The sequence below is a fragment of the Trichocoleus desertorum AS-A10 genome, assembly GCF_039962155.1.
Taxonomy (GTDB): domain Bacteria; phylum Cyanobacteriota; class Cyanobacteriia; order FACHB-46; family FACHB-46; genus Trichocoleus.
On record NZ_JAMPKN010000008.1, the window covers coordinates 173,014 to 223,202 of the forward strand.

Sequence of the window (50,189 nt, forward strand, 5' to 3'; positions counted from 1 at the left end):
CAATTCCTCGAAACAGATGAGCGAGAGGTTGCTAGGTTTCTGAATTAGCTCTTTAGCAAGTAAATAACCCGCGATCGTCCAGGTTTGGTATCTTCTGGCTTCTTTACCAATCAGTCGCCCATTTTTACCGTCATAATATTCGGGCCATTCATCCTCGGCTAGGCGATCCTCGGCAATTTTGAGGGCTTGTTTGCCAATTTCTGGCCGACCTGCCTTCTGGGCTGCTGCTGCCAACATCCAAAGTAAAACGGGCCAGCTGCCGCCGTTGTGATAAGACCAGGGTCGATTTTTGGGGTCACATCCAGTGAGGATTTTCCAACCTTGATCTTCTAGGGCTGGATAACAAAGCTTCATCGGCATGTCTCCAACGAGATCTTCCCAACGAGACTCGATGAGCTGCAAAATTCCTTGAGATTGCTTCTTGCTCGACAGGCTAGAAAGTACAGCCATCAAGTTACCCACGGCAAAGAAACGGCAGTCGATTTGCGATGGCCCTAGGTTTCCTGCTAGGTAACCGCCTTCTGGAGGCAACCACTCGGTAAGTTGATAGAACGGGATGGAATCAGAGTAGATATTGAACTGGTTGAGTGCTTGCTCGCCATACTCTTCCACCTTGTAACGGTAAATGACATTCAGGCGGTGAGTATCTAACCAATAGTTTTCGCGAATGTGCTTCGTGACTGGCTCCAAACGAGAGTTAATCGCATCGATGAAATATCGATTGTGTTTGGTAGGCAGCAACAACTCTTGGGCAGAGCGCAAGGCGGCGTAAAACAGAGATTGAATTTCTAGCGGGTGACCATACAGCCCCATTCGACGGTCAATCATACAAGCGCCGTCTGGAACCAGCAGCGTGGGGTACATATCGAACCGAGCGACTAGGCAAAGCTCAACAATCAGCCGAATCCCTTGCTGGAAATCTTCTCGACTGACTAATTCTTCGTCGTGGGTGGCTTTGAAATAGGCCCGGAGCAAAATTAGCCACCATAGGCAAGAGTCAACTGGAGCAACCCTAGCGATCGCATGTTCCCCAAAATCTGCCTTGAGCCGTTCGTGCCCGTGAGACGACTCAACCTTGAAGCTAGCTGGCATCAAACCACGGCCTGGCTTGGAGCAGTCAAACTGGCGTTTCTTAGGTTGCAGCTTGAGGGTTTCTTCTAGGAAGTTGCGAACAATGTCGGTTCTGCCCCTAATCAAGAAGACGAGGGCGGAAGAAACAAAGTCACGAATAAAGCACTGGTCGTAGTTAAGGGCTGTTAATTCTGGATCGCGGGCCGCTACTGTGCCGACAGGACGGTCTTGATAATAAATAATGGATTGTTCTAGGGCTTCCCATGCCTGTTTTTCGAGTGCTGACTTGGCCACTTGGGGTGCTGCTTGTTGGTCTAAAGTTGCTTTGCTCAATGTTCCATCCCTCACCTATTGCTTTGTCTACATCTCTATAAGACTTATGAATAGCGCTACGACTCAGCTGCTGGAGCAGAGTTGCGTGTAATTCTACGAGTTATCTCGGTTGAAGTGCTGTTTCAACTTAGCGCAACTCAAAACCCTTCGCTTCTAACCTAGGAAAGCGATCGCATCAATAGGGCTATGGCATTGAGCAGAATTTTGTGAGTTGTGGCAGGAAAACGCCTTAGCTGATTCTTTAAACAATCAGTATGGGCAATGAAATTTAGTGGTGAATGGTCGGAAGATGGGAACAATGCTTGAACTAAAGTACTTTCCCAAGTGCCACTACCAAAGCACAACATTATGGCTGCACAAAAATGGCTCTACGAAGCATCAAACAAAAGTTATGCCAGAGCGGGAAATACCGTTTAGGTGTTTTTGTTTTGTTGGCAGCATTGGCAGCGATCGTCTGCTTATTACTTGCTCCTAAACCCAAGTCAGCGATCCAGGCAACTGACTACGCAATTCATTCACAGTTAAGCTTCAATCAACCCCAGTTTTATCCTCTGAGCCAAAAACTGCCAACCGATCCCTATCAACCTGTGGGAGAGTGGGTGGGTCGGCTGATCTTACCCAGTCCAGGCTTGTCTGACCCAAAGCTGCCAGATACTCAGCAGTTGCAAGTTGATCAAGCAAATAATGCCTCAGCTTCAGATTGGGTTTGGCTAGAAGTGCAACACGCACCCAGTGAGGCGCAAAGCTTAGTTGGGAGAGTTGTCCGGTTGGAATGGAGTCCCCAGCTAGAAGTCCAAGCTTATGTGCGAGCCGTCACGCAGAATGTCAGCTTTACGGCTAGGACTGAGACCAGTAAACAGCAAGGCAATATTCATCCCGATCGCCTTAATGGTCATAAAGATGTAGGGCCGTTGCAGTCTTTAGCTGGAGCTAGACCCAATGATGATGTCATCGTCACGCTCAAGGATGTCACCGTACTTCCAGCAGGTGACTATCCCAGTATTCTCCAGATTAGTCAAGAACCTGTTTTGGCCACAGGACGCTTGTACGGGTTGGTAAAAATTTTAGGCGTAGATGACCATGCAGGTAAGCAAATAGCACCCAGCCTCTGCTCAAAACCCCCTTTCTGCACTCATGAGTTTTTTCGCGTCCAACACTACAATCCAGCTTCTAAAAAATTTGATGGAGTTCTAGAAACAGTCCGCATCCCACAACAACTTGCTGGACGTAGCGGCATTGCGCCCTCAACTCCCCGCCACATCGAAACTTCCCCCGCTGGAAAAGCAGGCTGGTACATTTATGGGGCTAAAAGTGCTGAGGGAGTTTTTGTGGTGCAAGCGATTCAGCCGCGATCGCTGTTACAGTTGCAGTCCGATCGAGTCGTCTTAGGTCATCCAGCAGGACTCACTTACATCAACCAGCAAAACTGGCAGAAGGTGGAAACGCAGAAAGGCACTGTTCGGAAAGTTTTAGTTAAACCTGGCTCAACCGTCACGAAGGCTAAAGCAAGACCTTTCAAGTGGAAGCTAGGCGATCGCGCGATCGTTTTACATACCTTCGGCGGTATTGGTGGCAGAAAAGCAGAAGCAGCCTTGGGTTATACCGTCACGGGCCACTTTTCCTATGGGCTAGCTGAAGTAGTTCGTGAGCCGCTGACCCAAGAGTTACAGTTTGATGTCCAGTATCAGCAGGTTTACGCCCACAATCCCAATGCCATTATTTCGGGCACCACAACCTGGCCTAATTACATGGGGAACTTACAGTGGGGCTGGTTGGGAACTCGGCCTGTTTCAGATGTCCTGGTGAAATTTGACCCAGTGCTACGCGACTATGACTTCGGTGGCATCACGCTCTCGCCCCTAAGAGAATTTCAGCAACAGTTACAGGTAATGATGGCGCGGTATCGAGTGGGAGATGGTACAGGGAGCGCTACCGTAACGCCTGCAACCTCTTGTGTGCAAGACTCTAACCAAGCTCTCTATGCCACAATTCTGCATATCAAGCAGCAAGTCAGTTCCACACCAGCCATCCAAAGTTGGCTAGCTGCCCATCCTAAGGATGAGCAAACCCTACGGTTTCAGCAGCTCGTATCCTTAGCCAAGGATCTCGAACAGCGGCTGATTCCGCTAGGGATTTTGCGATCGGACTGGCAGCAAAACGCAACTGTTTTAGCGGGCACCAATTCTCAACCAGACTTTACGAGTAGCCGTGACCCGTTAGCAGGGTTGACCAGTTGGCGAACTATGATTCCCCGACAAGCCCAAGATGAATTGGCTAACCTATTTTTACAACATGGAGCACAGCTCTGGTTTCTTCGTACGAATCAAGTCGGCGGCTGGAACCCAGATATCGTCCCCGTTGCACCAACTGCGTTATTGGGTCAGTTGACCGTTCCAGTCGCGAAAGCTCCGATCGCTTCTATTTTGCTCAACCGGGTTTTGAGCGCTCTGAATCCTTCTGATCTACGAGGCTGGATCATCACAGTGGGGCTGCTATTCCTGTATGGAGCGATCGCTTTACCCCTAGGCTTTGCCTCTGGTTTTCTACAAGTCAACCTTTGGTCTGCCAATTGGCTCAGCTATGGTTTGCTGGCATTAAGAGCATTACTCACGCCAGCGCTATTAGAGGAATTAGGCTTCCGAGTGTTACTACTGCCGCATCCCACGGTGGGAGTGGCCTGGTATATCTGGAGCGGATGGGCAGTGCTGAGTCTACTGCTGTTCATCCTCTATCACCCGCTAAACGGCAAGACTCTGTATAAGGCTGGTGCAATTACTTTTCTAAACCCCATTTTTCTAATTTTGACAGGGTTGTTAGGAGTGACTTGTACAGCGGTCTATGCGGTAACAGGCTCTTTATGGGCGATCGCTTTTGTTCATTGGGTCGTTGTGGTGGTCTGGCTAATCGGTTTAGGCGGATATGCAAAACTCAATCTAGCTCCATCACCCAACTCAAAGCTTTCCAGTTCTGAGCTAGAGAAGCGATCGCATCCATAATTGATGGCATTCAGTAGTGGGCTGGCTAAGGCTCGTTTAGTCCGTGGTGAGATGCCTGGCGGTAAGCGCTGGAACGCATTGATCAACGCAAAGCTAGAGTAGTGAAGTCATAAATGACAATAGCGTTATAGGTATGGCAAAGATCGCGCTGCTGATTGGGATCACCGACTATCAAGAGGAGCTAGAAGCACCTGACAATCAAGCAAATATGCAAGAGATGCAGCGTGTTTTACAAAAGCCTGAAGTCGGTGATTTTGATGTCGTGGAGTTGCTACTGAACCCTGACGCGACACAAATGCAACTAGCGATCGCAAAACTGTTTCAAGACCGCAGCCAAAATGACTTAATCTTGCTCTACTTTTCTGGGCATGCAGTCAAGGATGACAACGGCACGCTTTACCTTGCGACCTTCTATACCCAGAGACCTCAAAAAAGACGAATTTTCACGACTAGCACAGAGGTTCCTGCGAGCTTTATCCAAAACTGCATGAATAGTAGCCCCTCTAAACAGCAAGTACTAATTTTAGATTGTTGCTTTAGTAGTGCTTTTTGCAACGATAAGAAAGTGAAGCAGGCAGATGAAGTGGTTTATATCAAAGCACAGCTAGGGGGCGAAGGTCGCGGGGTGCTAACTTCCTCCGCTGCAATCCAATTTTCTTACGAAAAAGAAGAATTGGGTATCTATACTCGCTATTTGATAGAAGGATTAGAGACTGGAGCCGCCGATCGCAACGGTGACGGCAAAATTTTTGTAGATGAATTGCATGAATATGCCACAAAAAGGGTACAGGCATCAGCACCCGCTATCCAGCCAGAAATCTATACAATCGAGGGCGACAAAATTCTTCTAACTCAGGCACCGAAAGGAGATGCAGAGCTGATCTACCGAAAAAACTTACAGGCCTCTATTGAGTCGAAAAAAGGTAAATTATTACGACACGAGAAATTTTGGTTGAACTATCTCGGCAACAGGGTTGGTCTGTCTTCTGACAAACAGATTTGCCAGGAAGTTTGGCAACCCTATGAAGGATTCTGGGCCAAGATGCAAGTAGTTGAGCAAGCCCTGCTAGAGATACTGGAATACGACCCGCAGATAAGTACCGCCAGTTTGAATGATCTGCATTATCTCCAACGGGTATTGAAGCTACGAGATGAGGATGTGCAACTAATACTTGAGGCTTATGGTGTTGGTTGCAGCGCGCCCCCACCAGCAACTCCTACTACTACCCAATCTTCTACCTTGTCGAAGGCCGTTGCAACACCTTCGCCTCAAAATCTAGAAGACGACCTCAGCTCTGAAATAGGAGTTGATTACACAAGATTGCGAGATCTGTTACAAGCAGGAGACTGGAACGGAGCAGACTTCGCAACTTACCTAATCATGACTAGAGCAATGAGTGAAGAAGTTTTCGATTTGGATCTAGCAGCTACCCATCTCCTGATCGGTGCACTGAGGGAAGATGCTTTGCCTTTGGATTTACGTGACTTATGGTACTTGGAACCGTTAAGCTTTCCTTGCACTGACCTCAAGACGATTGATCGCCTCTGGACAAAGTACAGCAACGGTAGATTTGGCTTTAGTGTGCAAAAGAAAATCTATCTAGAATGTGGTGGCAAACCGTATTGCAGCCTCTATTCAGACGATAAAGCCTGGTGGCATCAGTTTTGCGATCGCGTCGGCTGGCGTAAAAATAATGAGTGGGTCGAATACTACGATTTTTATTACAGCAGTACAGAAGCACCAATTGGTCACCTCCCGATTTTGTTTAAAAATAGGCGAGATGACTGTGGTACCTTTGAGCGTAGACGTTTGAATCTGTGTTTCTATGCTCTTGCATTGAGACTTTTACAGTGCAAGATATAAAGCTTTTGGAAGTTTCTAGCGCTTTGCGTCTAAAACTGTTCCTACGGCAGCATCGGTATTTCAAAGTCGGATACCTGGCACTGTTCAAATTGGGCACGTGCGACTTAATGGTGAAAGTAATTAGCTACAGCAGTTCTTTCCCTAAAAGCAAAACCCCTACATTTCAAAAAATTGTAAGGGTTTTGCTTTTAATTTTTAATGCGGATGAAAGGACTTGAACCTTCACTCCGTGAGGAACTAGAACCTAAATCTAGCGCGTCTGCCAATTCCGCCACATCCGCCTGTTATCTGGCTTAACTATGATAGCAGAGCTAAGCGAAAATCAACTACTGATAGCGAATAATTGTTGAAATTGAACGTTAGAACTAGGGGCGATCGCCTCAACTTCAGCACTCTAGGGCGGGGGATCGGCTTTCCACCTGGAGAAGGAGCCAAGAGGAACCAAATTTTCATAACTTAAAATAGAGAGGACAATCTCTAAAGTAGATACGGAATATTGATCTACTCCCGTGTAATTTTTGTTTAGGGACGTAGGAACACATTAAGTCATGAAGCAGTGGCAACGGGGGCTCCGTTATCTTTACCTGAGGTTCGTCCGGTTGCAAGCGACACCTGAGCAGATCTCGCGGGGATTCGCCTTGGGGATTTTTTGGGGGATGTTTCCGCTACCCGGATTGCAAATGGCGATCGCAGTTGTGAGCGCAGCCGTTGTTCGTGGCAGTAAATTGGCAGCGGCGGCAGGAACTTGGTTTAGCAATCCTTTGACAACTCTACCGTTAACTGCATTTAACTTTCATGTTGGACAGTCAGTGCTAGGGCGAGAGTGGGAAGATTTGCCAACAGAAAATTTGCGATCGCTCGATAGCTTTCTTGCCTTAGGCACGGACTTTATTACTGGCTACTTGATGGGCTGTTTGATTGTCGGGCTGGCCTTTGCAGTAGTTAGCTATTTCGTGGGTATTCCAGTCGTTGATGCAATTCAGCGGCGCAATGCGGCTCGCCGATTAAAGCGACGGAAGGCGCGTTTCTATAAGCCTTTGAGGTATCGCGATCGCTCCCAGTGGCACTAACAGTTAGTCACCAAAACGTAGGTTGATGCGATCGCGAGATTAAGTCAGCCGTAGCAACAACTGAACAGCGATCGCAGCAGCCTGGAACTTGATGAGTTGGGTTGCAGTCAAAGTTAACAAAGCAGCCAACGCAACCCAGATATTATGCGGTGACGTTGACGGCTACAACTCCTGCTCGCTCAGGTTACTAGACAACATTTGCCATTCAAACTTAATTTTGTGGTGTGAAGGTTTAGCTCCTTGCTAAATCACAGGACTTGTTTGAGTTTTTCAACAGTTCATGAAGCAATTAATGTATTTCTGCAACCTTATACAAACTGACAGGTTGCCTTTAAAGGTTAAAGCAAAGAGCAAGGCAAAATAGAGGGCAGTGTTGACGCTGAACCCGATTCATTACAAGCAAATGTTGTAGGCATGGCGAGAAAAGCCTTTTGTGACGAATTAAACCCAGATTGACAAACGAAGTGACTGTTATGCGTGTCCCAACTCTTGCACTTTGTACCCTAGCTGCTGTGGCAGGCTGGGATTTAACTCACCAAGCGAGTGCTGGTCAGGCACCGAAAGCCGTCGTCCCACAGCCTACAGCGAATAATTTTGTCGTCCCTGCCGAAACCACTGCACCCACGCCAGTAGAAGCGATCGCTCCGCCAGAAACCTTAGTGGCTCAGCAGTTTTCAGAGAGCACAACCCAGCCGAGTGACAGCGCCCAGTACTACCAGCAATATCAACCTGCTGTCGTAGTTCCAACGGCACCCGTTGAATCTCAGACTCGGCCTGCTAGTTTCCCTGCGCCAACTACAACTGCGCCAACTCCTACAACCACGGCTCGCCCCAACGCGATCGCCCCATCTCCGCAAGTCGCTGCCACACCCAGCCGAACGACTACGCCACCCAAAACCAATAACGCCAATGGGAATTTGGTGGTGACTGCGACCGATGTAAAAATCGTAGGGGTCAACGAAGAACTGCAACAAGTAGTACGCAACGTGATCCGCACCCGCCCAGGCGGCACCACGAGCCAAAGTCAGTTGCAAGACGATGTCAGCCGCATTTTGAATAGTGGGTTATTTGCCAATGCCAATGTTAGTAGCCGCAGCAATGCCACAGGCTTAGATGTCACCTATCAAGTGACGCCAGTGGTGGTGCGATCGCTGCAATTGACTGGGGCGAAGGTACTCACTCCTGCGATCGCTCAAGAATTGTTTGCGACTCAGCTCGGCAATCAAATTAGCCCTGCCGCGCTCGATCAAGGGGGGCGCAACATTAACGATTGGTACAAGCAAAATGGCTACTCCTTAGCGCGGGTGGTTGCCATTGAACCCAGCCAAAACGGCGTTGTTACCGTAGAAGTGGCTGAAGGAACGGTTGGTAAAATCAACTTCCTCTTCGTCAATGACAAAGGAGAAACTGTCGATGAGGAAGGCAAAACGATTCAGGGTAGAACTCAAGAGTCGTTCCTGAGACGAGAAATTCAGTTGCAGCCAGGGCAAACTTTCCGAGAAGACGTCGTTCGCCAAGATTTACAACGACTCTATCAATTGGGCTTGTTTGACAACGCCGAGATCACATTAAACGGTGATTCGCGGCAGGTGGATGTCACCTACAACCTGACCGAGCGTCCGCCGAGAGCAGTGAATGTGGGAGCTGGCTACAGCGAAGATAGCGGCATTTATGGCACCGTCAACTACCAAGACCAAAATATTGGGGGTGTGGGCCAGAGCGTCGGCGGCAATGTGCTGGTAGGTCGTCGGGATGTGCAGTTTGATGTCAACTTCAAGAGCCCTTACCGAGTCAGTCAACCCGACAAGATTGGCTATCAAGTCGATGCCTTCCGCAAACGGGGTCTCTCCTCCACCTTCAACGAGGACATCGGCCTACCCAACGGCGACAAAGTTCGTGAAGGCAAATTTGGGGGCGGTGTCACGCTCCAAAGACCGCTAGGCGATTGGCAAGGTTCGGTGGGACTAAACTACACCCGCACCAGCATTCGCGATAGCGATGGCAAGATTTCTCCAGTGGATGAGTTGGGTAATCCTCTATCCTTTAGTGGCACGGGCATTGATGACCTGACGACAGTTTCATTTGGGGCCACCCGCGATCGCCGGAATAACCCAGTCAACCCCACCGATGGTTCGGTACTGACACTCAGCACCGCTCAATCAATTCCTGTGGGACAGGGCAATATTCTCTCGAATCGCCTGCAAGCGAACTACACGCAATATGTCCCCACCCGCATCATTAACTCCAGCAAGAAAGAGCCAGAAGTATTTGCCTTCAACTTGCAAGGGGGAACCACAATTGGTGATTTGCCTCCCTATAGCGCTTTTAATTTAGGTGGTCCGAATACAGTGCGAGGTTACGGCCAAGGGGAAGTTGCCACAGGACGCAGCTATGTCTTGGCCTCAGCGGAATACCGCATTCCAATTCTGACCTCACCTGTGAGTGGAGTCGTGTTTGCTGACTTCGCCTCCGATTTAGGCTCTGGCAACACGGTTCCTGGCGATCCAGGGGCAGTGCGGGAGAAACCAGGTACTGGATTTGGCTATGGAGTAGGAGTGCGAGTCAAATCACCGCTTGGCATTATCCGGGCTGATTACGGCATCAACGACCAAGGTGATGATCGCCTACAGTTCGGTCTGGGTCAGCGTTTCTAAGCTAGAGTGAACGAGAAGGCGCGATTGGCGGTTAGCTGCTGGACATGGACACACTTCTCGGAAAAACCTTACAGGGTGGCAAATATACCCTAGAACAAGAACTAGGGCGGGGTGGCTTTGGCATTACGTTCAAGGCCATCCATCGCTATTTGGGGCAACCTGTGGTGATCAAAACCCTGAATGAATCGATGCGCCAGCAACCAAACTATGCCGAGTTTGAGCTTAAGTTTCAAGATGAAGCGCGGCGATTGGCGTTATGTGTGCATCCCAATATTGTGCGGCTGAGCGACTTTTTCATTGAAGATGACCGCTCTTACATGGTGATGGACTATATCCCAGGCCCCACTCTAGAAGCGGTAGTTTTTCCAGATCATCCGTTGCCAGAAGCGATCGCTGTGCACTACATGCGGCAGATTAGCGAAGCGCTGAAAGTGGTGCATCGCAATGGCATGCTACACCGAGACATTAAGCCGCAAAACATTATTTTGCGCCAAAACACTCAAGAAGTGGTGCTGATTGATTTTGGCATTGCGCGGGAGTTTACCCCTGGGGTTACCCAGACCCACACCAGTATGATTTCGTCGGGTTATGCGCCGATTGAGCAATATGTTTCCAACGAAAAGCGCACCCCAGCTACGGATGTTTATGGTTTAGCAGCAACTCTGTATGCTTTGCTGACAGCGCAAATTCCAGTCGCTTCCATTTTGCGCGATCGCCAACAAATGCCTGCGCCGCGAGATGTACGGCCCGAACTCAGCCCAGCAGTAAACCAGGCCGTAATGCGTGGGATGGCAGTGGAAGTGCGCTATCGCCCAGCCACGGTCGATGAGTGGTTAGCAATGCTTCCAGAAGCGGCACCTGCAACTCCCGTCGCTCCTGTAGGGGCAACCCAAACGGTAGCTACGGTGGCAGTCGCTCCCCGAAATCGCGAGGCATCACCTCAAGCAACGCCAGCGGGCAATGCTACGAATGCCGTAATTCCTGCTACGCGCACTGGCATGCCGTTACCTCTGCTCTTGGGAGGCGTAGCGATCGCAACTGTAGCTGCCGTAGCTCTAGGAACTGTGGCACTCAAGTTTCGCCAACCCGCGACAGAAACCACGGTGACTTCGAGTGTATCCCCTAGTCCAGCGATTACATCCACGCCTGCTCCTGCACCTCCTTCACCCAGCATCACGCCTGCTGAGCCTCCACCGCCAGAACCTTCACCCACCGTTACTCCTACTCCAGTCATAGAGCCTTCTCCGCCGATCAGTTTTGAGGAACCATTGGACCAACCCGATGAGAAACCAACAAAAAACGAGGCGGGCGATCGCAGCTCGACGATTCCAACCAACCAACCCGTGCGCGGAATTCCCACGGGCGCGTCAAAAAGTGAAGTGGAACAATTATTAGGAGCACCCGCTAGCCTAAAAGCAGGCTATTGGCCCAACACCCGCTCGGCTTTATATGACTTGGGCAATGGCGTGAACCTGGGCTACATCTACGATCGCGACTCCAATCAAGTGCGGCAAACGGAAGCGTCTTTTCCGCCATCGGCTGACCCATTGGTGATGCGAACGGCACTGAATGGCATGCTAAGTGGCAGGTCTAGCGAGGAGATTGAAGCAGCCTTACGCCAAGTGCGCGATCGCCAAACTAACCAATATTCGTTTGAGCGCAATGGCGTGAAGGGTGTCATCCAGCGAGATGATCGCGATCGGATTTACATCGGGGTGTGGGATGCAGATTTGCATTAGGTAGCGCCCTGCTTTCTGATGTTGATGCCGATTGTTGTAGAGTATTGCGTTTTCCTAAGCGATCGATCTCACTTCATTGCTAGCGTTTCCACACTAAATCTACATGGTTTTTGCATATCAATAAGTCAGCGAACGTTGTTCCGATGTAGTGATTTGTTATGCTACTTCTGCAATAGAAACTCAAGATTGATTTGCCTGAAGTAAACCAATAGCCCGTCCATAGTTATAGAGCTTTGTCAAAACATAATTAGATATTTCGGCACGACTTGTGGTTTTACGCCACATCATCTCTAGCCGAATCGGACCAGTTTCGGTTTGACATACTAGGTCACTCTTAAAGTTCAGACCATGACCAGTAAAATCAACCTCTGTTTCAAAGGAATGGATCAAGCCATTCTTCTGGAGAGCTTCTCCCACAGCTTTATTTAACAAACCATCTTGTTCTCTTGCAATAGAAGCCAATTTATCAAAAGCAGCTACAGTATTTGAGCCGATTGGTTTACCACGACGGCCTATTCCTCTCCCTTGGGCTTTAAGTGCCTTTGCTACCTCACTATCATTCAAACGCTGTAGCACTTTAGGATCAGCGGATAAAGCCATACTGTTTTCTTTCATCTTTAAACGTAGTTCTGTATCTGCATACTGTTTGGCAATTGCTAAAGCGCTTAAAACAGGTAGGTGAAGTATTTTAGCGTCTAAAATCGTTGCCAAAACACCAATTTTGTCCGGAAATGTCTTTATTTCTTCAACAATATTTGCTTCTGTTGAACTCATTAAGCAACTAATATCAGCCGAGAACAGTGAACCTCTAGTCAGAGCCGCAGTATCTTTTTCTGGATCATTACCTGCAATAACAACAGTCCATACTCTGCACTGCTCTTTATCCAGCAAGGATTTTGTTATCGATTGACTCTGACGAATTTCTTGCCGTAAAAGAGCCAAATAGGTTCCAATGGTATTCACCCGTTTTACTAATTCTGATGCCTGCTCTTCTGCAATTCCAAGATCTATTAATGAAGCTCCTTCATTGAGAGCTTCAAGTGTCTTATTTGCGATTTGAAGATAAAGATTTTTTGGTGGTCCACTGAATCGGTAACTTCCTTCTCCAACACCTAGTAAAGATTCTGCCCCAATGCGTCCTGCCAAGGTAATTAATCTGCTTTGTAAATCATCAGTATTGCAAGTCCAAACAATTAAAGTCTTCTCGCCAGATGCAGATCGGATAAATGTGTTTATGGCATGAAGTTCTTTTTCAAGAATTTCTTCGGAGAAGTCTGTTAGAGCTTCCCTTCCTTCAACAACTAAAACTCGCAGGCTCTCATTGGCTCTACCAAACTCTTTAAGAGAATCGGCAACAGTCTTCTCTTGAAGAATTGAATATGTTTTTACATCCTCCTTAAATAAATAAAGAGTATGTAAAAATGTAGATTTTCCAGAGCCGGATTCACCACGGAATACTAGAAATGCTCCTCTGCCAGCAGAATCCATATCGCTATAAAGATCATCGATATAACTCAATGAATCTGGCACCGCGACCACAATGCTTCTAAGATCATGCTTTTTAGCACGTCTTTCTAAAACGTCAAATCGATCGGGTAAAAATAGGGAGAGTTGAACCGCATTTGTCATATTTCTTGGTAATTTCAAAGCTAGCTTTAGTCCTTTAAGTACTGATTTTAATGCCGCCCTTACTTTTTTGGTTTTGAAATCAGAGACTGGCAATAGCAACTAACAATTCTTGAAAGACGATCGCTAAATCTTTGAGTTGATAATGGGCATTCAAACCGCTGGGATTGGGTAATACCCAAACGATCGCGTTGTGTATAGTTTCTTCCTGTCGCCCTACTACAGCCTTGGGTTTGCTGAAAGCAGTTCGATAAGCACCAATTCCCAAAATTGCTAAGCAACGGGGGCGATATTGTTCTATCTTGGCTGCTAGATTTTGACCGCCAATCAATAGTTCTTGCTTGGATAACTCATCGGCTGTAGCAGTAGCGCGATCGACGACATTGGTAATGCCATAACCGAGTTTGAGCAGGTCACGGTCTTCAGCAGGGTTGAACAGGCGATCGGTGAAACCCGCTTGATGTAAAGTCGGCCAAAAGCGATTGCCAGGACGCGCAAAGTGATGACCCACTACAGCGCTGTAGAGGCTGGGATTGATGCCACAAAACAGCACCTTGAGATCAGGGGCGATGACATCAACCATCGTTTCGCCGCTCGCCGCTCGGATTTCTTCCTTAGTTGGTTTACGCAGAGATGCCATTTATTTCCAATACCCTAACAACTGTAGGGGCGAAGCATTTGTAGCAATAGTGGGAAGGAGCAAGGACTCGGGTGCAAATGCTTCGCCCCTACTTGATGCCCCAACGCCGTCGCCAACTGGAAGTAGATTCTCGTTGAGATTGTTGTTGCTCATCTTTTTGGCGCTGCAAAATCGTTTCTGCGCGATCGCTCAAATCGGAGTCACGGAAAGGAATAGCAGCTCTCGTTTGTAGATGTTCTTGCTCCATCTGCGAGAGGGGATACAGCGTTTCAGGATTAAAACTGCCCACGGTGCCTTGGGACCATTCATGCAACTCGTAAACTTCGCCTTCACTAAGAGGAATGGTGCCAATACATAAACCTGCTGCTTGCATGGCCGATCGGACTGAGGCCGACCGCGAGTAGGTAGCCAACTTTCCAGTTGGAGCCAAACAATTCACGACCTGCGTAAAGAACTCCACCGTCCATAACTGCGGGCAGCGACGGGGGGAAAAAGGGTCGAAGAAAATGGCATCTGCTTGGAACTCGAAGTTAGCCAAAGATTGGATGGTTTGGCGAGCATCTCCGATCAAAAGTTTGGCTTGTAAGCGATCGCTTTTATATTCACGTTCCTGTGCTAACGCAATCAAAATCGTTTGGACAGCGGGTGACCAAGACTCGATCAAAGGAGGCGCGATCGCGGCTTGGGGAACAGTAGCATCGAGTTCCAATCCGTAGACTTCTACTTGGCAATTTGGATTGGCTGTCCAGATGGTTTCTAGAGCGGCAGCGGTGTTGTAGCCCAGACCATAACAGACATCAAGGAGACGCACTTGCCCTTGCTGCGCTTTTTCGACTAAATCGGTAGCTTTGGCGAATTTGAGGAATGCTTCTGCTTTCGCACCCTGGCTGCTGTGAAACGTCTCGTTAAATTCCTCAGAAAAGAAGGTGAATGAGCCATCATCAGTGAGTTGAGGCATCCAGGTAACAGCGTCAGGCATGAGTTCGGCAGCAACAAGCGAAGCAACTCTTCAATTGTGCCTTGCGCGATCGCCACCCATCCCTACCCGTCTATTGAAGTTCTTAAAGCTGCGCTTCCTCAGGCGGGGAGTTTGCGATAATTGAGCTTGTTGAAAGCTGTGTTTTGACATCACTCTATGACTGCGACTGCCGCCAAGACTGCTCCCCGCTTAGCTTCTCGCCTGGTGAATGGAGTACTTTCGATCAAACCGCTCGCCAAGCTAGCCAAGAACCGAGCGCGCAACATGATGATCAAACGGGCTGAAACCATTGGGGTTTATTGGCCGAAGGAAGTGAAAGCACTCAAAGCCCGGGGTAGCACTGCCGAATTTTCACCGGAGTGGGAAGCAGAGCTGGCGCAAGTTCAGAACCCTAACCTGGCTTATCCTGACTATTATTTGACTTCGTTCCATGCCTACGAAGAAGGCAATATGGGTTGGGAGCCTGCGACGGAAGTTGAGGTGGCAGCCCACGCGGTTCATGCGCGGATTTGGCCCGAAGCAGGAGCGCAGGGAGATGCCATGCTGCGCCAGAGTTACCATAACGCCGTGAAGTCGCAGATTCTAGCAGAACCGAAGGATATTTTGGACTTGGGATGCAGTGTCGGCATGAGCACGTTTGCGCTGCAAGAAACCTATCCTAATGCCAAGGTAACGGGTCTAGAACTGTCTCCCTACTTCTTGACGGTGGCTCGCTACAAAGCCCAGAAACGCCAACTCCAGATCAGCTGGGTTCACGCTAAAGCCGAAGAGACAGGCTTACCCACTGCCTCATTCGATTTGGTTTCGGCTTGCCTGGTATTCCACGAACTACCCCAAAGTGCTGCGATCGCCATCTTCCAAGAAGTGAGACGGATACTTCGTCCCGGTGGTCATTTCACCATCATGGACATGAACCCCAAGTCCGAAATTTATGCCAAGATGCCACCCTATATCTTGACGCTACTCAAGAGCACCGAGCCTTATCTCGATCAATACTTCGCTTTAGATATTGAAAAGGCAATGGTCGAAGCAGGCTTCCATCCGCCCAGTATCACCGCCAACAGTCCCCGCCACCGCACGATCGTCGCCCAAGCCAAATAACCCCAATGGGCTGTAGGGGCGAAGCATTCTAGCAACTTATGAACGGTTTTACTTAAGGCTATTGAGAATGCTTCGCCCTTACAAAATGTATGGACGTTTATACACTAATTTTTTGGGCGATCGCACCTCCGCTCTTAGCCCTGGTTTACTACTGTCGCCAAGTACGCCCAGTTCCCGCCCTACCTCAACTGTTGCTTGGGTTCCTACTCGGAGGGCTAGTTGGCCTTATGGCTCTGGGCCTGGAGTGGGGTTTTGAATTTTTGGCTCAAAGCATTTTGCCTTGGCAGCAAATCACGCGATCGCTCCTCGGTGCGGGTTTACGACAACTGCTGGAAATTGGCCCGATTGAAGAAGGCAGCAAACTCGCAGGTGTGCTCTTACTTTTGGTTGGCCTGCGCAAGTGGCAACCGCGATCGCCCTCAAGCAGCACCATCCTGCTATACACCATTGCTGTCGCTTTAGGATTCACTGCCGAAGAAAACCTGTTTTATCTCTTCAATGGGGTCGCGTCTATTTTCGATCGCACGATCGGTGTTGCTGTCCACGCCTGGTTTTCTGCACCTTGGGGTTATATATTAGGTTTAACGCTCAATCGCAGACACACTTTAGGTCTCTTTTTTAAGCGAGATTGGGGAGAGCTGCTAATCGCTTGGTTAAACGCAGTCGCTTGTCATGCCCTCGTCAATACCCTCTCTATTGCATGGCGCTACAATCCACCGATTCAGTTATTGAGCTACGGTCTCTTTCCGTTCTTCCTTTGGATGGCGTGGCGACTGAATAATTTGCTGAGGCGATCGCAAAACCAACCTCTACCGACGCTAATCTCTGGAACTACGCAACCAGAACGTTACTGGCAGAGTGGTCTAGTTCTATTTGCGCTGCTGCTAGGAGGCAACGCGATTTTTGGCTGGTTTCTATTGGGTAGAAGCTTGAGCAGCGTCAGTTGGGCACAACTAATCGCCACACCAGATTTACTCCAGTTTGCCCTCAGCCGTTTTGCGCTCAACTTAATTCCAGCAGCGATCGCCTGGTTTATTTACCGCTATCTCAGGCATAGAGGCGATCGCCCTCAACCTTGATTCTCACTCTCTCCCCTCCTTGGTAAGGAAGGGGCTAGGTCGTCTTAAGCTAGGGCTGCTTCGCGTTGCTGACCCGCTGCCTGATTGAAATCAGCTTCAGTGCAAAAGACTTCGCAGGAGTTGTTGGGACTTTCGATCAACTTGATTTTGTGCAACTGTGCGCCAATCTCGCGGATGGGTTGTTGGAGCAAGTCGCGAATGTGCACCGCAATATTTTCAGCCGTAGGCACGACCTCAGCAAAGTAGGGAATGTCTTTGTTCAGAAACGTGTGGTCGAAGGGTTCTACCACATAGTCATCCACTGCTTTTTGGAAAGCTACTAAATCAGCGATCATGCCTGTGCGGGGGTCCATCTCACCTTTGATCGTGACTTCTAAGTGATAGTTATGGCCGTGACCATTAACGCGAGCACATTTGCCGTAAATCTCAGAGTTCTGCTCTAAGGTGAGGTGAGGCAAAGCCAGGCGGTGAGCGGCGCTGAAGTGAGTGCTGATGGTGAGGTAAGCTTCCATTCCGTTTCCTTTGTAGTCGGCCCAGAGTTCAGGATGTTCAAACAGTTGAATATTGGTGATCGGCAGGTGAGGCGCAAGACGTTGCCAAATCACCCGCGCAATATTTTCAGTGGTAGGTAGCGTTTGCTGAAATTCTGGCAAAGCATCGTTGAGGTACGAGAAGTTGAGATGATTGGTGACTTCCCGCTTGATCACATGCTTCACATCCGACAAATTCAGCACCATGCCATATTCGTCGAGTTCACCCGCCATTGAGACGTAAAAGACATAATTATGTCCATGTCCGGGGGCACGGGCGCAGAGACCAAACTGCTCTGTGTTTTCCGCTTCGCTCAGTTCTGGCAGCCAGTAACGATGGCTTGCTGAAAACTCAGCTCGGCGATTGATAATGCATTTCATGGGCACAGGGGAGGGAGATGGTGTGTTAAGTTCCGTAAACCAGCCTCCTTTCAGAATAAACTAATTTTCTTAAGGATTTTGGGTATTTACTGCTTCTAGAACAGCCTTACTGCTCTAACATTCCCTTTGAAAGAGATAAAAACGATCGCCACAATCTCCTGTCCAATCAGTCAATTTTCTGAGAGATTAAAGGGGCGATCGCATATACTTCCCCACAACTAAACTAGTGTGAACTGGTTCAACCGAATCCAGATACTTAAGACGCGCGATCGCAGTGAGCTATGGTCAACAATCGGTTCCTTGTTGGGTCTGTTGCATTTGGTGTCAGCTTTGGCCTCAGCTTCTTGACCAACCGAGACATGGGAAAAGCCTTTTCCAGCGGGTTGATCACACTGCCTTCTGCCTTGTTGGCGATGGTCGTAGTAGAAAATCGTCGCAGTTCTCAGGCGAAAAGTACGCTAGCGTTTCTCAACACTCAGATTCGGGCGTTGCAGCGGCAGGGTGAAGATTTACAAGACCTACTATTAGATTTAACTGACGAACGGCAGGAAGTCGCAGCCCACCTCAGTTCGCTGCAAGCTCAAGCACAACAAGCCAAACTGCAACTTGCGGATTATTGGAACCACAAAGAGGAATTGGTTTGGAAGTTAAATGCCCTAAATGCTCAAGAACAACATCAACTAGAGCAAATCAACCAACGTCAATCTCAAGTCAAAGCCCTAGAACGGCAAGAATTGGAGCTAAAGCGATCGCTCTCCAGCATTGACACGATCAAGGAACAAACAGAAGCAAACTTGGCGACTTGGCGAGCAGAACTCGTCCAGCTGGAAACGCGACTGATGGAGCAACGCCAACAAGAAGCTTCGCTCGACCAAGCTCTGCTACTGCTACGACAACAAAAACAGCAACTTGAGCCAGAAGTCTACGGGCTGCAAACGCAAATTCAACAGTTAGAGCAGCGCAAATTAGAGGTCAGCCAATCACTTTCGGTTTTGCAAGCAGAAAAACAGCAGGAAGATGCGAGTTCTCATCCGCTCCAAGCTGCCATGCAACAGTTACAAACTCAGGTAATCTCGCTGCACAAAGAACTGGAACAACTAGAAACCCAAATCTTAGAGCGACGCAATCGCAAAGAAAGCTTAGAAGAGGAACTTGCCACACTCAACCTATTGAAGCTGCAAGCGGAAGCCTATGAAGTGCAACCAGTTCAAGCAGTTCAACCTCAGACTTCCAGCCGCAAGCGCAAAAGTGCTAGCAAAAAAGGAGCGATCCTACCTTTTAGACCTCCCCGTGAGGAAACCTTACCCTCGGAGTGGACAGAATTTCTGCTGCAACTGCCGATGGCTGAGTTTCAGGTACTAAAGGCGATCGCGGAACAGGAAAACGCCAGCGCCGCCATCAAGCAAATTGCGGAAGCCAACATCATGATGCCAGAGCTGCTAATTGACTCGATCAACGAGCGGGCTTTGGATACCATTGGAGATGTGGTAATAGAGCCGAGTTCCAATCCTCCGGCGATCGCCTCTGAATATTTACCAGCAGTTAAGCAACTGATCAAAACCTACGAAGACCTTCTAGCCGAATAGCAGAGCTTGTTTCAAGACTTGCTTAAAGTTTCATGACCATCCTTTAACCGTAACCACAAGAAAGCATTAAGCTACCTTAAGCAGACTTTACGCTTGTGATTCATTAGCTGCCATAACATGACCGCCTCTGTCCGTCCTCACCAAAAAGCTAAAGCCCTCAAACCTTCTAGCCGTCGTCCTGCCAAGGAACTCTGTAGTGAGTGCGGCCTGTGTGATACCTACTACGTTCATTACGTTAAAGAAGCTTGTGCCTTTATCAATCAGCAGATTGCTGAGCTAGAGGCTGAAATCCACGGACGCAGCCGTGACTTAGAGAACCAAGACGAGTGGTACTTCGGCGTCAACCAAGACATGATGGCTGCCCGCAAAACTGAGCCGATCGAGGGTGCCCAATGGACAGGCATTGTCAGCACGATCGCGATCGAGATGCTGAATCGTGGCCTTGTGGAAGGCGTGGTCTGTGTGCAAAACACCGAGGAAGACCGCTTTCAACCCAAGCCTGTGATCGCTCGTACCCCCGAAGAAATTCTGGCAGCAAGGGTCAACAAACCTACTCTTTCACCGAATCTGTCGGTGCTGGAGCAGATCGAGCAGTCGGGGATGAAGCGGCTGCTGGTGATTGGTGTGGGTTGCCAAATTCAAGCGCTGCGAGCAGTCGAAAAGCAACTCGGACTCGAAAAGCTCTATGTCCTGGGAACACCTTGCGTGGACAACGTCACCCGCGCAGGTTTACAAAAGTTTTTAGAAACCACCAGCCGCTCGCCGGAAACGGTCGTGCATTACGAGTTCATGCAAGACTTCCGAGTCCACTTCAAGCATGAAGATGGCTCAATTGAAAAAGTCCCCTTCTTCGGCCTCAAAACCAATCAACTCAAAGATGTGTTCGCGCCTTCCTGCATGAGCTGCTTCGACTACGTCAACTCCCTAGCCGATTTAGTCGTGGGCTACATGGGCGCTCCTTTCGGCTGGCAGTGGATTGTGGTGCGGAACGATCGCGGTCAGGAAATGCTGGATTTGGTTGACAACCAACTGGAAACGCAGCCTGTGATGTCGCAAGGCGATCGCCGTAACGCAGTACAGCAAAGCATTCCTGCCTATGATAAAGGCGTTACGTTACCCATGTGGGCAGCTCAGCTCATGGGTGTGGTGATCGAAAAAATTGGGCCAAAGGGCTTGGAATATGCTCGTTTCTCCATCGACTCACACTTCACTCGCAATTACCTCTACCTCAAACGCCAACATCCTGAAAAATTGGAAGCTCACGTACCGGAGTACGCTAAGCGGATAGTGGAGCAGTACAAGTTGCCAGAATGAGTGGTATTTAAAGTCTAGAAGTTAGAAGCCAGAACAGTCTCTCTGGCTTCTGTTTTATTCATCTCAGGAATTTTAAGTCCAGGTTCAAAGATCACATTCAATTCATATAAATTGCTAAATTCGTTACAGAAATGCCAAATCTGTAAGGTCATATCCAGTCATACTAAGTACACTAAGAAATAAATGATTTTAGTTACCAATCATTAGCAGTTGTTAAGAAATGAAACTTCAGACTGGCGAGCTTTTAGTTGCTAAGAATGGCAAGCAATATCGGGTGGTGGAATGCTACGAAGACAGCATTTCTCTCATGCCCGTTGATGGCTACACGCTGTTTTCTTGCCGTCGCCTGTTCGTCGAGTTTTCCTTTCGTCCCGCTGTTGGGGTCGCCTAAGCGGGGCCAACTGCTTCGATCGCAGCTTCTAAGGCGATCGCCACATGGGTCCAGTGCGTGCCACCTTGACAGAACACCACATAAGGCTCCCGTAGTGGCCCATCGGCAGAAAATTCCGAAGTACTCCCATCAATAAACGTGCCGCCCGCCATCACCAATTGGCTCTCGTAACCTGGCATTCCTGAGGGGATTGGGTCTAGATAGGAACCAATGGGCGAATGTTTTTGAATGGCGCGACAAAAAGCAATCAGTTTTTCGGGTGAGCCGAGTTGAATGGCTTGAATTACATCCCGTCGTGGTGCTTCTGGCAAAGGATTTACTGGATAACCGAGTTGCTGAAAGACATGCGCGGTTAAATGGTTGCCCTTTATTGCTTCCCCGACCATCTGCGGGGCTAGAAATAAGCCCTGAAATAGCAAACGATTTTGATCAAAAGTAGCCCCACCCGAACTACCTACTCCAGGCGCAGTCAAGCGGCAAGTAGCAGCTTCTACCAAATCAGCTCGACCTGCCACATAACCTCCCGCCGTGACAATGGTGCCACCAGGATTTTTGATTAGCGACCCCGCCATTAAATCCGCACCAACGGCAGTGGGTTCTTGGGTTTCAATAAACTCGCCGTAGCAGTTATCCACAAAGCAAACCGTGTTGGGATTTTGCTGCTTCACCAAATGCACAATTTTTTCGATGTCGGCGATCGCCAAGCTAGAGCGCCAGGAGTAACCACAGGAGCGCTGAATCAACACTAGGCGAGTGCGATCGCTCACCGTCTCAGCCAAAGCTTGCCAATCAATTTTGCCTTCAGGGGTTAGCTCTAGCTGGCGGTAATCCACACCAAACTCGCGTAAAGAGCCTTGACCTTGCCCCCGCAGGCCGATCACTTCTTCTAAAGTGTCATAGGGCGCACCTGCTACTGCCAGCATTTCATCCCCTGGACGCAGCACTCCGTATAAGGCACAGGCGATCGCATGGGTGCCAGAGACAAACTGCACCCGTACCGCTGCGGCCTCCGCTCCCATGACTTCAGCAAAGACTTGATCTAACGTCTGTCGGCCCAAATCATCATGCCCGTAGCCAGAAACACCTGCAAAGTGATGCGTTCCTACGCGATGATGGTAGAACGATGTTAAGACTCGTTTCAGATTTTTCTTGACCTGAGAGTCAATTCCAGAAAAAATCTGGAGTAGTGCTTGCTCTGCTTTCTGTAACAGTTCAACACTGCTGGTCACGCTTTCGTTCTCCTCCGGAGACATACGTAGGATCTGGTAGCCCTCCAGGCTGATGTTTTTTCCTTGTCAGCTGGTTAACCTTTATCAGATGTAAAGTTTATTGTCGCGCAGATTGGACATCAAAGTTCGTTTTGAGATTACCGCATGACTATTGCACAAGCAACCAAACCTCCCTTAGCCTGGCCCATTATTTTGTTCATGGGGGCAATCCACATTGGGGCACTCTTTGCCTTTGTACCTGGCACCTTTAGCTGGGGTGCCGTGGGTGTTGCTCTGTTTCTCCATTGGGTGACTGGTGGGTTAGGAATTACTTTAGGATGGCATCGTTTAGTCACGCACCGGAGTTTCCAAACCCCTAAATGGTTAGAATACTTCTTCGTATTTTGTGGCAGCTTAGCCTGTGAAGGTGGTGTGATTGAGTGGGTTGGCCTGCACCGTCATCACCATGCGCATTCAGATGAAGCGGTGGATCACCACAACTCAAACGAGGGATTTTGGTGGAGCCACATGGGTTGGATGCTGCATAAAGTTCCAGCCAAAAGCGAAGTTGAGCGTTTGACCAAAGATATTTCTGGCGATCCAGTTTACAAGTTTTTGGACGACTACTTTCTTCTGGTGCAGTTCGCCCTAGGAGTTGTACTTTATCTCATCGGCGGCTGGCCTTTTGTTGTCTGGGGCATTTTTGTCCGCTTGGTGTTGGTGTATCACTGCACTTGGTTTGTGAATAGCGCAACGCACAAATTTGGTTATCGGAGTCATGAGTCTGACGATCGCTCTACCAACTGCTGGTGGGTGGCCCTCCTGACCTATGGCGAAGGCTGGCACAACAATCACCATGCTTACCAATATTCCGCTCGTCACGGCCTCCAGTGGTGGGAGATTGATATGACCTGGATGACGATTCAGCTTTTGCAAACCTTGGGTCTGGCTTCTAAAGTGAAGCTTCCTCCGAAGGAAGCTCAAGCCGCTTAGTCTTAACTCCGGTTAGCAAAACTGCTGCCGTTGAAACTACAGATTTGAGGATGTGGGGTTGCTCTGAGGGGCGGCCCCACTTTAGTTTGGGAGTGAGACGTTAAAACTGTCCATTTCCCTGGACGATATGCTTCACCGTTGTCAGCGTGTCTAAGCCAATTAAGCCACGACGATGCCCCTTTTGATTAGACATGCCCAAGAACACCGCATCGCCTTGCTTGGGATTGCGCGAGAAGCGAGGGGAGGCATTGATGTATGTTGAGGCGCTATTCACACCTAAAGCAAACTGTCGGCTCTCCTGGTAAGACTCAGTAACCAAACAATCTGCATGGCCACTGCTGTATTGGTTAATCCAGGCGATCGCGGTCTCAATATTACTGACCGTCTTAAACGCCACCACTTTGTCCAGGTAAGCTTGGCTCCACTCGCGATCTTCAGCCAGCAGTAGGTCTGGGTGTTCTGCGGCTAGCTCAGGACTGCCTTTTAAGGTAAAGCCTTTTTCTCGCAAGCTGTCCCAGAGCATAATTAGGGACGAGCGATTTTGGTCTTGATGAATCAACACCTTCTCGATCGCGTTGACTGCGTCTGGTTCACTCTGATGGCTATCTAAAATCATCCAGCGAGCCGCTTCTATGCTGCCAGAAGGCGACCAGTAGAGATAGCAGTTACCCATCGCCGATCGCAACACGGGGGCTGTGGCTTGTCGTACCACCTGCTGCACCAAACTAGGACGACCGTAGGGAATGATTAGGTTGAGATATTGATCTTGCGTGATTAAATCTCGCACCGAGGCTCCTTGCTCGGCAGGCAATAATTCTAGGCACCCTTCCGGTAAGCCAGCGTCGTAAATGGCTGATTGTAGAGCTTGGGCAATCACAATATTGGTATGGCTCGCTTCACTGCCGCCCTTCAGGACTAAGCAGTTCCCGGTTTTAATACAAAGTCCAGCAGCGATCGCAGCTAAATCTGGAAACGCTTCATACACCAGCGCAATCACGCCCAAAGGCACCAACTGGCTATAAGTCTGGCAATGAGGAATTTGGTAAGCCGCACTCATGACTCGCCGAATCGGGTCTGATAGTTCCGCCAACTTCTGCAAAGTTTGAATCGTGGCTTGCAGCCGCTCTGGAGTAAGCTTCAACCACTCCAAAATTAGATCTGGCACTGCCATCTCCCGGCTAGCCTCCAGATCTAAAGTATTGGCTTCTAAAATATCGTCTTGATAGCGCTTCAAAACTTGAACCATAGCTTGCACCGCTCGACTGCGATCGGCTCCTTGAGTCGTAGTCAAGTCGAGAGAAGCTTGGTAAGCGCGATGAACTCCGGCTAATGGATCAACAAGGGAACTAGAAGAATCAGGTGACATTGAGCTAACGTCTATAAGCTAGCCATAGAATAAACGCTGGCAACATCGCAGCTAGCACCATTACTACCGCCCAGAGAATAATATTACTAGGGTTTGAGGGCGAATGGAGCGCCATTGGCAAGCAAAGCACTAGCAAGACAATCACAATGCCTAGGGCCAATGGCAAGTAGCTTTCACGTAAACCGGAGTGAGCAATGTTCCACTGCTGGCCACTCCAGCGCCAAGCCCGCTTATAAGGATAGGTAGTTGAAAGTTGCTCAATGACGTAGCCACTCTCTTCAACCACAAAAATCTGCTGACATCGATTGCAGCCAAAAGCCTCCGTCAGAGTAATAGGCAAGAGGCGACCCCGACGGCGGCAAGGGCATGGGTAATCTGTGTCTAACTCAATCTTTTGGGCTTTTTGGGATTGCACAAGCAGCTATAGAGTTAAAGATAGTTAAGACAAAAGTTACTTAAAGTTTCAAACTACTTAGCTACAACTGAGTGCCATAATTCAGTAGTTTTAGAAGCGTAATTGTAATGAGATGGACCGACCTGAGCAGTTCAGGTCAAAACACCTACTGACTAAGCTACTCATTAAATCCTATCACCGTCAGATTTGACGCAAATCTTACTAGAGTTATACCTACTGGCATAAACCTTATGGTGTATCTACTGGTACAAGTTTCCAAGAAACCAAGAAGATATTTAATTTCTCGGGCCAGATTAGGGTAAGAAACTAACGTTAGTTTCTTGATTTTTATCTATTTTTCAAAGCGGGCAACGCGATTCGAACGCGCGACATTCACCTTGGCAAGGTGACGCTCTACCACTGAGCTATGCCCGCAAGCCGCACTGATAATAATTTCTCAGATTTGAATGTGTTTGTCAACACTTTTTAGAAAGAAATGTTGAGAAAGTTAGCGGCTGTTGTCACAATCAGATGCGATCGCCTCACCCTCCGCAGAACTTACACTTAACCCAGCCGCTCTTGCTCTTTATGCAAACTGGGAGCGAGCGTATTGCTTGGAGCCGCAGGTAATGTCTGAGTTGAGGTCGTGCCAGAGACCTGGGAGTTTTGGGGGACAATCCCGTCTCCAGAGCGCAGTTGGCGCATTAAGCTAGCCATTTCTAGCGCATTCATGGCGTAATCCCAACCTTTATTACTCTTGATCCCTGCGCGCTCTAAAGCTTGCTGCATGGTATCTGTGGTAACGATGCCAAAGATGATCGGCACTCCTGTCTGCAACCCGACGTTAGCAATGCCTTTGGATACCTCAGCAGCCACGTAGTCAAAATGAGGGGTTTGGCCCCGAATGATTGCTCCTAGGCAGATAATTGCATCGTAGCGATTAGCCAACGCTAACTGACGAGCAACCAGAGGGACCTCAAAACTACCTGGCACCCAGACATAATCCACTTGAGTGCCGTGCGGGTTTGGATCAACGCCGTGGCGCTTCAAGCAATCTTGACAGCCCTCTAACAGCTTGGTTGTAATCAAGTCATTAAACCGACCGATCACAATTGCAAAACGTAGGGGTTCTGTCTGAGTAAAGGTTCCCTCAAAAACTGCCATGGCTGCCTGTAGATATCTGGTGAGTTGGGTAAATCGGGTTCTGGGGCTGGATTGAATCTGCTGGCAACCTATACCACTAAATAGTTTAGTAGTCCAACGAGCAGCACGAGAGCGAACCAAAGTCCAGAACCTAGTAGGATCAATCGCTTAGATTGCTCCCAATTTTGAGGAGAAGCATAGGCTACTGGGACACCCACAACCATCACAAAGGACAACCCAACCAAGGCAACTAAGGCGAGCTGGAACAGAGTTGAAAACATTTTTTTCTCCCAATACAGCAGTGGACTGGTTTACACCTGTCGCTGAATTTAGACAATTTTTTGATCAGTCCTGAGTAGTACGCTACCAGAAATTCATCCCCTCTCGGCACTTTCTCTGCCACGATTGAAGAAACATCGTAAGTACTACACCAAATTAGCTTTGCGGGGTTACGTGGGGCGGCCAAAGCCGTTCATTTATAGTCACTGCCGATCAGCGCTGGAAGCAAGACAAATGGATTTAATTCTGTGTCATACAACCGCAGATTTTGATACGCTGGGCGCGGCAGTAGGGCTGACTCGGTTACAACCAGGGGCACGGATTGTGCTGAGTGGTGGTTCGCATCCGGCGGTGCATGACTTTCTGGCTTTGCACCGAGATGAATATCCTTTGATTGAGCGGCGATCGGTCAGTCCGCAGCAGATTCGCTCTTTGGCCGTGGTAGATGCCCAACGGCGCGATCGCATTGGCAAGACTGCTGAGTGGTTAGACCTGCCAGATATAGAGATTACGGTCTACGACCATCACCTAAACACGGAGAGCGATATTCCAGCAACTTCCTTTCAGGTGGAGCTAGTCGGGGCGACCTCAACGTTAATTGCTGAGCGACTGCAAGCGCAAGGTGTGGAGCTGACTCCTGCCGAGGCAACCGTGATGGCCTTGGGAGTGCATGTGGATACGGGTTCGCTCACTTATGACCACGCAACCGCTAGGGATGCGCTGGCTTTGGCTTGGCTGATGGGGCAGGGAGCCAACCTGAAGATGATCGCGGAGTACATTGATCCGGGGCTGTCACCACAGTTACAGGAGTTGTTTGCGATCGCCTTAGATGGGCTGCAAACTGAGGAGATCCAAGGGCATCGGGTCGCTTGGGTGCTCTTGCAACCTGGAGCGTATATTCCTGGTTTGTCTAGCTTGGCTTCTCGGATCACGGAACTTACAGAAAGTGATGCCCTACTGTTAGCCGCTCATTATCCAGTCCGAGCGGGAGACCCAGGGGACCGAGAAGAAGCCGACCTCGACGACACTCGCTTAAGCGTGATTGGGCGATCGCAAATTGAGGGCACTGACCTGAACGAGCTATTCAAGCCGCTAGGTGGGGGTGGCCACTCAAAGGCGGCAGCGCTAACTTTACGAGGAGCGAACCCGGAGTCAGTATTGCAACAGCTACGAGCAGGGTTGCAACAACAAATTCCTCAGTCTCCTACGGCTCGCGAACTGATGTCCTCACCTGTGCGCACCATTCGGCCTGAGACCACAATCAATGAGGCGCAGAGAATTTTGTTGCGCTACGGTCATTCTGGTTTATCGGTGGTCGATGCTCAAGGCCAACTCGTCGGCATCATTTCTCGGCGGGATCTAGATATTGCGCTGCATCATGGCTTTGGTCATGCCCCCGTGAAGGGCTACATGACTACCAACTTAAAAATGATTACGCCAGAGACGCCGCTACCAGATATTGAGTCATTGATGGTGACTTATGACATTGGCCGTCTGCCTGTGTTGGAAGAGAACCAGTTAGTGGGTATCGTCACTCGCACCGATGTCTTGCGCCAACTCCACCAGATGCAGCGCCCGGCTAGCGCTGTGGTGCCAGGAGACAAAGGAATTCCCCTGCGGGCACCTTTGCAAGAGCAGCTCAAAGCTCGTTTGGTGCCGCAGTTGTGGTCTGTTCTAGCGTCGGCTGCTCAGCAGGCTGAAGCCAGAGGCTGGCATCTTTATCTCGTGGGAGGGGCAGTGCGAGATCTGCTGCTGGCTGACCCAGAGGATGCCTTGTTGCTCAATGATATTGATTTGGTAGTGGATGGCTACCACCGAGCGCTGCAAGAGGGAGCGGGCGTAGAGCTAGCCCGTGCTTTACAGCAGCAATATCCGCAGGCTCGGCTCGACATTCATGGGCAATTTCAAACTGCTGCTTTGTTATGGCACAAAGATCCAGAATTAGATTCTCTATGGGTAGATATTGCCACGGCCCGCACCGAGTTTTATCCCTACCCAGCGGCAAACCCAGAGGTAGAAGCCAGTTCGATTCGGCAAGATCTTTATCGGCGTGACTTCACGATTAATGCCCTTGCCATTCGCCTTACGGCTCCCCGTTCTGGTGAATTGCTTGATTTCTTTGGGGGTTTGCTGGATTTGCGATCGCGCCAAATTCGCGTCCTCCATGCCAACAGCTTTATTGAAGATCCCACCCGGATTTATCGAGCGGTGCGCTTTGCAGTGCGGCTAGGATTCGAGATTGATCCCCAAACTGAAGGCTATATCCGCCATGCGATCGAGAGTGGTATTTACGATCGCGTCCAAGACGAAAATAGTCGAGCGCCAGCCCTCCAAACCCGCTTAAAAAGCGAACTCAAATACATTCTGGCTGCTCCCTATTGGCAATCGGCTTTACAATTATTGTCCCATTTAGGAGCTTTGCGCTGCATTCATCCCACCTTGACTTTAACGCCAGAGCTTTGGCACCAGATCCGCCTGATGAGTCGTTGGTTGCGGCGCTTCGATTCCCCAAATACGCTGGTTCATTGGCAAATGCTGTTAGAGGTGTTGATTGCTGATCTTGCGCCAGAGTATCGGGGTAAGATTGCCGCCAATCTGCAACTACCTGTTAATAGCATTGAAGCTTTGCAACAACTTGCTGCCACCCAAGCTAACTTAGCGAGTCATTTATCGGAATCTCAAAAGCCTAGCCAAGTTGTGCAATTGCTGAGCCAATATGATCGACCTACTCTCATCTTGATGGCCGTACAAACTCCTCGCTTAAGGCGACGGTTGATTTGGCGTTACTTAGTTTGTTGGGCACAGGTCAAACCGCTGCTAGATGGTAATGACTTAAAAGCGTTGAGTTACAAGCCGAGCCGCCAGTTTAAGCAGATTCTGTCTGATTTGACGGCTGCTACCTTAGATGGCGTAATCGGCGATCGCGACTCAGCCATCGCATTTTTGGCTCAACATTATCCTCTAGATTAAAAATTTTCCGAGTACGCTAAGCTAACTGAATTCGGTTAAAAATTAGGCACGAAAAATTCGTTACTGCGTCTAAAAATCTGGCTTGAGCAGGATGCGCTTTTTCTGCCATTGAAGTTTCAGATTTCTCGCAAGGCGCTAGCATAAGTGGACAAATTGGTAGTTAATACCTATGAACTTGGCGACTGGAACAGTTCTGCAAAACGGCAAATACGTCGTTGAGGCCATCCTGGGTCAAGGTGGCTTTGGCATCACCTATCGGGCGCACCATGCCTACTTCGACCAACCTGTCGTCATCAAAGTTTTACACGAGAATTTGCGTCGCCATGCAGACTTCGCCCAGTTTCAACAACAATTCATTGCTGAAGCCCGCCGTGTAGCCCGCTGTCAGCATCCCAACATTGTGCGCGTGTTCGACTTTTTTGAGGAAGGTGGCCTGTCCTTCATTGTGATGGACTACATTCCCGGCGATACCTTGGCTGATATTGTGCAGTCCGAAGGTGCCCTACCCGAAGCTAAAGCGATTCACTACATTCGGCAGATTGGCGCAGCCCTAAATGTAGTGCACCAAGCAGGCTTACTGCATCGGGACGTGAAACCTCACAACATTATTCGCCGCGAACATACCGACTTTGTAGTGCTGATCGACTTTGGTATTGCTCGCGAATTTACTCCAGGGGTGACTCAAACCCATACGGGCATGTTGTCGGCGGGCTATGCCCCAATTGAGCAATATCTGCCTCAAGGTAAACGCACCCCTGCACTTGATATCTATGCTTTAGCAGCCACACTCTACAGCTTAGTCACAGGGCAAGCACCGATCGCCGCTCCCTTACGCGATCGCATTCCTTTACTTGACATGCGGCAATCCCAGCCTCACCTTAGTACGGCTGTAGAACAAGCTATTCTGCGCGGTATGGAGATGGAAGCTGAAGCACGGCCTCAAACTGTAGCCGAGTGGTTTGCCCTCTTGCCCAATAGCAATTTTGTTACTCCCGCCTCCGAAACCGCTCACGCCAGTAAATTGCCCCTAGCACCACCTAGCGCCAATTCTCAACCTCAGCCCATTCCCGCCACAGTCACCAGCGCCACTCTCCCGGTAGTGCCTCGGCATAGCCCTACGCCAGCAGCGGTTGCTGCCTCAGTAACTCCTCCCACCTCGGCTACGGCTATAGCAGCGAATGAAGCAGCGGCAACTCCAGCGCCTTCCAGAAAAGTTTCACCTCCAAAGCCAGCTCCAGCTCACTCACCCTTCCCCAAGGCACTGCTAGGAGCCGCTGCGATCGCTACCTGCGTTGGCGTTGCTTTTGGTTTAGTTCTCCGGATCAGTGGTGGTCAAGCAGGCCCAACTTTCTTGCAAAACGATCAATCCTTTCCAGAAAGAGCTTGGCCAGGGCAGGAGGTGCCTGCTTCTGTACCTCCAGATGTGCCAGTTGAACGAGGTGCTCCGCAGGACAACGCTGCGCCTCCTCCAGAGCAATCAGAGCCAACTGCGGATGAAGCTCCACCCGAACCCATTGAGTCGCCACTTGACCTAGCTCCTACACCGTCTCTCCCTCCAGATGTAGAAGTTGCTCCGAGTCCTGTAGAGGTAGACCCTGCGTCAAATCCAGTTCCAGATCTAAGCCCAGTTCCCGCTCCGGTAGAAGCCAGCCCTATTCCTGCCTCGGAGCCAGCTGTAGAACCGGAGCCACAACCGCCTGCGAATAATTCTGAACCCGCTCCTGAGCCAGAACCCCCTAGCGATAACTCCGGTGCCCCTGCTTCCTCGTTTGCTCCCCCAGCCGCACCGGAACCTCCAGCACCATCTCCTTAGCCAGCCCTGAGGTCGAGGCAGGATATTGAATAAGCAAGTTATAATCTTTGCGGACACCCGCAGAGATTTTCCCATGAGTAATCCGCTAGTTCACGCCTTTTTCGTTGGCAGAGCCTTGGCTGAAACTTTGGGTGAGCAGCTAGAACATTCACTAACGAACGCCTTGAGTGAGCTAGGCAAGTTTGATGCTGAGCAGCGAGAGCACCTGCGCCAGTTTACCGAACAAGTTCTAGAACGGGCTCAGCGAGAAGAAGAGATTGTGATGCGAGCCCGCACCACCACCGCGATCGTGCCTCAAGGCTCTCAACCCACCGACCTGCAAGCTACCATTGACGAGCTACGGGCTGAAATTGCTCAGCTGCGTTCCGAGTTAAAAACCTACCGGAGTAGTTCCGTTTAAGGTTGAAGCATTCTGCTTTCCCTCTCTTTGCTTAGGCTGCCAAATTTAAAAGCTGATTTAGGAATCCAAGTGTCTGCCCTTTTTGATGATCCTCTTAGTCTTCCGGAATCTAAGGAGCACATGACGATTACAGGGTGGCTCCGCCGAGGCACCCGTAAGGAAAAAGTCTACCGCTGGAGTCGCGACAAGTACTCTCGTCGTCGTCGCTTTGTAGACATTTGGTCTTTTGTTCTCACCCTGCTGACCTCGCTGTGGCTCAATGACAAAGCTTGGAGCTACCGCGGGGGTATGACTGAAGCTAAAAAGGCGGTCAGACGGCGAAATCAAGCAATTTGGATTCGAGAAACCCTACTAGATTTGGGGCCAACCTTTATTAAAATCGGACAGTTGTTCTCAACGCGAGCCGATTTGTTTCCCTCTGAATACGTCGAGGAGTTGTCCAAGCTCCAAGACCGAGTGCCTGCCTTCAGCTACGAGCAAGTTGAAGCCATTATTGAGAAGGACTTAGGGAAACAGGTGCATGAGCTTTACCGTAGCTTTGACCCGATTCCCCTGGCAGCGGCTAGCTTGGGTCAAGTCCATAAAGCCCAGTTGCACTCTGGCGAAGAAGTCGTTGCTAAAGTGCAACGTCCAGCTTTGCGACAGTTATTTGAAATCGATTTACAAATTCTCAAAGGGATTACCCGTTACTTCCAAAACCATCCGGAGTGGGGTCGAGGCCGAGATTGGCTAGGCATTTACGAGGAGTGTTGTCGGATTCTTTGGGAAGAAATCGATTACCTCAACGAGGGGCGTAACGCAGATACATTTCGGCGTAACTTCCGCAACGAGGATTGGGTGTCTGTGCCACGGGTTTACTGGCGTTACACTTCTCCCCGGGTAATAACTCTAGAATATGCTCCTGGTATCAAAATTAGCCACTATGAAGCCATCGAAGCGGCAGGGCTCGATCGCCGGAATTTAGCGCAATTGGGAGCAAGAGCTTATCTGCAACAACTGCTGAATGATGGCTTTTTTCATGCCGATCCGCATCCCGGTAATATTGCCGTTAGTCCCGACGGCTCGTTAATCTTCTACGATTTCGGCATGATGGGCCGCATTCAGCCCATTACTCGCGAGAAGCTACTCGATACGTTTTTTGGCATTGCTCAAAAAGATGCCGATCGCGTGGTCACTTCTTTAGTAGCACTGGGCGCTTTGTCTCCAGTGGATGACATGGGGCCTGTGCGCCGCTCGGTTCAGTACATGCTGGATCACTTTATGGATCAACCGTTTGAGAATCAATCGGTCAGTGACATCAGTGACGACTTGTACGAGATTGCTTACGACCAGCCCTTTCGCTTTCCAGCTACCTTCACCTTTGTGATGCGAGCTTTCTCTACACTTGAAGGAGTGGGTAAAGGGTTAGACCCAGACTTTAACTTCATGGAGGTCGCAAGACCTTTTGCGATGCAGATTATGTCTAATGGCAACAGTTCTCCAGAAAGCAGCATCCTGAGCGAATTAGGTCGTCAAGCGGCTCAAGTGGGCAGCACGGCTTTTGGCTTACCACGCCGCATTGAAGATACGCTAGAAAAACTGGAACGGGGCGATTTACGAGTCCGGGTTCGCTCCACTGAAACGGATCGGGTCATTCGCCGTCTCAGCAGCGTTAATATAGGAACTAACTACACGTTGTTGGTCAGTGCCTTTACACTTTCAGCCACAATCTTGTATGTTAGCGGTCATGTCTGGCTGGCGTTGCTGGTTGCTGTTGGTGCTGCCGCCCTCGCCTTTGCCCTGATCCGCCTGTTGATGCGCCTCGATCGCTTCGATCGGATGCTGTAATGTTTTTTGACTTTCAGGTAAAAGCAGCCAATTTATGAAACGCCTCTTCACGGGTCTGACCGATCCGGGACTCCTTCGTTCCGTAAATCAGGATGCTTACTACATTGACCCTGAGGGTCGATTTTTTATTGTGGCGGATGGCATGGGAGGGCATGCTGGCGGTCAGGAAGCGAGCCGCATTGCCACTCAAGCAATTCAATTCTATCTAGAGCAATATTGGCCTTCGCTAGATTCGTCACCCGCCTTACTAGAAGCAGCACTGCTAGAGGCTAACCAAGCCATTTTGCAAGACCAGCAAAGCCACCCAGAACGTTCCGATATGGGAACAACTGTGGTTGTGGTGATCTTTCGAGATGGGGACGAGCAACCTTGGTGCGCCCATATTGGTGACTCTCGGCTTTACCGTTTGCGCGGCCCCAAAATTGAGCAGATCACAGAGGATCACACTTGGGTTGCCAAAGCTCTGAAAGGGGGGGATTTGACTCCAGAGCAGGCGCGGAATCATCCTTGGCGACATGTTTTGTCCCAGTGTTTAGGGCGTGAAGATTTACGCCAGATGGATATTCAAGCTCTAGAGGTACAACCGGGCGATCGCCTGTTGCTGTGCAGTGATGGCCTCACCGAAGAACTCTCCGACCACTCGATCGCCGCGCACCTCAAGGCAATCCGAGCCTCCGAGAAGGCAGCGGCAGCACTAGTCAACGCTGCAAAAGACAAGGGTGGACGAGACAACATCACTGTAGTGCTAGTGACCCTCGATGGCTTCAACCATCCCGACCCACCGACCCAGGGTTCGTAACGCTTCAGCTTTACTCAGCTTTAAAGGAAATTTTTGTTAGGGCAAATAATGATTTGTCCAGCTTTGCGATCGCCGCGATCGCCCATCTACTTGACCTTTGGGCTAAGACGTGGGCATTGGTCGCTGTTTTAGGCTTTCTCTAAATTGAGCAATATCACAAAATTAGTTCATTTTGAGCATTTTTACAATTTGTAACCTGATAAAAATACTCCAACCCGTTATTTGGTGTAGAAGGTAGTATGTGTATCCTGGAAAACCTACTTCGTCAGGGATAGCTAACATTAGAGCTAAGTTACCTCAGTAGGGGTATGTGCACTTTGTCAAACAATTGTTATCTTTTTTAATACAGGGTGACTGGATTTGCAGGCAAAGCAGTTGAAGAGAATAAGTAGCTCACAGAGCAATACTGCTTTTCCAGATTCGCTGTACTCTCCTCTCTCTTACTTTGGAGTTACATATGAACCAGCCCATCGAACTTTCCCTCGAACAACAATTCAATATCCGCTCTTTTGAAACTCAGGTTCAACAAATGAGCCGCGAGCAAGCTCAGAATTTCCTGATTGACCTCTACAAGCAAATGATGATGCGCGAGACCATGTACAAGCACTTCCTGAAGCATCAGTGGGGCTTGGAACCGGGTCCTCAAGTGTAGTTAATGCCTCGTCGGGGTAGGGCGACCTCTATCTCTTGCTTTGTTCCAACGTGGGAAAGAAGCTGGGGTCGTGGGGCGTCGAACCCGCTTTACCAAGCTCGAAAAACTCAAACACTAATTTGAGTTGCCAATTTAGAGCTATAAGTTTTAATCAACGGCGTTGTTGCAGTCAGATTATGTGGCTCGTAAGAATAACCGCTTGAGGACATAATTTATCTGAGTCAGCCAGCCGCATCCAAAGCTTTGCTGCTTTGCTACCAGAATCAGAAAAAATTAGCTGATCTAGCTTGGCCAAAATTTTGAGCTAGTCAGATTTAATCGCTGAAATTTTCACAAATTTAATTGGATGTCTTTGGAGTTAAGTGCTTAATTAGGAGAGTTGCGCTTCAGATCCTCTCACCTCCTCACTTATGTTCCAACGTCCTTTAATTTGCACCGACTTCTCCGACAACATTCAGCGCTTGGCTAACTTTGTGCCTAGCTTAGCCGCTGGGGGAATGCAACAGATTGTGTTTCTGCATGTGACAGCGCTGTGGGAAGAAGGCGAGATTCCGCGAGAAGACACGGAAAAAGTCAATCAAGCTCGCGATCGCTTAGCAGTGGCCTTACAGCAGGTGCCTGATGGAGTTGAAGTTAAAGTTGAAGTGCAGTCAGGACGAGCGATCGACACGATTCTCAAGGTCGCTAAAACCTACCAGTCAGATGTCATCATTTTGGGTACCCCAACTCGTAGCTTATTAAATGAAAAGCTCTTTGGTAGCACGACCGTGGGCTTGGCACAGCGAACCAAGACGCCTTTGCTGGTATTACGACCCCAACTGATTTCGGCCTATACCTCTGAAGAACTAGATTTGCGCTGTCGCCATCTATTTCGTTGTTTGTTATTGCCTTATGATGGCAGCGGCCCCGCTAAATATTTGGTTCAACAAATTGAGCAGCACTGCCAAAACCAACCTACTAAAGCCTTAGAGCAATGTGTGCTTTGCTGGGTAGTCAGTGATAGTGGCCGTAAAGAACTGAGAAAGAGCAATCAGGATCAGGAAATTGCTGAACTGCTGGCAGCACCTCAAGCAGCTTTAGCCAACCTGAATCTGCAAGTGCAGACTGAGGTACGCTCAGGCAACTCAGTGACCCAGATTCTGGAAGTAGCATCCTCGTTTGATATCAGTGCGATCGCCGTATCATCGGGTAGTCTAGGCCGCTTAATTGAATGGTCGGCTCCTAGCTTTGCCGGGGAAATCTTGCGGCGCAGTTGGCATCCAGTATTATTTTTTCCCCCCACCCGTCCTTGAGTCGTTAGCTGTTAGCGTTCCTCCAGTTTCATTAAGATTTTGGGTTTAACCTTCTCAAGCTCTTGTTTGAGGAGAGTCTTAGTATTATTGGGTTGGGCAGTGGAGACAAAAGTTCGGCTAATATCAGCCCATTCTCGCAAGCGATCGCGCTGTAAGTCAGCAATCTTAGAACTCATCACAGTCACGCATCGTTGAGGTTCTTCCAAGGCAAAAAACAACAGGCGATACAAGCCATTTTCTGCGAGTAGCCGAGTCATTTGTTGGCCTTGTGGCGTTTTTAAGTCTAAGTAGCAAGGTAACCAGCGAGGCCCATGCTCCCGATTATGCAGGGCAGTCAGCCACAGCAGCATCGGATGAGGAGCCAGCATAAACATGAACTGGTTATACCGGGTTGCTAGTAACCGCCGCTGAATTTCTTGTTTAGGCATCATCACCCATAGTGTTGCCAAAACCTCATCACTGGTTTTCAACGGTTGAGCAAAAACGATTTCAGCCAGGGGTTTACTTTTCGGCCAAGAAGTAAGTTTGCAGAATTCATCGGGGGAGACTGAGTCTTGGTGCTTGCTATCAGTGACCCCTTGAAACTTTGAGAGCACAGCTTCAATCCGATGACCCATCTGTCTGCCGGGACCAAAGCGTTCTTCTAAAGGCTCTAAGGCTTTGAGAACTTCTGCTGCACTCTGAGGGCGATCGTTCGGGGATTTAGCCAAACAGCTCATCACCAAGTTTTCTAACGCTTTAGGCAGCTTCAGGCTAGGGGTAATGGCATCAAATGAGCGCGGGAGTTGAAAATGGTGAGCTTTGTACCAGCTACCAAAGGTATGAGTTTCAGCCTGCAACGGCAAGCGGCCCGTTAGCATCTCATACATCATGATGCCTAAGCTATAGATGTCAGAGCGGCTATCTAGCTCTTTGCCCTCCATTTGCTCTGGCGAAGAGTAAGCCAGCGTGCCCATGAAGGAGTTGGTTTGGCCATTATCAGTTTGCAAGAGGCGAGCAATTCCGAAATCTAGGATTTTTACGAGTTCACCAATACTCGTGTCATGACTCACGAGAATATTCCCGGGCTTGATATCTCGGTGAATCACTCCATCGTGGTGAGCACACTGTAAACCCAGACAAATTTGGCGAGATATGCTGAGAAACCGAGGTAGAACTAGCGATCGTGTCCGAATCACATCGCTCAAGCTCTCTCCCTGCAAATACTCCATCACGTAGAAGGGCACTTCATCATCGTCAACGCCATAGTCCATGACTCGCACGATGTGCATGGTTTTCTGCCCCAGCAACGCACAAGTCCTAGCCTCACTTTTGAAGCGATCCCGCATTTTCTGGTTGAGGAGGGTGCGGGCCAAAAACTTTACTGCAACTGGTACATCTCCCAGCAAAACGTCTTGAGCCCGATACACTCGGCCCATCGCGCCTTTACCAATCAACTCTGCTAGTTGATAACGGTCGTTTAATAAGCGGCCCAGATTAGGGTCTGACATCGATTGAAACTCCGTTTCTCGCGGTGCCAGTAGATCTGCGTCGGTTGCAGCACAACTGACGACTCTGAGTTAAATCAACAGGAACGTAACTTATTTCTGCCACGGCTTACCAATCACAGGCATACACTAGGGTTATTAGTCTCTGAGTAAATTTAAAGATACGGAAGCCAACCCTTGAGAAGAGGGCAGACATCTCTTAATCTTGCGGTTGAGAATTCAAGCAGGCTCAATAAAACTACCTAGGTCAGGCGCAAAGTTGCTGACCGCTCAGTAGTTTGAACTTACCTATCGAGAACGAATTAGAAATTCCGTAAAGCTTACGTAAAGCTATTCTAGCGGTCTGAGCCTTTTCTCTAGCAGAGGCTTAGTTACAGTCAGGAGTCGGCTGGCGGTCTTGCTTCATTAAAAGCTCAAGTAAAGGATTATCACTTAAGAGTACCCAAGCCAATAGACCTGTGAGACAGCCGTTACTGCTCTGGTTGCCGCTCCAGTGTGACTTCCATCGTGCTAGTGAGATAGTGACCTGCCATGATGCCGCTAGAGAGATAGTAACGCTCTGGATCGAGACAATGTAGGGTTTCAAACCCACTACGCCGCTGGCGATCGCCGAGAACCCAATACCGTTGCACAATGGACTCCGGTGCAATCCAGCCTTCGCCCTCGACCCGCCCCAGCAAACTGTGTTGGAGCACAAAGGTATACTGCCGCTCGCCCGCATCTAAGCGGCCCCGATATTGTAGTGAGATATCTTCGCGTTCGGAGCCTGGAAATACCAACTTGGTCACCATTGTGTACCAATTATCTCGGCTCCAGCCGACTAAGGTCTTGCCTTTAACCAAGATCGGCAACCCATCACGCTCCAGCCAATTGCCCTGTAGCGTCCAGCGTCCTGCCTCCATTAGAAAGGTGTGAGCCACAGCGCTATTCCTTACTTGTATTGCGTTTCGCCATGCTAATGCGGATGGGACTCTATGCTATCACGCCCGGAGGTCGTCACAAGATGGATTTCCCCTAGAGCGATCGCTTTTGCCGCCCCCGTGACTTGTGGCAAATTTCCGGGTATGCCGTGGTGTCGCCAGTAAGCGAGCACAGCAAAGGCGATTGCCTCCTTGAAGTCTGCACTTAAACCAACCTCATCGGTGGTGATCACGGACGCAGAAGGCAAATGCACTTGCAATCGTTGCTTGAGATACAAGTTGCGACTGCCACCGCCACAAAGGAGCACTTGAGCAGGAAGCTGCGGCAAAAAAGCCCCATAACTATGAGCGATCGAACGTGCAGTAAGTTCCGTTAAGGTGGCGAGAAAATCAGCATCACTCAGCTGATAACGTCCAGCATCAGCAAAACAGTCTTTTAGGTAATCCAGTCCAAATAATTCCCGTCCGGTTGATTTGGGCGGCGCTTGCTGAAAAAAATCTTGTTGGAGCCACTGCTCTACCAAAGCTTGGCAAGGGGTTCCGGTGGCGGCCCAAGCCCCGTCTTGGTCGTAAGTTTTAGCTCCCTGGGAAAGTTGCTGCACGGCCAAATCCAGCAGCATATTGCCAGGACCTGTATCCCAACCTCGAACTTGTTGCTCCCAGTTAACTGTACTTCTGGCTGGTAAATAAGTGACATTGCCAATGCCACCGATATTCTGCACACAGCGGCTCTGGGTAGCGTGGCTCAGCAAGTAAGCATCCACTCGTGGCACCAGCGGCGCTCCCTGCCCTCCCGCAGCAATGTCAGCCACTCGAAAATTGCTCACGGTAGAAATTCCAGTCAGGTGAGCGATCGCGGCTCCTCGACCGAGCTGGAGACTGTAGCCAAGCGGTGAGGAAGAAACGACTTTGTCGTTTCTTCTTTGATTTGTTTGTGGTGGTCGATGATAGACGGTTTGCCCATGCGAGCCAATCAATTCTGCTGGAGTGTAACCTGCTTGAATGGCTAAAGCGGCTTGAGCAAATTGCTCAGCGATCGCGTCATCTAGGGCGGCAAATTCTGCCATTGAGATTGGTTCGCCTGCACCCACCGTGAGGATCTGCGATCGCAAAGTTTCGGGATAGGGATAAGTTGCTCCAGCTAGCAATTTGACTTGCAAGTCGGTTTCTAAACCGGAGATTTCGACTAAGGCAGCATCGATACCGTCTACGGAGGTGCCGCTCATTAAACCAATTACGTGCATCATGCGTTCAGGCCTGAACCTTAGCAACAACTGCTTCTAATAAACTCCACAGCTTGCTTCAAGCCTGAAGTATGGAGCCAGCCGACATATCCTCTAAATTGAGCCACATTTTGAGCGTTAAAAATACAAACATGATGCACGCCAGCAGGGTTTTTTGTAAGTTGTAGGCTACCGCTGCGATCCCTGAACTTTAGTTCTGAGAGGGTTTCCTCCAAAAACTGGCCTGTTGGAAGAAAATTCTGAGTCATGCCAGGAACTTGTTGGAGCTGGGCGATCGCGGTTTGCATCAAGCTGGATGTTCCTGAAGGTTTGGGTGAGCTTGCCAGAAGATTGTCAACAACTAAACGGGCCACTTCAGGGCAGCTCCAGTAATTGATATGGGCATCTCCTGCCCCTGCTACCATTGGCGCATGGTCGATCGCGATTTGAACACCAGGATTAACTAAGCCTGCCACCTTAGCAACTCGATTGACCAGATCCGAGCTGACAAAATTCCGGACAGCGGTCTCTGTAGGGTTGGCCTCAGTTTGCAAATAGTGATCCTGAAGGGTTAGCTTCCAAGACAAGTCTGGATTAAGGCAGGGTTGCAAAGGATAAGCGATGACGTCAGAAGCATGGATCAGATTGCTCCATCTCAAGCCGCGATCGCTATATTGGCTCACTAAAGCTTTCACCTGTTCAGGCTGAATGCCCAGCATGATGTTAAAGAAAGCGATGGGAGAACCCATTGTGGTGATGCTTTTTAATTGCAGTTTTTGCTGAGAAGATTCTGACTGAAAATCGGAGATGTGATGCCCCTGAATCAGCGATCGAATCTCAAAGGCTGGATCGTCCGAATGAAATCTTTCAGAAAATAAAGCGTCCCACAAAACAACCGTACCCAGCGAATGGGAAACGATGTGTAACTCTGTCTCGTTTGGATTACGGCTGATGAAATCAGAGAGCTGTTCCGCAATTAATTTTCTAATCTTGATGCCGCGCTCTGAATTGAGATAGGTGAAAGCATCACCGACAAATTCAGAAAAGAAGCCCTTTCTGAAGTTTTGATAGCGAAATACGGCTTGAGCATCAACCTGAGGATTGGCTGACTGAAAGGCTTGCAAGTTTTGATGCACCGCATTCCAGAGTTTGCCAACGTCATTTAAGACATCACCCCAAAAGCTCGCATAAAAGAGCGGCAAAGCTACTTGTTGTTGGCTAAACTCTTCTCGAATCAAGCTCTGTAAGGAATCGGCATACTGCACGTTGCGGGTGGCAACTCCGTGCATGAAAAATACAAGCATGATGTCGGTAGCAAAAATGGAGCAATGCTCTTTATTCTTCCCGACCCGCTTGAAGATGCAATGCCATCAGAACTTGAAGTTAGATTGGTAGTTGATCAATTCCCTTATTAGAACCAATCACCACCATTGCTTCACCCTTGCGGAGGCGGCGGTTAGGTTCGGGGTTGATCTCAAACTTGCCGTTGTAGCTAACTGCCAACAAGTTGAGGCCAAAACGACTCCGCAACCTCAGATCGGAAATCGTTTTACTGTCAAAGTCTTCAGGAACAATCACTTCCACGATGCTGTTGTCGGGATCAAGCTCGAAGCGATCGAGAATGCCCGGTTTCGTCAGCGATCGCGCCAAGGCACAGCCCATTTCATGCTCTGGAAAAACTACATGATCCGCGCCAACTTTTCGCAGCAGCTTTTCATGAATTTCGGAAGAAGCCTTGGCGACCACATGGGGCACCCCTGCCTCTTTCAGGTTCATAGTAGTAATCACGCTTTCTTCTACATAATTGCCGATCGCGACAATCACGGTATCGAACTCAAAAACCCCTGCTTCTTTCAAAGCAGCAACCTCAGTTGAATCTAACTGTATTGCATGAGCTGCTAGCTGGTCTGTCAGAATCTGAGCCACCCGCTTTTCATCCGAGTCAATCCCTAGTGCTTCGTACCCCATACGATGCAGAGATGCACAAACAGCTCGACCAAAGCGCCCCAAACCAATGACAGCAAATTGCTTATTCTCGGTTCGTAAGCTGCGAAAGAAGCTCAGATAGGATAAATTCACGAATTAACCTCAGGCGCTAAGCGCCAAAATCTGATTTGGAATCCACAACTCTTTAAATTATCAAGATTTCGGGTACAAATCTGCTCCGGAAATCCCACCCTATTTTGTTACAGAAACCTACCCTACGAGTAAGTTTTCTTCTGGATAACGGATAGTACTCGGATTGGGGTCACCTAAAATTGCGCCGATTAGCAGCAATACCCCAACTCGACCGAGATACATGCTGGCGATTAAAACTAATTTAGCAAAGGTGGAAAGACCTGCCGTAATCCCGGTGGAGAGACCGACTGTGCCAAAACCTGACATCACCTCAAACAGAATTTGAATAAATTCTACGTGTGTGTCAGTGATGGCAATTAAAGTAGTCATAATCATGACGGCAGCGAGTGAACCAACCGAAACTCCCACTGCTTTGAGAATGAGCGAAACAGGAATTTGCCGCTCATATAAAGTCGCTTCTTCTTTGCCTTGTAAGATCGCTCGGGTACAACTAGTTAAAACTCGTAAAGTGGTAGTTTTAATGCCGCCTGCGGTACCGCCTGGACTACCTCCAATAAACATGAGGACGATCATGATAAATAAGCTGGCAGTCGTCATTTTGCCAATATCAACGGTATTGAAACCTACAGTACGCGGTGTTACGGCTTGAAACCAAGCTGCGAGTATCTTAGTCTTGAGATCCATTGCTCCGAGGGTGGCTGGATTTCCTAACTCTGTAAAAAATATAGCAATTGTACTAATGACTAAAAGAATGACTGTAGTACTAGTTGCGACTTTGAAATTTAAGGAAAAAACAATTTTTTCCGGTTTTCTGGACAAGCGATCGCGCAACCACAGAAACAACTCAAAAATCACTTCATAGCCAATACCACCAAAGATAATTAAGGCTGGAATAATGATGTTCAATAACACCGAAGATTGATAGCCAATGAGATTGTCCTTAAAGGGGCTAAATCCAGCATTATTCCAAGCGGTAATACTATGGAAAATAGAGAGCCATAATCCCTTGCTCCAACCGTGATCGGGCACAAAAACTGGCAGCAGTAGAAATGCGCCTGTGAGTTCAAAGATCAAAGTGAGGGCGACGATGGAGCGTAGAACTTGGGCCACTCCTTGCATTCCAGGGCGATCGAGCGCCTGTTGTAGCGCAATTTTGTCTCGTAGGCCAAACCGTCGTCCCAAAAGTAGCAAGAGAAAGGTGGTAGCGGTCATGTAGCCCAACCCACCAATCTGCACCAAGGCGAGCAGGATCACTTGCCCCGTTGTAGAAAAATAAATGCCTGTATCCACCACGATGTGGCCCGTGACGCAAACAGCTGATGTAGCAGTAAACAGAGCCACAATAAAATCATTCCAATTGCCGCTGCTGGTTGAAGAAGGCAGCATTAGTAGGAATGTTCCTATGGCAATGACAGCTAGAAAACCGAGACAAATAGTTCTAGAGACAGTCATGAAGCGATCGCGTCAATAAACTAAGTTGGGACTGTAAAACAAAGGCTGCTTAAGAGCTTACTGCTTGCTGAGGCACCCGTTGTACGATTCTGGTTTAGCTGCATCTTGGCACACTATCTAAGCATCATAGGACCAAGCTGCTTGAAAGAAATCGTGTTCGCATTGCATGGCATAGCGGTAAGTGGTGTGGGCTGGAGCAGGATGGATGGTGTAGCGATCGCAAAGCTGCTCTAACTGTTGCGCCAATTGGTCAAACTCTAGACTGCTGTAGGTGCGAATCCAAGTGGTATAGGTATGCTCAGACTTTTGGCAAGCTCCAAGTTGCTGACCGAGAAAGGTATACAAGCGCATACAAGGCACCATTGCGGCTGTGGTCAAGCCCGCATCACCGCTCCAAGCCGTTGCCAATAAAAAATCTGTATAGCGTCGCGTAGCGGCTCCAGGTTCTATAGCCTGCAAGTCCACGCCCCACTCTTGGGCATAGCCCTGGTGCAGTTGCAATTCTTCTAACACCCCACCTGCTAGGGTGTGAAACACCCCAAACCCTTCCCAATCGGGTGCTTTGGCAGCGGCAATATTATAAGCTCGCGCAAATGCTTCTAGAAAAAAAGCATCTTGGCCGACGTAATAAGCAAATAGCTCCTTGGGCAAGCTGCCATCGGCAATGCCCTGGACAAAAGGATTTTTCAGACAAGCTTGAGCTAAATCTTGGTTTGCTTGCCATAGATCGCTGGAGATCGTCATGCAGATTTTTCCTTTTTCAAATACATTTTCCACCTCTAGAGGTTATGACGCGATCGCTGGCTCTGCTAGGCTAATTCCGATCTAGATTCAACGCTACACTGCTATGACCTCGACCCTCTACCAACAAATTCAGCAATTCTATGATGCCTCCTCTGGTTTGTGGGAGCAGATTTGGGGCGAGCACATGCATCATGGCTACTACGGTCTAGATGGCAAGGAACCCAAAGAACGCCGCCAAGCCCAGATTGATTTAGTAGAGGAGTTGCTGAAGTGGGCCGAAGTTAGACAGGCAGAAGCGATTTTGGATGCGGGTTGCGGGATTGGGGGAAGTTCTTTGTATTTGGCTCAAAAGTTTCAAGCGGCGGCGACTGGCATCACTCTAAGTCCTGTGCAAGCCGCCAGAGCCACCGAGAGAGCGCGTGAGGCAGGCATGAGCAGCTTGCCTACTCAACCTAGCGCTCAGTTTTTTGTCAGGGATGCTTTAAACACTGACTTCGCCGACAATTCCTTTGATCTTGTCTGGTCATTGGAAAGCGGAGAGCACATGCCAGACAAGCGTAAGTTCTTGCAGGAATGCTATCGGGTGCTGAAACCAGGTGGCACGTTGATTATGGCGACTTGGTGTCACCGCCCCACCACGCCCAGCGACCCACTGACCACAGATGAGCGACAGCATTTAGCTGACATTTATCGCGTCTATTGCTTGCCTTATGTGATTTCGCTGCCAGAGTATGAAGCGATCGCCCGCCAACTTGCGTTTCAAAATATTCGGACTGCCGATTGGTCAGATGCAGTAGCTCCGTTCTGGGACAAGGTGATTGAATCCGCTTTAACTCCTAATGCCATTTTCGGTCTACTACTTTCTGGTTGGACGACAATTCAAGCGGCTCTGGCGTTGAATTTGATGAGTCGGGGCTATCAGCGGGGGCTAGTACGTTTTGGATTGCTATGTGGCACTAAATAAACGATTCAAGCAAGGTGCGGCCAAGCTAGCTCAGCCACTCTCTATCAAGGGATTGCTGCCAAAATTGTCATTGATTGCTTAAAATCAAGCCTGTGTATCAATTCAGGCACGCATGAGCCAGATTTCCCCCCAAAAGCCTGCTGTTTCGTCGGCCCAGATTAATCTCCTCCAAAAGTATGCCCCCTGGCTCTATGCTTTCTGGAAGTTTTCTCGCCCCCACACCATTATTGGCACGAGCCTGAGTGCACTGGGGTTGTACGCGATCGCCAGTGCTACAACTTCGATTCCCTTTGCCTTTAGTCATTTAGGCGTACTGTTGGCCGCTTGGCTCGCTTGTCTCTGCGGCAACGTCTACATTGTGGGACTGAACCAATTAGAAGATGTCGAGATTGACCGGATCAACAAACCACATTTACCTGTCGCTTCCGGGGAATTCTCGCGATCGCAAGGTTGGGCTATTGTCCTCTTCACAGGGGCTTTAGCGCTGCTGATTTCCCTCAGTTCGGGCTGGTTTCTCTTCGGTACAGTGGGGATTAGCTTGGCGATCGGCACTGCTTACTCTTTACCACCCATCCGCCTGAAGCGTTTTCCAGTTTGGGCCTCGCTGTGCATTTTTACAGTGCGGGGTGTGATCGTGAATTTGGGGCTATTTCTACACTTTAGCCAGCAGCTTCAAGGCCAAGGTACTATCACTCCAGCAGTTTGGGCGCTGACGCTATTTGTTCTGGTATTTACGTTTGCGATCGCGATCTTTAAAGATATTCCTGATATCGATGGCGATCGCCAATACAACATCAATACATTCACAATTCGGCTCGGGACAAAAGCAGTATTTAACTTGTCTCGTTGGGTTTTAACCACTTGCTATCTTGGCATGGTTTTGGCTGGCTTATTTAACCTAGCAGGCGTCAATTCTAAGTTTTTAATCATGACTCACCTGGCCGCTTTGAGTCTACTTTGGTGGCGAAGTTTTCGAGTTGATTTATCAGACAAAGTAGCGATCGCGAGCTTCTATCAATTCATTTGGAAGCTCTTTTTCTTAGAGTATTTGGTTTTTCCTACAGCCGCCTTGTTCAATTAAAAAGCTTCTCAACATGATAGAACCCTGGCTGATTGGTTTGGCTTTGGTGAGTTTAGCCAGTATTTTTGCGATTCAAAGCCGCTCACCTGATGCAATGGACAGTTCCCGCCTCGCAAGATTAGAGCGAAAAGTTGATCTAATTCTGGCCAAGCTGGAAATTGACTACAGCGAAACCGTCGAAGATCTAGTCAGATCAGGCGATCGGATTGGAGCAATTAAAAAGCTACGTGAAGAAACAGGAGTTGGGCTAAAGAAAGCATTGGATGCTGTTAACGCAATAGAAAGAAATATCAAGCGGTCTTGATCAGTTAAGGTTGGGTTGCGGAAATCTCGACCTAAAAGTAAAAATTACAAGTCTTCGAAAACTTTTATAAGACTTCTACGGTTCCTCGTTGACCATCAATTCTGACCCATTGACCATCTTGCAATTGATGGGTCGCATCATGCACATCCATCACGGCAGGGATGCCATACTCCCGTGCCACGATCGCGCCGTGAGACAAGCGCCCTCCCACTTCCGCAATCAAACCTCCTGCCCTTGCTAGTAGCGGTGCCCAGCCAGAATCGGTGTACGGCACCACCAAAATTGTTTCTCGATCGATTTCTGCGATCGCTTGCAAACTCCGCAACACTTTGACTCGGCCCTCTACCTGGCCTGGGCTAGCCCCAATGCCTTGCAGCTTTTGCGAAGGTTGCCAATTATTGACGGTGACAAAGGTGAGTGGGTCATTACCGTAGACCAAAGCGGGCACTTTTACCAGTTCATTATCTTGGGCCAGTTGCGATCGCCGTTCTGCAATTAACCTAGAGACTTGGCTAGCTAAATCGGTATCTGACTGGTGAATCAGCCGCCAAATTTCCTCAAACTTTAAGAAGAAGATATCGCCTGCTGCTGACAGCAATCCTTGCTCCAGCCACAACTTTTCTAGCGCCACAAAACTCCAGCGCAATTCCGCCAGCAGTTGGCTATAAACCTCCGTAACCTGACCCTTCAAACTTACTCGCTGCTGGACTCGCTGCACTTTCCAAGCAGGCGATCGCGATTCAGCAGGCAAAGGCTCACCCACAGGGGTTGGGTTGAGCAGAAGCTGGGTGAACAGGTCACAAACAGGTTTAGAGTCTTCGCGCCAAGTCGGCACCGCAATATCCGTCCCCACCTCACTCAAGTAACCATAGGTGTCGAGAAATTGAGCTAGTTGGTCAGACAAAGTTTGACCGTTGGGGAGGGCTGCTAAGGTGTCAAAAACTTCAGGAGTTGGAGCAGAATTTTCCAAGTTAGCGACTAAATGGCGGTTACGATTGGCGATGTCTTGCAGCGATCGCAACGCGGCGACTTCTGGGGTGCTGCTATTGTCTATTTCGCCATCCTGAACCTTGAGAATTGCTTGTCGTAACGCTGCACTTAGTGGAGCCAAGATGCTGTAATAAGTCGCCCGCTTCAACACCCGCAAGATGGTGTCAATGCGCTCTAGGAGGGCGGGAGCGGTTAAGGTCTCGGCAGGTTCTCGCGTTAGCGTCGTTAGGAGGGGTGCAAACTGCCGTTGGTAGTCATAACGAAAATCTTTGTCTAGCTGCCATTCTCGCTGTAACAGCCGCATTAATCCAGGTGTATTGCCTAAAGTGGAGCCTAGGGGTGGTTTGCTGAACTTAGCCCCTCTGGTCAAAAACTCCAGGCTCTCAGGAGGTAAGCCCATACGGAGGAAAGTTTGCCCTAACAAAGAGGCGTTGAAGTAAGCGCGAGAGTGATGCAGCGTCGCGGTTTCATTAAAGTCTAGCCCTCGCGATCGCTTACCCAACACCAAGGTAAAAATTTCACCCCAAACCCCACAGGTCAAAGGCCGATTAATCGACCAAGTTAAGGGACGAATCAACCCAGGAATCACTTCCGCTGCAATCTTGCGAGTCCAAATAGGTAATAGGGTGGTGATGGGGCGCGATTGCAAGAGCCACAAGGTCTGCCCATCGTAGGTCCATTCAATATCTTGCGGCAGTCCATGATAGCGAGCCTCTAAATGTCTAGCCAAAAACGCCACTTGCTGAATTAAGCGGGGCGGCAAATCTCCCGTGCCCTCGACTGGCAGCTCTAAATCAGCGGGAAGCACCCAGTTTGAATCCGCTTGAGCTAAATCGCTTTCACGCACCAAAACCCGATATTGCTCAGGCGTAAACTGTCCGGACACAATCCGTTGCGTCTCACCGGGTAGCGCTTCAATTACGACTGCCTCACCCTGCCGAGCGATCGGGTCACGACTAAAGGCCACCCCCGAAAACGCGCCACGAATTTGTTGCTGTACCAGGATCGCCATTGCCGCTTCTGGTAATCCGCGATCGCGCCGATACTGGATGGCTCCTGGCTGGTCATAGGAAGCCAAGCACTGAGCGATCGCCCGCTGCAACGCTCCCTGACTCGTCACGTTCAAGATACTTTCGTACTGCCCTGCCGCCGACGCTAGCTCCGAGTCCTCTCCCACGGCTGAAGAACGCACCACCAAAGGTTTTTCGGAGGAAGGCTGCAAAAACTCAATCAATGGCGTTGGATCGTCGCCAGGTGGCAACACCCAACCTACCGGAACTGGATAGCCCCACCGCAGTAATTGCGAGAGGGTAGCCGCTTTCTGCCCAACTTTTTGCGCTTCTAAAGGCCGATTCAGCGAGACTAGAGCGCGATCGCCGCGAAAAAACTTAAACACTGCTTGGGATTCCGGTTGACCTGCTTCTGGGATTAAGTCTAAGTCATCAGGAATCTTGCGGTAAATCCACCCCATGAGACTGCCCAGCGCGATCGCCGCCACAATTAAAGCAGATTCTTGGGGATGCAATAAAGCAGTGATTAGCGGAAACAAAACTAAGACTAAAATCTTGCCTTGGCGCTTTTCCCGCAAAATGGTGGAGCCAATGCCCCCCAAAATAAACACCAGTAACGAAGCCATCCAATCGTGGACAACATAGCCCCAAACCACGTTGGTTGTGCCTGCTCCCCGCGCCATCCAATAACGGCCCATAACTAAGGCTATTAAGGAGATTAGCTCCCACTCTGAAGCTTGCGAAAAAAAGTAGCGAGCAATTAAAACCGCAGCAATTCCCTTGAAGGCCTCTGACAGAACCGCCAAAATTCCTACAACACGCCCGCCATGATAAAACGCTGCCGAAACACTGACATTGCCCGTTCCTATCTTGGCTAGTTGTTTTCTCGTTAGGGCATAGGTGAGCCAGCCAATCAGGGGAAGCCCGCCGAGCAGTGGACAACCAATACAGATAATCAGAGCACCTAAAACTTCGTTCATCTTGGAGGTGTAGAATGGCGACTTTTAGGGGAACTTGCAGATACTAAACAGGAGCGATCGCTCCTCTTCCATCAAAGCTCATTTCAGCTCTTGTCAGCCCAGAAAACTTGTCAGGATAAAAAATCAGCCATGCAAAAAGCGCCCCCCCGGAGGAGAGCGCTTCTGGTTTAGCTAGAGACTAGCTGAAGATTAACCGTGGATTGCAGGAGCGGTGAGTGCTACGGGAGCAGCTTCGCCAGCAGCCAGGTCAAGGGGGAAGTTGTGAGCGTTGCGCTCGTGCATCACTTCCATTCCCAGGTTCGCGCGGTTCAGCACGTCTGCCCAGGTGCCAATCACTTGACCCTGCGAGTCAATGATCGACTGGTTGAAGTTGAACCCGTTCAGGTTGAACGCCATCGTGCTGATGCCCAAGGACGTGAACCAGATGCCAATCACTGGCCATGCACCCAAGAAGAAGTGCAGCGC

Annotated in this window: 39 protein-coding genes, 2 tRNA genes and 1 pseudogene (1 of these 42 running past the window's edge); 21 read left to right on the plus strand and 21 right to left on the minus strand. The window is 49.4% G+C overall.

Annotated elements, in window-relative coordinates:
* A protein-coding gene (locus NDA01_RS13625) for a glycoside hydrolase 100 family protein (protein ID WP_348228350.1) crosses the window boundary here: on the minus strand, positions 1-1,404 show its 5' portion. 12 nt of this gene lie to the left of the window's left edge; 1,404 of the gene's 1,416 nt are visible here — the first part of the coding sequence; the start codon lies at positions 1,402-1,404; the stop codon falls past the left edge of the window.
* A gap of 362 nt (positions 1,405-1,766) precedes the next feature.
* Between NDA01_RS13625 and NDA01_RS13630 the strand changes: the two genes are divergently transcribed.
* Both NDA01_RS13630 and NDA01_RS13635 read left to right on the plus strand, forming a co-directional pair.
* The gene (locus tag NDA01_RS13630) at positions 1,767-4,400 is read left to right on the plus strand and encodes a CPBP family glutamic-type intramembrane protease (RefSeq protein WP_348228351.1); all 2,634 of its coding nucleotides are present in this window, start codon (positions 1,767-1,769) and stop codon (positions 4,398-4,400) included.
* Positions 4,401-4,533: 133 nt separating this feature from the next.
* Positions 4,534-6,264 (plus strand): GUN4 domain-containing protein, encoded by a 1,731-nt coding sequence (locus NDA01_RS13635; protein WP_348228352.1) that lies wholly within the window; start codon positions 4,534-4,536, stop codon positions 6,262-6,264.
* A 199-nt stretch (positions 6,265-6,463) separates the two neighbouring features.
* Here the strand turns inward: NDA01_RS13635 and NDA01_RS13640 are convergent.
* A tRNA-Leu gene (locus NDA01_RS13640) sits at positions 6,464-6,545 on the minus strand.
* A 267-nt stretch (positions 6,546-6,812) separates the two neighbouring features.
* Between NDA01_RS13640 and NDA01_RS13645 the strand changes: the two genes are divergently transcribed.
* The 3 genes from NDA01_RS13645 to NDA01_RS13655 all read left to right on the plus strand — a co-directional run bounded on the left by NDA01_RS13645 (position 6,813) and on the right by NDA01_RS13655 (position 11,727).
* Positions 6,813-7,334 (plus strand): DUF2062 domain-containing protein, encoded by a 522-nt coding sequence (locus tag NDA01_RS13645; protein ID WP_190560035.1) that lies wholly within the window; start codon positions 6,813-6,815, stop codon positions 7,332-7,334.
* Between the two features lie 473 nt (positions 7,335-7,807).
* Positions 7,808-9,988 (plus strand): BamA/TamA family outer membrane protein, encoded by a 2,181-nt coding sequence (locus NDA01_RS13650; RefSeq protein WP_348228353.1) that lies wholly within the window; start codon positions 7,808-7,810, stop codon positions 9,986-9,988.
* A gap of 44 nt (positions 9,989-10,032) precedes the next feature.
* The gene (locus tag NDA01_RS13655; protein ID WP_348228354.1) at positions 10,033-11,727 is read left to right on the plus strand and encodes a serine/threonine protein kinase; all 1,695 of its coding nucleotides are present in this window, start codon (positions 10,033-10,035) and stop codon (positions 11,725-11,727) included.
* Positions 11,728-11,907: 180 nt separating this feature from the next.
* On the opposite strand, the gene NDA01_RS13660 is transcribed toward NDA01_RS13655, so the two are convergent.
* From NDA01_RS13660 to NDA01_RS13670, 3 genes are all read right to left on the minus strand, one after another.
* Positions 11,908-13,455, minus strand: a complete 1,548-nt coding sequence (locus tag NDA01_RS13660; RefSeq protein WP_348228355.1) for a hypothetical protein — start codon at positions 13,453-13,455, stop codon at positions 11,908-11,910.
* Complete coding sequence (gene mug / locus NDA01_RS13665) at positions 13,436-13,993, minus strand: G/U mismatch-specific DNA glycosylase (RefSeq protein ID WP_348228356.1); 558 nt, start codon at positions 13,991-13,993, stop codon at positions 13,436-13,438. The genes NDA01_RS13660 and mug overlap by 20 nt, the downstream gene beginning before the upstream one ends.
* 88 nt (positions 13,994-14,081) lie before the next feature.
* Positions 14,082-14,972, minus strand: a complete 891-nt coding sequence (locus NDA01_RS13670; RefSeq protein ID WP_348228357.1) for a tRNA (5-methylaminomethyl-2-thiouridine)(34)-methyltransferase MnmD — start codon at positions 14,970-14,972, stop codon at positions 14,082-14,084.
* 156 nt (positions 14,973-15,128) lie between these two features.
* Between NDA01_RS13670 and NDA01_RS13675 the strand changes: the two genes are divergently transcribed.
* Positions 15,129-16,073: a class I SAM-dependent methyltransferase gene (locus tag NDA01_RS13675; protein ID WP_348228358.1), complete on the plus strand. Its 945-nt coding sequence runs from the start codon at positions 15,129-15,131 to the stop codon at positions 16,071-16,073.
* 89 nt (positions 16,074-16,162) lie between these two features.
* On the plus strand, positions 16,163-17,152 hold the full coding sequence (locus NDA01_RS13680; protein WP_348228359.1) for a PrsW family glutamic-type intramembrane protease: 990 nt from the start codon (positions 16,163-16,165) through the stop codon (positions 17,150-17,152).
* A 44-nt stretch (positions 17,153-17,196) separates the two neighbouring features.
* Here NDA01_RS13680 and NDA01_RS13685 read toward each other — a convergent pair whose 3' ends face one another.
* The gene (locus NDA01_RS13685; RefSeq protein ID WP_348228360.1) at positions 17,197-18,063 is read right to left on the minus strand and encodes a 6-carboxytetrahydropterin synthase; all 867 of its coding nucleotides are present in this window, start codon (positions 18,061-18,063) and stop codon (positions 17,197-17,199) included.
* 281 nt (positions 18,064-18,344) lie between these two features.
* Here NDA01_RS13685 and NDA01_RS13690 point away from each other — a divergent pair, with 281 nt between their 5' ends.
* The 3 genes from NDA01_RS13690 (at position 18,345) to NDA01_RS13700 (ending at position 21,354) form a co-directional block, all read left to right on the plus strand.
* Positions 18,345-19,649 carry a tellurite resistance TerB C-terminal domain-containing protein gene (locus tag NDA01_RS13690; RefSeq protein ID WP_348228361.1) on the plus strand — a complete coding sequence of 435 codons (1,305 nt, stop codon included), beginning with the start codon at positions 18,345-18,347 and terminating at the stop codon, positions 19,647-19,649.
* Positions 19,650-19,766: 117 nt separating this feature from the next.
* Entirely contained in the window at positions 19,767-20,963 is a 1,197-nt protein-coding gene (locus NDA01_RS13695) for a Coenzyme F420 hydrogenase/dehydrogenase, beta subunit C-terminal domain (RefSeq protein WP_348228362.1), read from the plus strand.
* A 220-nt stretch (positions 20,964-21,183) separates the two neighbouring features.
* Positions 21,184-21,354, plus strand: coding sequence for a hypothetical protein (locus NDA01_RS13700; RefSeq protein WP_348228363.1), 171 nt, complete (start codon positions 21,184-21,186; stop codon positions 21,352-21,354).
* Here the strand turns inward: NDA01_RS13700 and NDA01_RS13705 are convergent.
* Entirely contained in the window at positions 21,351-22,583 is a 1,233-nt protein-coding gene (locus NDA01_RS13705) for a methionine gamma-lyase family protein (protein ID WP_431193400.1), read from the minus strand. The two genes, NDA01_RS13700 and NDA01_RS13705, sit on opposite strands and share 4 nt — an antisense overlap.
* Positions 22,584-22,727: 144 nt before the next feature.
* Between NDA01_RS13705 and NDA01_RS13710 the strand changes: the two genes are divergently transcribed.
* Positions 22,728-23,555, plus strand: a complete 828-nt coding sequence (locus NDA01_RS13710; RefSeq protein WP_190433334.1) for an acyl-CoA desaturase — start codon at positions 22,728-22,730, stop codon at positions 23,553-23,555.
* Between the two features lie 100 nt (positions 23,556-23,655).
* Here the strand turns inward: NDA01_RS13710 and NDA01_RS13715 are convergent, their stop codons facing one another.
* The 5 genes from NDA01_RS13715 to psbZ all read right to left on the minus strand — a co-directional run bounded on the left by NDA01_RS13715 (position 23,656) and on the right by psbZ (position 26,739).
* Complete coding sequence (locus tag NDA01_RS13715; protein WP_348228365.1) at positions 23,656-24,921, minus strand: glutamate-5-semialdehyde dehydrogenase; 1,266 nt, start codon at positions 24,919-24,921, stop codon at positions 23,656-23,658.
* Positions 24,922-24,925: 4 nt separating this feature from the next.
* Positions 24,926-25,336: a hypothetical protein gene (locus NDA01_RS13720; RefSeq protein ID WP_190433336.1), complete on the minus strand. Its 411-nt coding sequence runs from the start codon at positions 25,334-25,336 to the stop codon at positions 24,926-24,928.
* Between the two features lie 342 nt (positions 25,337-25,678).
* A tRNA-Gly gene (locus NDA01_RS13725) sits at positions 25,679-25,750 on the minus strand.
* A gap of 129 nt (positions 25,751-25,879) precedes the next feature.
* Positions 25,880-26,479 carry a 6,7-dimethyl-8-ribityllumazine synthase gene (gene ribH / locus NDA01_RS13730; protein WP_190433337.1) on the minus strand — a complete coding sequence of 200 codons (600 nt, stop codon included), beginning with the start codon at positions 26,477-26,479 and terminating at the stop codon, positions 25,880-25,882.
* A gap of 68 nt (positions 26,480-26,547) precedes the next feature.
* A complete protein-coding gene (gene psbZ / locus NDA01_RS13735; protein ID WP_190433339.1) occupies positions 26,548-26,739 on the minus strand; it encodes a photosystem II reaction center protein PsbZ in 192 nt (63 codons plus the stop codon).
* A gap of 232 nt (positions 26,740-26,971) precedes the next feature.
* Here psbZ and NDA01_RS13740 point away from each other — a divergent pair, with 232 nt between their 5' ends.
* The 7 genes from NDA01_RS13740 to NDA01_RS13770 all read left to right on the plus strand — a co-directional run bounded on the left by NDA01_RS13740 (position 26,972) and on the right by NDA01_RS13770 (position 36,490).
* Entirely contained in the window at positions 26,972-29,707 is a 2,736-nt protein-coding gene (locus NDA01_RS13740; protein WP_348228366.1) for a CBS domain-containing protein, read from the plus strand.
* Between the two features lie 169 nt (positions 29,708-29,876).
* Positions 29,877-31,520, plus strand: coding sequence for a serine/threonine protein kinase (locus NDA01_RS13745; protein ID WP_348228367.1), 1,644 nt, complete (start codon positions 29,877-29,879; stop codon positions 31,518-31,520).
* Between the two features lie 73 nt (positions 31,521-31,593).
* Positions 31,594-31,920, plus strand: coding sequence for a DUF6825 family protein (locus NDA01_RS13750; protein ID WP_190433350.1), 327 nt, complete (start codon positions 31,594-31,596; stop codon positions 31,918-31,920).
* A 69-nt stretch (positions 31,921-31,989) separates the two neighbouring features.
* Positions 31,990-33,747 carry an ABC1 kinase family protein gene (locus NDA01_RS13755; RefSeq protein WP_431193401.1) on the plus strand — a complete coding sequence of 586 codons (1,758 nt, stop codon included), beginning with the start codon at positions 31,990-31,992 and terminating at the stop codon, positions 33,745-33,747.
* Positions 33,748-33,781: 34 nt separating this feature from the next.
* Positions 33,782-34,546, plus strand: a complete 765-nt coding sequence (locus NDA01_RS13760; RefSeq protein ID WP_348228368.1) for a PP2C family protein-serine/threonine phosphatase — start codon at positions 33,782-33,784, stop codon at positions 34,544-34,546.
* Positions 34,547-35,003: 457 nt separating this feature from the next.
* Positions 35,004-35,198, plus strand: a complete 195-nt coding sequence (locus NDA01_RS13765) for an NblA/ycf18 family protein (RefSeq protein ID WP_190433354.1) — start codon at positions 35,004-35,006, stop codon at positions 35,196-35,198.
* Positions 35,199-35,608: 410 nt separating this feature from the next.
* Positions 35,609-36,490 carry a universal stress protein gene (locus tag NDA01_RS13770; RefSeq protein WP_348228369.1) on the plus strand — a complete coding sequence of 294 codons (882 nt, stop codon included), beginning with the start codon at positions 35,609-35,611 and terminating at the stop codon, positions 36,488-36,490.
* An 11-nt stretch (positions 36,491-36,501) separates the two neighbouring features.
* On the opposite strand, the gene NDA01_RS13775 is transcribed toward NDA01_RS13770, so the two are convergent.
* The 7 genes from NDA01_RS13775 to NDA01_RS13805 form a co-directional block, all read right to left on the minus strand.
* A complete protein-coding gene (locus tag NDA01_RS13775) occupies positions 36,502-37,980 on the minus strand; it encodes a serine/threonine-protein kinase (RefSeq protein WP_348228370.1) in 1,479 nt (492 codons plus the stop codon).
* Positions 37,981-38,447: 467 nt separating this feature from the next.
* Positions 38,448-38,897 (minus strand): hypothetical protein, encoded by a 450-nt coding sequence (locus NDA01_RS13780; RefSeq protein WP_190433359.1) that lies wholly within the window; start codon positions 38,895-38,897, stop codon positions 38,448-38,450.
* A gap of 35 nt (positions 38,898-38,932) precedes the next feature.
* Complete coding sequence (locus tag NDA01_RS13785; protein ID WP_348228371.1) at positions 38,933-40,144, minus strand: anhydro-N-acetylmuramic acid kinase; 1,212 nt, start codon at positions 40,142-40,144, stop codon at positions 38,933-38,935.
* Between the two features lie 17 nt (positions 40,145-40,161).
* Positions 40,162-41,424, minus strand: coding sequence for a DDHD family phospholipase (locus tag NDA01_RS13790; RefSeq protein WP_348228372.1), 1,263 nt, complete (start codon positions 41,422-41,424; stop codon positions 40,162-40,164).
* 79 nt (positions 41,425-41,503) lie between these two features.
* A complete protein-coding gene (locus NDA01_RS13795; RefSeq protein ID WP_190433367.1) occupies positions 41,504-42,199 on the minus strand; it encodes an NAD-binding protein in 696 nt (231 codons plus the stop codon).
* 117 nt (positions 42,200-42,316) lie between these two features.
* Complete coding sequence (locus tag NDA01_RS13800; RefSeq protein ID WP_348228373.1) at positions 42,317-43,651, minus strand: TrkH family potassium uptake protein; 1,335 nt, start codon at positions 43,649-43,651, stop codon at positions 42,317-42,319.
* 117 nt (positions 43,652-43,768) lie between these two features.
* Complete coding sequence (locus tag NDA01_RS13805; RefSeq protein WP_348228374.1) at positions 43,769-44,395, minus strand: TenA family protein; 627 nt, start codon at positions 44,393-44,395, stop codon at positions 43,769-43,771.
* Between the two features lie 103 nt (positions 44,396-44,498).
* On the opposite strand from NDA01_RS13805, the gene NDA01_RS13810 reads away from it, so the two are divergent.
* The 3 genes from NDA01_RS13810 to NDA01_RS13820 all read left to right on the plus strand — a co-directional run bounded on the left by NDA01_RS13810 (position 44,499) and on the right by NDA01_RS13820 (position 46,744).
* The gene (locus NDA01_RS13810; RefSeq protein ID WP_348228375.1) at positions 44,499-45,359 is read left to right on the plus strand and encodes a methyltransferase domain-containing protein; all 861 of its coding nucleotides are present in this window, start codon (positions 44,499-44,501) and stop codon (positions 45,357-45,359) included.
* A gap of 112 nt (positions 45,360-45,471) precedes the next feature.
* Entirely contained in the window at positions 45,472-46,440 is a 969-nt protein-coding gene (locus tag NDA01_RS13815) for a homogentisate phytyltransferase (RefSeq protein ID WP_348228376.1), read from the plus strand.
* A 13-nt stretch (positions 46,441-46,453) separates the two neighbouring features.
* Positions 46,454-46,744, plus strand: coding sequence for a hypothetical protein (locus tag NDA01_RS13820; protein ID WP_348228377.1), 291 nt, complete (start codon positions 46,454-46,456; stop codon positions 46,742-46,744).
* A 64-nt stretch (positions 46,745-46,808) separates the two neighbouring features.
* Here the strand turns inward: NDA01_RS13820 and NDA01_RS13825 are convergent, their stop codons facing one another.
* Positions 46,809-49,724: a glycerol-3-phosphate acyltransferase gene (locus tag NDA01_RS13825; protein WP_348228378.1), complete on the minus strand. Its 2,916-nt coding sequence runs from the start codon at positions 49,722-49,724 to the stop codon at positions 46,809-46,811.
* A gap of 189 nt (positions 49,725-49,913) precedes the next feature.
* Positions 49,914-50,189 (minus strand): annotated as a pseudogene (locus NDA01_RS13830) (photosystem II q(b) protein); the annotation flags it as partial.

What these genes read in the sequence shown, in the direction of transcription:
- NDA01_RS13680 (WP_348228359.1), top strand. Translation starts at nt 16,163, where the DNA reads ATGGACGTTTATACACTAATTTTTTGGGCGATCGCACCTCCGCTCTTA.
- NDA01_RS13775 (WP_348228370.1), bottom strand. Translation starts at nt 37,980, where the DNA reads ATGTCAGACCCTAATCTGGGCCGCTTATTAAACGACCGTTATCAACTA.
- mug (WP_348228356.1), bottom strand. Translation starts at nt 13,993, where the DNA reads ATGGCATCTCTGCGTAAACCAACTAAGGAAGAAATCCGAGCGGCGAGC.
- NDA01_RS13765 (WP_190433354.1), top strand. Translation starts at nt 35,004, where the DNA reads ATGAACCAGCCCATCGAACTTTCCCTCGAACAACAATTCAATATCCGC.
- NDA01_RS13690 (WP_348228361.1), top strand. Translation starts at nt 18,345, where the DNA reads ATGGTCAACAATCGGTTCCTTGTTGGGTCTGTTGCATTTGGTGTCAGC.
- NDA01_RS13750 (WP_190433350.1), top strand. Translation starts at nt 31,594, where the DNA reads ATGAGTAATCCGCTAGTTCACGCCTTTTTCGTTGGCAGAGCCTTGGCT.
- NDA01_RS13710 (WP_190433334.1), top strand. Translation starts at nt 22,728, where the DNA reads ATGACTATTGCACAAGCAACCAAACCTCCCTTAGCCTGGCCCATTATT.
- ribH (WP_190433337.1), bottom strand. Translation starts at nt 26,479, where the DNA reads ATGGCAGTTTTTGAGGGAACCTTTACTCAGACAGAACCCCTACGTTTT.
- NDA01_RS13820 (WP_348228377.1), top strand. Translation starts at nt 46,454, where the DNA reads ATGATAGAACCCTGGCTGATTGGTTTGGCTTTGGTGAGTTTAGCCAGT.
- NDA01_RS13715 (WP_348228365.1), bottom strand. Translation starts at nt 24,921, where the DNA reads ATGTCACCTGATTCTTCTAGTTCCCTTGTTGATCCATTAGCCGGAGTT.
- NDA01_RS13700 (WP_348228363.1), top strand. Translation starts at nt 21,184, where the DNA reads ATGAAACTTCAGACTGGCGAGCTTTTAGTTGCTAAGAATGGCAAGCAA.
- NDA01_RS13805 (WP_348228374.1), bottom strand. Translation starts at nt 44,395, where the DNA reads ATGACGATCTCCAGCGATCTATGGCAAGCAAACCAAGATTTAGCTCAA.
- NDA01_RS13800 (WP_348228373.1), bottom strand. Translation starts at nt 43,651, where the DNA reads ATGACTGTCTCTAGAACTATTTGTCTCGGTTTTCTAGCTGTCATTGCC.
- NDA01_RS13740 (WP_348228366.1), top strand. Translation starts at nt 26,972, where the DNA reads ATGGATTTAATTCTGTGTCATACAACCGCAGATTTTGATACGCTGGGC.
- NDA01_RS13810 (WP_348228375.1), top strand. Translation starts at nt 44,499, where the DNA reads ATGACCTCGACCCTCTACCAACAAATTCAGCAATTCTATGATGCCTCC.
- NDA01_RS13745 (WP_348228367.1), top strand. Translation starts at nt 29,877, where the DNA reads ATGAACTTGGCGACTGGAACAGTTCTGCAAAACGGCAAATACGTCGTT.
- NDA01_RS13645 (WP_190560035.1), top strand. Translation starts at nt 6,813, where the DNA reads ATGAAGCAGTGGCAACGGGGGCTCCGTTATCTTTACCTGAGGTTCGTC.
- NDA01_RS13670 (WP_348228357.1), bottom strand. Translation starts at nt 14,972, where the DNA reads ATGCCTGACGCTGTTACCTGGATGCCTCAACTCACTGATGATGGCTCA.
- psbZ (WP_190433339.1), bottom strand. Translation starts at nt 26,739, where the DNA reads ATGTTTTCAACTCTGTTCCAGCTCGCCTTAGTTGCCTTGGTTGGGTTG.
- NDA01_RS13685 (WP_348228360.1), bottom strand. Translation starts at nt 18,063, where the DNA reads ATGAAATGCATTATCAATCGCCGAGCTGAGTTTTCAGCAAGCCATCGT.
- NDA01_RS13675 (WP_348228358.1), top strand. Translation starts at nt 15,129, where the DNA reads ATGACTGCGACTGCCGCCAAGACTGCTCCCCGCTTAGCTTCTCGCCTG.
- NDA01_RS13825 (WP_348228378.1), bottom strand. Translation starts at nt 49,724, where the DNA reads ATGAACGAAGTTTTAGGTGCTCTGATTATCTGTATTGGTTGTCCACTG.
- NDA01_RS13635 (WP_348228352.1), top strand. Translation starts at nt 4,534, where the DNA reads ATGGCAAAGATCGCGCTGCTGATTGGGATCACCGACTATCAAGAGGAG.
- NDA01_RS13630 (WP_348228351.1), top strand. Translation starts at nt 1,767, where the DNA reads ATGGCTCTACGAAGCATCAAACAAAAGTTATGCCAGAGCGGGAAATAC.
- NDA01_RS13770 (WP_348228369.1), top strand. Translation starts at nt 35,609, where the DNA reads ATGTTCCAACGTCCTTTAATTTGCACCGACTTCTCCGACAACATTCAG.
- NDA01_RS13815 (WP_348228376.1), top strand. Translation starts at nt 45,472, where the DNA reads ATGAGCCAGATTTCCCCCCAAAAGCCTGCTGTTTCGTCGGCCCAGATT.
- NDA01_RS13655 (WP_348228354.1), top strand. Translation starts at nt 10,033, where the DNA reads ATGGACACACTTCTCGGAAAAACCTTACAGGGTGGCAAATATACCCTA.
- NDA01_RS13650 (WP_348228353.1), top strand. Translation starts at nt 7,808, where the DNA reads ATGCGTGTCCCAACTCTTGCACTTTGTACCCTAGCTGCTGTGGCAGGC.
- NDA01_RS13785 (WP_348228371.1), bottom strand. Translation starts at nt 40,144, where the DNA reads ATGATGCACGTAATTGGTTTAATGAGCGGCACCTCCGTAGACGGTATC.
- NDA01_RS13695 (WP_348228362.1), top strand. Translation starts at nt 19,767, where the DNA reads ATGACCGCCTCTGTCCGTCCTCACCAAAAAGCTAAAGCCCTCAAACCT.
- NDA01_RS13790 (WP_348228372.1), bottom strand. Translation starts at nt 41,424, where the DNA reads ATGCTTGTATTTTTCATGCACGGAGTTGCCACCCGCAACGTGCAGTAT.
- NDA01_RS13760 (WP_348228368.1), top strand. Translation starts at nt 33,782, where the DNA reads ATGAAACGCCTCTTCACGGGTCTGACCGATCCGGGACTCCTTCGTTCC.